At 63.5% G+C, this 56,047-nt stretch carries 56 protein-coding genes, 1 tRNA gene and 1 riboswitch (2 of these 58 cut by a window edge); of the genes, 34 read left to right on the top strand and 23 right to left on the bottom strand.

Going from position 1 to position 56,047, the window contains the following annotated elements:
- Positions 1-940, top strand: partial view of a hypothetical protein gene (locus HH800_RS00860; RefSeq protein ID WP_169859906.1) — the 3' portion only. The gene continues 1,067 nt to the left of window position 1, outside the view; the window shows 940 of its 2,007 coding nt (coding positions 1,068-2,007); the start codon falls outside the window, past its left edge; its stop codon occupies positions 938-940.
- Positions 941-987: 47 nt separating this feature from the next.
- Here HH800_RS00860 and HH800_RS00855 read toward each other — a convergent pair whose 3' ends face one another.
- The gene (locus HH800_RS00855; protein ID WP_169859905.1) at positions 988-1,920 is read right to left on the bottom strand and encodes an EpsG family protein; all 933 of its coding nucleotides are present in this window, start codon (positions 1,918-1,920) and stop codon (positions 988-990) included.
- A gap of 395 nt (positions 1,921-2,315) precedes the next feature.
- Here HH800_RS00855 and HH800_RS00850 point away from each other — a divergent pair, with 395 nt between their 5' ends.
- On the top strand, positions 2,316-4,082 hold the full coding sequence (locus HH800_RS00850) for an acyltransferase family protein (RefSeq protein ID WP_169859903.1): 1,767 nt from the start codon (positions 2,316-2,318) through the stop codon (positions 4,080-4,082).
- Positions 4,083-4,405: 323 nt separating this feature from the next.
- Here the strand turns inward: HH800_RS00850 and HH800_RS00845 are convergent, their stop codons facing one another.
- Positions 4,406-4,564, bottom strand: coding sequence for a hypothetical protein (locus HH800_RS00845; RefSeq protein WP_169859901.1), 159 nt, complete (start codon positions 4,562-4,564; stop codon positions 4,406-4,408).
- A gap of 97 nt (positions 4,565-4,661) precedes the next feature.
- On the opposite strand from HH800_RS00845, the gene HH800_RS00840 reads away from it, so the two are divergent.
- From HH800_RS00840 to HH800_RS00820, 5 genes are read left to right on the top strand one after another with little or no spacing between them, the layout of a single operon-like run.
- Complete coding sequence (locus HH800_RS00840; protein ID WP_235681987.1) at positions 4,662-5,180, top strand: hypothetical protein; 519 nt, start codon at positions 4,662-4,664, stop codon at positions 5,178-5,180.
- A gap of 29 nt (positions 5,181-5,209) precedes the next feature.
- Positions 5,210-5,557 (top strand): hypothetical protein, encoded by a 348-nt coding sequence (locus tag HH800_RS00835; RefSeq protein WP_169859899.1) that lies wholly within the window; start codon positions 5,210-5,212, stop codon positions 5,555-5,557.
- A gap of 26 nt (positions 5,558-5,583) precedes the next feature.
- Complete coding sequence (locus HH800_RS00830) at positions 5,584-6,270, top strand: N-acetylmuramidase domain-containing protein (protein WP_169859897.1); 687 nt, start codon at positions 5,584-5,586, stop codon at positions 6,268-6,270.
- On the top strand, positions 6,270-6,605 hold the full coding sequence (locus tag HH800_RS00825; protein ID WP_169859895.1) for a DUF6527 family protein: 336 nt from the start codon (positions 6,270-6,272) through the stop codon (positions 6,603-6,605). The genes HH800_RS00830 and HH800_RS00825 overlap by 1 nt, the downstream gene beginning before the upstream one ends.
- Positions 6,606-6,610: 5 nt before the next feature.
- Positions 6,611-6,796, top strand: a complete 186-nt coding sequence (locus HH800_RS00820) for a hypothetical protein (RefSeq protein ID WP_169859893.1) — start codon at positions 6,611-6,613, stop codon at positions 6,794-6,796.
- Between the two features lie 345 nt (positions 6,797-7,141).
- Here the strand turns inward: HH800_RS00820 and HH800_RS00815 are convergent, their stop codons facing one another.
- Positions 7,142-7,294 carry a hypothetical protein gene (locus tag HH800_RS00815; protein ID WP_169859892.1) on the bottom strand — a complete coding sequence of 51 codons (153 nt, stop codon included), beginning with the start codon at positions 7,292-7,294 and terminating at the stop codon, positions 7,142-7,144.
- Between the two features lie 29 nt (positions 7,295-7,323).
- On the opposite strand from HH800_RS00815, the gene HH800_RS00810 reads away from it, so the two are divergent.
- On the top strand, positions 7,324-7,761 hold the full coding sequence (locus tag HH800_RS00810) for a hypothetical protein (protein ID WP_169859890.1): 438 nt from the start codon (positions 7,324-7,326) through the stop codon (positions 7,759-7,761).
- Positions 7,762-7,779: 18 nt separating this feature from the next.
- Here the strand turns inward: HH800_RS00810 and HH800_RS00805 are convergent, their stop codons facing one another.
- Both HH800_RS00805 and HH800_RS00800 read right to left on the bottom strand, forming a co-directional pair.
- Positions 7,780-8,169 carry a hypothetical protein gene (locus HH800_RS00805; RefSeq protein ID WP_169859888.1) on the bottom strand — a complete coding sequence of 130 codons (390 nt, stop codon included), beginning with the start codon at positions 8,167-8,169 and terminating at the stop codon, positions 7,780-7,782.
- Between the two features lie 72 nt (positions 8,170-8,241).
- Positions 8,242-8,409 carry a hypothetical protein gene (locus tag HH800_RS00800; protein WP_169859886.1) on the bottom strand — a complete coding sequence of 56 codons (168 nt, stop codon included), beginning with the start codon at positions 8,407-8,409 and terminating at the stop codon, positions 8,242-8,244.
- Positions 8,410-8,996: 587 nt separating this feature from the next.
- Here HH800_RS00800 and HH800_RS00795 point away from each other — a divergent pair.
- The 7 genes from HH800_RS00795 (at position 8,997) to HH800_RS00765 (ending at position 14,851) form a co-directional block, all read left to right on the top strand.
- Complete coding sequence (locus HH800_RS00795) at positions 8,997-10,193, top strand: tyrosine-type recombinase/integrase (protein ID WP_169859885.1); 1,197 nt, start codon at positions 8,997-8,999, stop codon at positions 10,191-10,193.
- Positions 10,190-11,089, top strand: a complete 900-nt coding sequence (locus HH800_RS00790; protein WP_169859883.1) for a hypothetical protein — start codon at positions 10,190-10,192, stop codon at positions 11,087-11,089. Before HH800_RS00795 ends, HH800_RS00790 begins: the two co-directional genes overlap by 4 nt.
- A 15-nt stretch (positions 11,090-11,104) precedes the next feature.
- Positions 11,105-11,437, top strand: a complete 333-nt coding sequence (locus HH800_RS28950) for a helix-turn-helix domain-containing protein (protein WP_235681986.1) — start codon at positions 11,105-11,107, stop codon at positions 11,435-11,437.
- Between the two features lie 108 nt (positions 11,438-11,545).
- Positions 11,546-12,091 carry a hypothetical protein gene (locus tag HH800_RS00780; RefSeq protein ID WP_206379189.1) on the top strand — a complete coding sequence of 182 codons (546 nt, stop codon included), beginning with the start codon at positions 11,546-11,548 and terminating at the stop codon, positions 12,089-12,091.
- A 207-nt stretch (positions 12,092-12,298) separates the two neighbouring features.
- Positions 12,299-12,670 (top strand): hypothetical protein, encoded by a 372-nt coding sequence (locus HH800_RS00775; protein ID WP_169859881.1) that lies wholly within the window; start codon positions 12,299-12,301, stop codon positions 12,668-12,670.
- Entirely contained in the window at positions 12,667-14,265 is a 1,599-nt protein-coding gene (locus tag HH800_RS00770) for a type IV secretion system DNA-binding domain-containing protein (protein ID WP_235681985.1), read from the top strand. The genes HH800_RS00775 and HH800_RS00770 overlap by 4 nt, the downstream gene beginning before the upstream one ends.
- Entirely contained in the window at positions 14,165-14,851 is a 687-nt protein-coding gene (locus HH800_RS00765; RefSeq protein WP_235681984.1) for an ArdC family protein, read from the top strand. Before HH800_RS00770 ends, HH800_RS00765 begins: the two co-directional genes overlap by 101 nt.
- Before the next feature lie 315 nt (positions 14,852-15,166).
- Here HH800_RS00765 and pnuC read toward each other — a convergent pair whose 3' ends face one another.
- The 3 genes from pnuC to HH800_RS00750 are packed head-to-tail and all read right to left on the bottom strand — an operon-like array spanning position 15,167 to position 19,172.
- Positions 15,167-15,733 (bottom strand): nicotinamide riboside transporter PnuC, encoded by a 567-nt coding sequence (gene pnuC / locus HH800_RS00760; protein ID WP_169859879.1) that lies wholly within the window; start codon positions 15,731-15,733, stop codon positions 15,167-15,169.
- The gene (locus HH800_RS00755; protein ID WP_169859878.1) at positions 15,733-16,875 is read right to left on the bottom strand and encodes a phosphotransferase enzyme family protein; all 1,143 of its coding nucleotides are present in this window, start codon (positions 16,873-16,875) and stop codon (positions 15,733-15,735) included. The genes pnuC and HH800_RS00755 overlap by 1 nt, the downstream gene beginning before the upstream one ends.
- 2 nt (positions 16,876-16,877) lie before the next feature.
- Positions 16,878-19,172, bottom strand: coding sequence for a TonB-dependent receptor (locus HH800_RS00750; RefSeq protein WP_169859876.1), 2,295 nt, complete (start codon positions 19,170-19,172; stop codon positions 16,878-16,880).
- A gap of 29 nt (positions 19,173-19,201) precedes the next feature.
- A riboswitch (TPP riboswitch) is annotated at positions 19,202-19,311 on the bottom strand.
- Between the two features lie 83 nt (positions 19,312-19,394).
- Here HH800_RS00750 and HH800_RS00745 point away from each other — a divergent pair.
- Both HH800_RS00745 and HH800_RS00740 read left to right on the top strand, forming a co-directional pair.
- Complete coding sequence (locus HH800_RS00745) at positions 19,395-20,069, top strand: glutathione S-transferase family protein (protein WP_169859874.1); 675 nt, start codon at positions 19,395-19,397, stop codon at positions 20,067-20,069.
- 4 nt (positions 20,070-20,073) lie between these two features.
- A complete protein-coding gene (locus tag HH800_RS00740; RefSeq protein WP_169859872.1) occupies positions 20,074-20,712 on the top strand; it encodes a hypothetical protein in 639 nt (212 codons plus the stop codon).
- A 271-nt stretch (positions 20,713-20,983) separates the two neighbouring features.
- Here the strand turns inward: HH800_RS00740 and ndk are convergent, their stop codons facing one another.
- The 3 genes from ndk to HH800_RS00725 form a co-directional block, all read right to left on the bottom strand.
- On the bottom strand, positions 20,984-21,406 hold the full coding sequence (ndk, locus tag HH800_RS00735; RefSeq protein ID WP_004210674.1) for a nucleoside-diphosphate kinase: 423 nt from the start codon (positions 21,404-21,406) through the stop codon (positions 20,984-20,986).
- 113 nt (positions 21,407-21,519) lie between these two features.
- Positions 21,520-21,957: a DNA polymerase III subunit chi gene (locus HH800_RS00730; protein ID WP_169859870.1), complete on the bottom strand. Its 438-nt coding sequence runs from the start codon at positions 21,955-21,957 to the stop codon at positions 21,520-21,522.
- A gap of 5 nt (positions 21,958-21,962) precedes the next feature.
- Positions 21,963-23,408 (bottom strand): leucyl aminopeptidase, encoded by a 1,446-nt coding sequence (locus HH800_RS00725; protein ID WP_169859869.1) that lies wholly within the window; start codon positions 23,406-23,408, stop codon positions 21,963-21,965.
- A gap of 179 nt (positions 23,409-23,587) precedes the next feature.
- Between HH800_RS00725 and HH800_RS00720 the strand changes: the two genes are divergently transcribed.
- From HH800_RS00720 to rsmA, 4 genes are all read left to right on the top strand, one after another.
- On the top strand, positions 23,588-25,852 hold the full coding sequence (locus HH800_RS00720) for an LPS-assembly protein LptD (RefSeq protein WP_169859867.1): 2,265 nt from the start codon (positions 23,588-23,590) through the stop codon (positions 25,850-25,852).
- A gap of 86 nt (positions 25,853-25,938) precedes the next feature.
- The gene (locus tag HH800_RS00715; RefSeq protein ID WP_169859866.1) at positions 25,939-27,303 is read left to right on the top strand and encodes a peptidylprolyl isomerase; all 1,365 of its coding nucleotides are present in this window, start codon (positions 25,939-25,941) and stop codon (positions 27,301-27,303) included.
- The gene (gene pdxA, locus HH800_RS00710) at positions 27,281-28,306 is read left to right on the top strand and encodes a 4-hydroxythreonine-4-phosphate dehydrogenase PdxA (protein WP_099231855.1); all 1,026 of its coding nucleotides are present in this window, start codon (positions 27,281-27,283) and stop codon (positions 28,304-28,306) included. The genes HH800_RS00715 and pdxA overlap by 23 nt, the downstream gene beginning before the upstream one ends.
- Positions 28,296-29,150: a 16S rRNA (adenine(1518)-N(6)/adenine(1519)-N(6))-dimethyltransferase RsmA gene (gene rsmA, locus HH800_RS00705; RefSeq protein ID WP_169859864.1), complete on the top strand. Its 855-nt coding sequence runs from the start codon at positions 28,296-28,298 to the stop codon at positions 29,148-29,150. The genes pdxA and rsmA overlap by 11 nt, the downstream gene beginning before the upstream one ends.
- 605 nt (positions 29,151-29,755) lie before the next feature.
- Here rsmA and HH800_RS00700 read toward each other — a convergent pair.
- Positions 29,756-30,238 carry a hypothetical protein gene (locus tag HH800_RS00700; RefSeq protein WP_048938282.1) on the bottom strand — a complete coding sequence of 161 codons (483 nt, stop codon included), beginning with the start codon at positions 30,236-30,238 and terminating at the stop codon, positions 29,756-29,758.
- A gap of 170 nt (positions 30,239-30,408) precedes the next feature.
- Here HH800_RS00700 and betI point away from each other — a divergent pair, with 170 nt between their 5' ends.
- The 3 genes from betI (at position 30,409) to ahpF (ending at position 33,477) form a co-directional block, all read left to right on the top strand.
- Positions 30,409-31,011 carry a transcriptional regulator BetI gene (betI, locus tag HH800_RS00695; protein ID WP_169859863.1) on the top strand — a complete coding sequence of 201 codons (603 nt, stop codon included), beginning with the start codon at positions 30,409-30,411 and terminating at the stop codon, positions 31,009-31,011.
- A gap of 134 nt (positions 31,012-31,145) precedes the next feature.
- Positions 31,146-31,709, top strand: coding sequence for an alkyl hydroperoxide reductase subunit C (gene ahpC / locus HH800_RS00690; protein ID WP_004210655.1), 564 nt, complete (start codon positions 31,146-31,148; stop codon positions 31,707-31,709).
- Between the two features lie 187 nt (positions 31,710-31,896).
- Complete coding sequence (ahpF, locus tag HH800_RS00685; RefSeq protein WP_169859861.1) at positions 31,897-33,477, top strand: alkyl hydroperoxide reductase subunit F; 1,581 nt, start codon at positions 31,897-31,899, stop codon at positions 33,475-33,477.
- 113 nt (positions 33,478-33,590) lie between these two features.
- Here the strand turns inward: ahpF and HH800_RS00680 are convergent, their stop codons facing one another.
- Positions 33,591-33,785 (bottom strand): hypothetical protein, encoded by a 195-nt coding sequence (locus HH800_RS00680; RefSeq protein WP_007713310.1) that lies wholly within the window; start codon positions 33,783-33,785, stop codon positions 33,591-33,593.
- A 31-nt stretch (positions 33,786-33,816) separates the two neighbouring features.
- The gene (locus tag HH800_RS00675; RefSeq protein WP_169859860.1) at positions 33,817-34,755 is read right to left on the bottom strand and encodes a right-handed parallel beta-helix repeat-containing protein; all 939 of its coding nucleotides are present in this window, start codon (positions 34,753-34,755) and stop codon (positions 33,817-33,819) included.
- A gap of 299 nt (positions 34,756-35,054) precedes the next feature.
- Between HH800_RS00675 and HH800_RS00670 the strand changes: the two genes are divergently transcribed.
- Complete coding sequence (locus HH800_RS00670) at positions 35,055-35,312, top strand: hypothetical protein (RefSeq protein WP_169859858.1); 258 nt, start codon at positions 35,055-35,057, stop codon at positions 35,310-35,312.
- A 25-nt stretch (positions 35,313-35,337) separates the two neighbouring features.
- Here the strand turns inward: HH800_RS00670 and HH800_RS00665 are convergent, their stop codons facing one another.
- Positions 35,338-35,892 (bottom strand): recombinase family protein, encoded by a 555-nt coding sequence (locus HH800_RS00665; protein WP_169859856.1) that lies wholly within the window; start codon positions 35,890-35,892, stop codon positions 35,338-35,340.
- Positions 35,893-36,126: 234 nt separating this feature from the next.
- Between HH800_RS00665 and HH800_RS00660 the strand changes: the two genes are divergently transcribed.
- Positions 36,127-36,372, top strand: a complete 246-nt coding sequence (locus HH800_RS00660) for a hypothetical protein (protein ID WP_169859854.1) — start codon at positions 36,127-36,129, stop codon at positions 36,370-36,372.
- Between the two features lie 84 nt (positions 36,373-36,456).
- Entirely contained in the window at positions 36,457-36,840 is a 384-nt protein-coding gene (locus HH800_RS00655) for a hypothetical protein (RefSeq protein WP_169859852.1), read from the top strand.
- Between the two features lie 53 nt (positions 36,841-36,893).
- On the opposite strand, the gene istB is transcribed toward HH800_RS00655, so the two are convergent.
- From istB to HH800_RS00640, 4 genes are all read right to left on the bottom strand, one after another.
- Complete coding sequence (gene istB / locus HH800_RS00650) at positions 36,894-37,700, bottom strand: IS21-like element helper ATPase IstB (protein WP_069338825.1); 807 nt, start codon at positions 37,698-37,700, stop codon at positions 36,894-36,896.
- Entirely contained in the window at positions 37,690-39,213 is a 1,524-nt protein-coding gene (gene istA, locus HH800_RS00645; protein WP_086485527.1) for an IS21 family transposase, read from the bottom strand. The genes istB and istA overlap by 11 nt, the downstream gene beginning before the upstream one ends.
- Before the next feature lie 96 nt (positions 39,214-39,309).
- Positions 39,310-39,540 carry a DUF6538 domain-containing protein gene (locus HH800_RS29555; protein WP_419248218.1) on the bottom strand — a complete coding sequence of 77 codons (231 nt, stop codon included), beginning with the start codon at positions 39,538-39,540 and terminating at the stop codon, positions 39,310-39,312.
- 146 nt (positions 39,541-39,686) lie between these two features.
- A tRNA-Thr gene (locus HH800_RS00640) sits at positions 39,687-39,762 on the bottom strand.
- A 204-nt stretch (positions 39,763-39,966) separates the two neighbouring features.
- On the opposite strand from HH800_RS00640, the gene HH800_RS00635 reads away from it, so the two are divergent.
- Positions 39,967-41,241: a hypothetical protein gene (locus HH800_RS00635; RefSeq protein WP_169859850.1), complete on the top strand. Its 1,275-nt coding sequence runs from the start codon at positions 39,967-39,969 to the stop codon at positions 41,239-41,241.
- Between the two features lie 331 nt (positions 41,242-41,572).
- Positions 41,573-46,234 carry an NAD-glutamate dehydrogenase gene (locus HH800_RS00630; protein ID WP_169859848.1) on the top strand — a complete coding sequence of 1,554 codons (4,662 nt, stop codon included), beginning with the start codon at positions 41,573-41,575 and terminating at the stop codon, positions 46,232-46,234.
- Between the two features lie 105 nt (positions 46,235-46,339).
- Here the strand turns inward: HH800_RS00630 and HH800_RS00625 are convergent, their stop codons facing one another.
- Positions 46,340-47,461: a VacJ family lipoprotein gene (locus HH800_RS00625; RefSeq protein ID WP_169859847.1), complete on the bottom strand. Its 1,122-nt coding sequence runs from the start codon at positions 47,459-47,461 to the stop codon at positions 46,340-46,342.
- A 309-nt stretch (positions 47,462-47,770) separates the two neighbouring features.
- On the opposite strand from HH800_RS00625, the gene HH800_RS00620 reads away from it, so the two are divergent.
- The 5 genes from HH800_RS00620 to HH800_RS00600 all read left to right on the top strand — a co-directional run bounded on the left by HH800_RS00620 (position 47,771) and on the right by HH800_RS00600 (position 51,460).
- Positions 47,771-48,415, top strand: coding sequence for a PepSY-associated TM helix domain-containing protein (locus HH800_RS00620; protein ID WP_169859845.1), 645 nt, complete (start codon positions 47,771-47,773; stop codon positions 48,413-48,415).
- A gap of 17 nt (positions 48,416-48,432) precedes the next feature.
- The gene (locus HH800_RS00615) at positions 48,433-48,966 is read left to right on the top strand and encodes a DUF2271 domain-containing protein (protein ID WP_169859843.1); all 534 of its coding nucleotides are present in this window, start codon (positions 48,433-48,435) and stop codon (positions 48,964-48,966) included.
- Positions 48,967-48,981: 15 nt separating this feature from the next.
- Positions 48,982-49,863: a DUF4198 domain-containing protein gene (locus tag HH800_RS00610; RefSeq protein WP_169859841.1), complete on the top strand. Its 882-nt coding sequence runs from the start codon at positions 48,982-48,984 to the stop codon at positions 49,861-49,863.
- Between the two features lie 110 nt (positions 49,864-49,973).
- On the top strand, positions 49,974-50,843 hold the full coding sequence (locus HH800_RS00605; protein WP_169859839.1) for an FAD:protein FMN transferase: 870 nt from the start codon (positions 49,974-49,976) through the stop codon (positions 50,841-50,843).
- A 137-nt stretch (positions 50,844-50,980) separates the two neighbouring features.
- Positions 50,981-51,460, top strand: coding sequence for a hypothetical protein (locus HH800_RS00600; RefSeq protein WP_169859837.1), 480 nt, complete (start codon positions 50,981-50,983; stop codon positions 51,458-51,460).
- 225 nt (positions 51,461-51,685) lie between these two features.
- Here the strand turns inward: HH800_RS00600 and HH800_RS00595 are convergent, their stop codons facing one another.
- The 3 genes from HH800_RS00595 to metH all read right to left on the bottom strand — a co-directional run.
- Positions 51,686-54,244, bottom strand: coding sequence for a PepSY domain-containing protein (locus HH800_RS00595; RefSeq protein ID WP_235681983.1), 2,559 nt, complete (start codon positions 54,242-54,244; stop codon positions 51,686-51,688).
- 80 nt (positions 54,245-54,324) lie between these two features.
- Complete coding sequence (locus HH800_RS00590; RefSeq protein ID WP_004210495.1) at positions 54,325-54,594, bottom strand: SemiSWEET family transporter; 270 nt, start codon at positions 54,592-54,594, stop codon at positions 54,325-54,327.
- 141 nt (positions 54,595-54,735) lie between these two features.
- Positions 54,736-56,047, bottom strand: partial view of a methionine synthase gene (gene metH / locus HH800_RS00585; protein WP_169859835.1) — the 3' portion only. 1,292 nt of this gene lie beyond the right edge of the window; the window shows 1,312 of its 2,604 coding nt (coding positions 1,293-2,604); its start codon lies off the right edge, out of view — the gene reads right to left on this strand; its stop codon occupies positions 54,736-54,738.

Raw genomic sequence — 56,047 nt, 5'->3', positions numbered from 1 at the left:
GGTGTTTGCCCATGCACATGCAGGATATGCGCTGACCGATTGCACAAACGGCATCCGAACGACAACTAATATTTCCAGCCTTGAGAATCAATCGAAGTGGAACGTGTTCACGGCCATTGCTATCAGCGGCGGGGACAATGGCTTATATCTTGAAAAAACCGAGAAGCACATATTCTCGGACCTAGCGATCAGCAAGCAAAACTTTTACGGCATTGCGGCCATGCTGGCTTCAAGCCCGGCCACTTATGGCACGGGCAAATATAACCGTATATCTGGACTTGTTTCTGATTATACGGGCGTAGGCGATGCCGTCAGAATTGAAACCAGCAATGGCCGCTGGGATTTAACGGTTGCTGATATCAATGCAGCCGCCGCTGCGGGCGTTCGTGTTTCAGGCAGCTTCAATGTCATCACCATCACGGGCGGTGGCTTCGCCTCTACAAATCAGGCGTTTTTGACCGTTACCGGCAACAATAATATCATCATGATAGCTTCGGATGACATTGCCCGGACATTTGGCGAAATCTATATCTCCGGCAGTGACAATACCCTTATCGTCAATCAGTCGCGGGCGGGCGGCAATAGTGACGGGCGCGTAATTGTTACTGGAAATAACAATATTCTCCAAGGGCACTGCAACCTGTTCTCGCTTAGCGGAAGCGGCAATGACTATACAGGTATTGTCGGCGGGAAATCTCGCGGCCTGATAAGTGGGACGACCGACGCGAGCGGCGATATTCTTGTCACGCATGGCCTGAATACAAGCCACAACTCGACCGGCTATGTGATGGCGGCAAACGCATCAGGAACCGCCTTCGCCGTTTGTCAAGTCCACACAAAGACCTCGACCACAGCAAAAGTCAGGTTCTTCGACGCAGCCGGGGCGGCGCTGGCAAACACCGCTGTCGCTGCCGAATGGCGAGCGGAAATCTATGGGTGACATTGCATCGAGTAAGGTCGCAGATCACCCCCTCGATTAAGGGGCGGCTACCCAACCCAGAAAAGTACCAAATAGGCCATGCTCGACGCCAGAACGTAGACGAACGCCGTTCGCCTGACCGCCGTATTGGGCAGCCGCGAGATGCCAACGATGATCGCCGGTAGAGCGAGCGCCACAAAGCGATTGCCCGCGCCTCCCGACAGGTTGGCCGCAAGAGAAATCGTGGCGCTCAGCACCGCCAGCAGCGCAGCGCGATCCTGCAAAATCAGGCGGGGGTAGAAAGCAAATGGCAAGCCGTAAGATGCGAGCATGGCGGTAAAAAGCACGCCGCTTCTTACGATTTCGAGATAGGCTCGGCGATCTCCGACATTGTCCAAAAAATCGTCGCGCAATGTGCCGAGGGCGATCGCGCTGCCGATGATGAGAAGGGCGGCAATTATGCCTGCGCGCTTCCTGATGAAGCCGCTGTCCCACGGAATGAGCAACGCGACGGCATAGATCAGCATCGCAGTGTGGATCAGGGGCGCCAAGATCAGCAGCGCGTACTTGATGACCTTCCTATCGGACATCAGCGCGAGCCATATCAGCGCCATGCCAAAAGCGGACCTGGACTGAGAGAAGGCAAGCTCGATAGTGAGCGGGCTAACCAGCAAGAGCAAATAGATCGGCGAGCGAGTTTTGTGCGCTACGAAGACGCAACTTATCGTAAGGACGATTAGGGCAATAGCCGAAAAGATTCCGGTGAAATCGAAGTAAAAGCCCAGCTCGTATACGAGGCCTCGCCAAAGGTACTCTTGTGTGAACCACTCTACCAGCGACCCGGCCTGATCGTACCGATATCTGCCGTAGTAAAATCCCTCAAGGTAGTTCTGAAGGTCGCTAAATGGTGCGCCTTTGACGGCTTCCCAATCGATAGCCCAAAGGATAAGCGCAAAACATAGCGCTGCAAGCAACGCCCCGATCTTGGCGACGCGGCTCATCGGGTGATCACCAATGTGAAGATCAGGCTGGTACATAGTGCTGCGCTACCCGAACCCGCGGGCGCCTGTCCACCGGGATATGTTGTGGCCAGTCCTCCTCTGCGATGGCAGGCCGGGACGCCAAGACGATACCGAGAATGAGTCCGTGAACAGGCTGCCGCCGGCGGATGGTTTAATGGCATTCTGCCTTACCGCTTCGCAACAATGACCTGGCAATGTCGATGGACTGCCCATGAACCGCGGCGTCTCCCAATAGGATTCTTTGCCGGGCTGGCGGAGGCAGAATGTGTTAGAGCAGTCTGCTGAGGACGGATTGCGCCATTAGGCAGGGACTTGCCACTGTCGCTGTGATCATGCAGGGGCACCCTAAGAATGGCTTGGTAGGCGAAGTCTAAATGGAATTCAGAAGAGATATCCAGATATATCGTGGGATCGCGGTATTGGCTGTTGTGCTTTTTCATTTGGGCCTTGGCGGCTTCGAAGCAGGGTTTCTGGGTGTCGATATTTTTTTCGTCATCAGCGGCTTTCTGATGCAGATGCTGTACACAGAGCAATCCACCTGGCGGTCATTCTATCAGCGTAGAGCCCGGCGCCTGCTGCCTGCCTACTTCGCGACTATCCTCACGACGTTGGTCGCGTCCGCAGTTTTCGTTCTCCCAAGCGAATTTTCACAGGCCGCCAACCAGGCACTCTGGTCAGTCTTTTTCGTGCCAAATATCGGCTATTGGGCACAGAATTCTTATTTCAGCAAGTCTGACTTCAACCCTTTGCTGAACCTGTGGTCGCTCGGGGTTGAGCTGCAATTTTATTTGATACTGCCAGCGCTTGCGTTTTTAACACGTAACCGGACTTGGTTGCTAATTGCCGTATGCCTGGTCTCACTAGCATTGTGCCTATTGGCGGTCACTATCAGTCCCAAAACGCCATTCTTCCTTGCGCCATTTCGTATTTGGCAATTTGGAGCGGGAATGCTCGCCGCCCGGTTCGCCATCGGATCGAACCCTAAGCTCGGTTTGCTTTGCAGTGTGCTTATGCTGGCGAGCCTCTTTCTTCCGGTAGATGGCTCTGCGCTCAGCCCAATAGTGGGCCATCCTGGACTTGGATCGATTGTTGCCACACTGGCTACTGCTGGCGCACTCATATGGGGGCTGCCTACCAAGGTGACCACATCCGCAGCAGGAACGGCTTTGCTGAAGTTAGGCAATGTTTCGTACTCGATTTATCTCGCGCACTTTCCTGCGCTGGTGCTGTTGCATTATCGACCCTTCAGCGGAACGATTCTGGGCTATCAGTCGGCACTGCATATCTCTGTGTCCATCGCCCTAATCGGAGCTTGCTCCTTTATTCTTTATATGCTGTTCGAAAGGCACAGCGTGCGCCTCTTCTCGTGGCGCAATTCAGCTTTGACGGTGGCAGCGGTGGCAGCCCTCGCAATCACTCTTCCGTCGTTTCAACTGGTCTTTTTTCCAGATCGCGATCAAAAGATTTTTAAGGCTTTCCAGGACCGGGCACCTTACCGCTGCGGCAAACTTATCCGGATCACGCAGCCAAAGGCAGAGATATGCGCAATCGGAGAGGCCGGCGTTCCCATATTGTTAATCGGCGACAGCCATGCTGATGCGATTAAGGTATCGTTCGCTAAAGTCAGTGCCTCTTTGGGCCAGCGACCATATTTTGCGGTTAGTAATGCTCCTCTTCTGTCCGATAAGCTCAAACCCGATTGGCTCGCGCGCCAGGCAAAAGTTGCAGGTGCTAAAACCATCTATCTCCATTACTCGCCAGATAACGCCCGGAAAATTGACATACCCGCCATCAAAGCAGTCGCTAAATCTGCTGGCCTTCGTGTGATTTGGATTAAGCCGATCCCAGTCTATCGCGCCAGCGTGCCTGAATTACTATATCGGCAAGCGCATGAGGGAATGGCATTTGTTCCGCAGTCCCTCGCTGCATATTCCGCTCACAATCAGAAAGTTAGCAATACCCTTTCAGCTTTGGGTATTCCAACAATCGACCTAGCTCCAGTGCTGTGCGCTCCCGATTGCAGAGTGCAAAGCTTATCCGGGGAGTTATACTATTTTGATGACGGCCATCTCACGTTGACGGGCGCGGCAGCTTTGGAGCGCGGATTGCGAGACCAAATGTCTCAGTTTGCTGCTTTATAGAATGCCGAGGTGGATCTCCTGTCAGGGCTCCACCAGAAAACGGAATTAAGATGGGCGTCGGAGAAATGGCTCGCCATTCCCGCTCTATGCGGCGGAAGTGACCTATGGACAGGCTGTCCCTTGCTTGATCGATGACGGTCGCATAGCCTCGAATCAGCTGAGGGCGCCATGGATTACGAGGTCTACGACACAAGCAAGGTGGCGGTAGTCTTGCCTGCGCTATGGCGAATGCTGGGCCATCCAGGCGGCATTTCGCGTTCAACGCCCGGGCGGGTCGCAAGGTTGCGCCCCGAAATGCATGCGAGAGGCCGGGCGGCAGCTGATCAGAACTGCAGAAAGCCGGTCGCCAAGGCCAGCATCACGCCGACGACCACCGCGAAGATGAGGAACATGAAGTCGGGCTTATAGGGCCCCTGATCAGCGCGCCCTCGGTCCTTCTTCAGGTCCACCTCGCGATCATAGTCATCATCTTGCATCGTCATGCCTCCCTTGGGCGCTGCTGCTCACGGTCGAAAATGTAATCCCCAAAAACCCATGGAGAAGCCTATGCTTGCGTCGATTGCCGGCGCGGCCGGAAGCGTGGTCGCCAACTATATCGCACAGGGGCCGCCCACAGCGATGCCGCCCAGCTTCGATAATGGGGCTTCGCTCTACCTGTTCAACCTTTTCCTGATGACCGCGACGACGTTCCTAGGCGCGATGATGGTCGGCAAGCAGGGCAGCAGGATATGGAGCCAGCGCATCTGGGACCATCCGCTCGATCCCGTCACCCTCTATCGCGCTATCACATTCTTTGCCGGGATCGGCATCACCCTGCGGTGTGGTGCTGAGGCCATGTTTCTTTGGGGCTGGAACCCGGCAGACGCAGCGACTTCAGCGCGCGTGTCCATGGCCAAGCGGTGGATCGACCCGATCGCCATAGGCTGCGGCCTTATGTGGATGACGATCGTAGTGCTGGGAGAGCCTGGCATCGAACATCAACTGCGCAAAGCGCCCCTTCCCGTCGACATGTGGTCGCGCTGGCCCATTCTGGTCCGTGCGCTCGCTGTCATCATTCTGAGCTTTGTGGCCGCCCTGGCCGCCGTATGTCTGCGGTGAGATTGGGTGCGGCGCTGGGGGCTGCCGCAATGACCTCTATTGCATCTCGCGAACCGGTGATCTGGTGGATCTTCGGTGAGCCGTTTCACGCTGGCCCCACCATCGTCTGCATTTGCGGCGTCATCATTACCCGCGTCATCATCGGCCTTCAAGCCAAGGGCAAGGCCCAGTGGGCGCTCGATATCGCCATCACCGCGCTTTGCCTGCTGGTCGCTACCCTATGGGTGCAGGCGCAGGAACTGGAACTGCTGGCGGCCGGCATCACTGGCATCGGTGTGGGCAGCCTGGGCGCGGGCATCATCGGCATCGCCAAGAGTGCGATCGGCGGCCGGTTCAAGGCCGCGATCGACGCCTTCATGGGCACCACGCCGCGCTGAGCGGCGCCCCATCACCGGAGATTGATATGGACCAATTCACCCTGCAGCGCAGGCTGTCGTCGCTCGGCTATTATAATGGAGCGATCGACGGCCAGCTCGGCCCCAAAAGCAAAGGCGCAATCCTCGCATGCCTGACCGACGGGCCGGACCATCCGATCAGCACCAGCGACATCGCGCAGGCAGCGGCGGACCTGTCCGTCGAGCCGGCAAAGGTCTGGGCGGTCTATGATGTGGAATCGACCGGATCCGCCTTCATCGACGGACGGCCGACGATCCTGTTCGAGCCGCACCGGTTCAGCAAGGCGACGGGGCACCGGTTCGACAAGAGCCACCCTCGGCTTTCGTCTCGCGTCTGGAACCGCGCGCTCTATCCGGCCGGTCAGGCGGCGCGCTGGCAGCAGATGCTGGATGCCGTCGCCCTCGATGTCGATGCAGGCTTTGCGTCGGCCAGCTATGGCGGCTTCCAGATCCTGGGCGAGAATTATGTGGTGTGCGGCGCGCCGGACCCGTGGTCCTTCGCATGGCGCCAGGCGCAGACCGAGGGCGACCAGTTGGAAGCGTTCATCCGTTTCGTTGCCGGCCGTGGCCTGAAGGGCGCGCTCCAGCGCGGCGACTGGGCCGCCTTTGCCAAAGGCTACAATGGCACCGCCTACCGCGAGAACAAGTACGACACGCGGCTGGCGGCGGCATATGCGAAGCGGAGGGCCGCCTGATGGGTGCGCTCTCCCCGATCCTGCGCGGCGCGGAAGATGGCGGGCTGCTCTTCTTTTGTCCGGGCTGCCGCGCCGTCCACGGCATCAAGGTAGGCACTGGCTCCGGCTTGCGCTGGGGCTATAACGGAAACCCGGAAGCACCGACATTCACGCCGTCTGTGCTGGTAACCACCGGCCGCGCCGTCGATCCCAACTTCAAGCCTGAGCCTGGCGACCCGCCGGAGGTGTGTCATTCGTTCGTGACGGACGGGAAAATCCAGTTCCTGCCTGACAGCACGCACGCACTTGCCGGTCAGACCGTCGACCTGCCCGTTTTCAAATGGGGTGAAGACTGATGGGCTTGGGCAAGATCACGCGCGGGCTCGGCAAGGTTGGTCTGGCGCTGGAGGCACTGGGCTACGTAGTGATCGCAGCAAAGGCGATCGGCCGGGCTATCAAGCGTGCCCCTGACGCGCGCCGCGATGACGATGAATCGCGCCAGGAGCTTGGCAACGATACTAAGGGCGGCAGGGGCGAACAAGAGTGACCCCATCCAGATCCCGACAGGTCGCACAACTTGTAAGATAAGGATGGGGTCTCCGCATCAGGGACGGGCCGCGGCCCTGACGACAGATGCAGGCGAACTAGCGGTTAATTACATCATTGTAAATTAATCGACATTAAGCGCTGCCATTCCTCGCGGAATATGTGCGGATCGCCTGCAGGCTGGCGGCTGCAAATTCCATCATCCGATCACGCCAATATGAGTGCGTTTGATCCCAGTCCCGCCACTCTCCATGAGGGTCGGAAGACCTCTGCGTTTCCCACATGGCACGGGCCATATCCTCGATCAGCGCCTGCTCATCGTTGGCGCTGCAAATTCGGCAGCGGCTCATTGTTCAGGCTTCCACTTGCAGAAAAATTCGTTTGCGATGGTTGCGCCAGCCGCAAAGGCCAGAGCTTCGATATCGTCGGCAGATACTGTTCTAGACTGTTCCATGGAGACAACGTCGCGCCGCGCGAGCGATTCGGCCAACCCTTCCATCCGACACACGTTCACATTATGTTCTCACCATGAGAATCGCCGCTGACCTTGATCGGCCGGCCGTCACCCCGTCGATCGGGCTGGCGATCGTGGGGGCCGACTTCCGCACCGAATGCGCGCCACGGCGCCAGGCGGAGATTGATCGCTGCATCGCCGGTGAGCGTGTCACTCTGCGCCCGCTCAAGCGGCTGGTGGAAGGCGTGCCGGCCGTGTCGGTCTATTCGCAGCGCGGGCGCCAGATCGGCTATGTCAGCCCGTCGCATGCTGACTGGGCGCGCAACCTGCTGCCGAGCATCAGGGCGATCTTTCACAAGGCGGACAGCTTCGGCGCGGTTATCCGGGTAGCGACCGATGGAACCACGCCCACCCTGCCCCAGCCGACCAGGCGCGGCGAGATGATGCGCCGGCCGCATGAGGTGCCGCCCGAGCCGGTGGATGAGTTCTGCGAGATATCGTTTAGGCGATGACCGGAAGTGACTTCCGAATCACTCGTCTTCGTCTTCCTCAAGCGGCAATTGCGCCTGATTCTCCGCCTGGCGCTTGGCGAGTAGGCCGCCCTGGTAACGCAGCAGGGCGACGCCATGTTCGCTAAGGCGGCCCATAACAGGAGATGATCGCCCAGGCGGGTTGATGAAAAACTCTTCAGCCCAAGGCACCAATGCCACTCTGTCCAGCCGGAAGCGCGTGGCCATCCACAGGCCGCAGAGATCCATCTCTGCCATGTTGGAGACGGTGAAGTGCTCTATCCCGCGGCGGAAGACGTCTTTGCTGGTTCCATACGCGACATGGAGCCACGGATTTCCGTACTGATCCCCGCTGACCCGCTTTACGATACAGGGATGCGGCTTAGGTCCGGGCTTATCCTGCTCTTCCACATACGGGAACCGGCACCTTGCAGCATTGCATGGTGCCGGCGCGGTTGAGAACGGATAAAACCGGAAGGCCAATTACCAAGCGTCTCCGGAAATCGGGACGAGTTCAATATCGCCTGCTGCCTCGCGGATGCGGGCATCCTGGCGCTCGATAAAATCCTTCGTCACTTCGTCATTGTACGAAGGCGTGGGACGCGCAGCGCGCAAATTGCCCCCTCCGGACTGCCTGACGGGTTGACGCATTATAGCTCCTTTCTGAGAAACGCGTACTGAAGGATGGATCTTCAGCACCAATGGACGATCGATCGCCGACGTTTCGTCACTCCTTAATCACAACGAAAGCGCACTAGCAATAGTTGCATGTACGCATCACCGTGAACATTTCCGATCACATTGATCGCCATATATGGTGGATATAGCGCATCTTAAAGTGAACATATCGTGAAGAGGTGCATCCGGTGTCACGGTCGAGGGTCGGTTCCGATCGCCGATTGTGCGGTCCCCATCGCCGATTGTGCGGGTCCAAATGCTGGCGGTCGGATGCATCTAAAATGGTTAGACATCAATCTCGGGTCGCCGCAGGAATCCGTAGGGTGTTCACCCAAAGGTAGACAATCTAACCACGTTGAAAAAGCACGTTGGTTTGTTTCCGGCTCGGGCCTCCAAAATCCTGTTTGGCGAGAGCTGCCAACAGTTGGAAAAATCCCTGTTTCCTGCTAGTTTATGGGTAATCGCTGGTTGTCAGCGACTGCCCTTATTTGCCTGTAGCCGCAGACGATGGGGGCCTAATTTGGGGGCTTTGCGAAGCCCCCACGGAAGCGAGGCCCCCAATGGTGCTGACCGATACCGCGATCCGTAACGCCAAGCCTAAGGATAAGCCCTATAAAGTCTCAGATTCGCAGGGACTGTACCTCTTGGTTAATCCGAGGGGTAGCAAACTTTGGCGGGTAAAGTACCGAATGAACGGCGTGGAGCGAAAGCTGGCGCTCGGATCATATCCCGAAATCACACTGGCTGAGGCGCGATCAGCGCGTGATGCGGCCCGCCGGCAGCTCGCCCATGCGGTTGATCCCAACGTCGCCAAGCGTCAGGCGCGCATTGAAGCCAGTATCCGCGCCAGCAACAGTTTCGCGAGCGTAGCCGAGGAATTGATTGAAAAGAAAACGCGGGAGGGGCTGGCAGAGCCGACATTGGAAAAAATGCGCTGGTTCGTGAAGCTGCTGGGCGGCGATTTCGGCAGACGTCCCGTTACGGAGATCACGCCGCAGGAACTGCTACAAGAATTGCGGAAGCATGAGCGGCGGGGCCGCCTGGAGACGGCGAATCTCCTCCGGGCATTTGCCAGCCGCGTGTTTCGTTATGCGGTAGCGACAGCGCGGGCCGATCGCGACCCGGCCCAACTGCTGATGGGGGCGCTGACAACAGCGAAGGTCAAGCATTTCCCCGCGATCACTGATCCCGCCGCTTTCGGGGCGCTGCTCCGGGCCATCGAGGATTATCAAGGCGATCCTGCCGTCATGTACGCGCTGAAATTAACGCCCCATGTTTTCCAACGTCCGGGCGAAATTCGGCAAATGGAATGGATGGAGGTTGATTTTGAAAAGGCGGTTTGGATCATCCCGGAAGGGAAGATGAAGATGCGCCAGCCCCACTCGGTGCCTTTGTCGCGGCAGTCGCTCGCAATCCTAACCGATATGCACTGCCTATCTGGTTCCGGACAATATGTGTTCCCGTCGATCAGAACGCGCGCGAGGCCGATCAGCGATAATACAATCAACGCGGCCTTGCGGCGCATGGGCTATACAAAGGAGCAGATGACCGCGCATGGTTTCCGTACGACAGCATCTTCGCTGCTGAACGAGTCTGGCAAATGGAACCCCGACGCCATCGAGCGCGCGTTAGCGCACATGGTGGCGGGCAGCGTCCGGCGCATCTATAACCAGTCGGCCTATTGGGCGGAGCGTGTTGCCATGGCGCAATGGTGGAGCAATTATCTGGACGAGTTGCGGCAAGGTGGAAACAGATGACAGGCAGCCCCGGCGAAAGATGGAAAGTCTTTGCGGACGGGGATGATATCGATGATGTTCCGCTCTGGAAGGTGCTGGCAAATATCAGGGCGGATGATCAGGACGAGGGTTTGAGCCTGAATGCGGCGTTCCTCAAAGGGATAAAGCCGCGCTTCTCACGGTCTTACAATCTCGCCATCGGCATAAGCAGCATTTTCGGGTTTCTAGCTCTTTTTTCCCTGATCGGCCTTGCAGCGGCGAATCGATCAGAATCTTCCGACTTTTTCTATTATTGCACCTTGCTGATGCTGGCAGGAACCATAGCCCCCTACTTGTGGCGGCGGGCCTATCAATATGGTCTGGCAGTCCCGGATGCCCCGCTGGGATTGCCCCACCCATCCGATCCATTGTTCGAGGAGGTGCTGGGGCATTTGCAGAAGGTCGATGGCCCGAGAGCCTATTACATCTCCCGCTTCAGCAAGAAGCGGATTGCTCTCAACCGCCGCCAGTTCTTCGGAAGGTTGCGCTACTTCCTGTTATCCGAGCAGGGCGATGACCGGGCGATAGTCATGCGCTTTCCGACCGCCATGTCCCTTCCGGCCGACCTTTATCTGCATCGCGAGGACATGGAGAGAATGCTGGCGATGAGCGCGCCGAAGCGTTCGGGCGGCCCTGGCCGCAACGTCAAATATGCCTATGTCGAGGCAGCTTTCGATCTGCGCGCCGATCCAAGGCTCGCCACGCTGGACCTGAACAACGAGGCGGCGGCGGTGCGTTCGCTGACCGATTGGTTTGACGAGTGGTTCGACAGCGCGGCCAACGTGTCAGGCGATATTCCCAAGCGCGACCGGCTGACACCCTACGCCAGAAAAATCTACGCTCACCTCAAAAAGTCTACGTTTTCCGACGACCGCTGAGCACCGCTTCTGATTTTGGCGAATCGGGAATGGCTTTTCGGCGCACGGCGTCTGTTTTCGGCACGGCGCGCCATCGGCGGATTTCTGCGGCTTTCCCATTACGGGGAGGACCGCTGGCAATCCTGTGCAACCGGACATGTCTCCCGCCGCCAGTCGGCCAACATGGAGACGCACATGGAACCTCTTGCCCTATCCATCAATGACACCGCCAAGGCGCTCGGCGTCGGTCGATCGTCGGTCTACGCCTTGATAAAGTCGGGTGGCCTCGATGCCATCAAGATCGGCCGGCGCACGCTGCTGACCACCGAGTCGGTCCGGCGGCTGGCCCAATCCCGACCCCTCGCCTGAACCCCAGCCGCTCGCCGGTCCCGGCCTGATCGCCGGGCGGTCCGGTCGCGGTCGAATCTTCCAGCACACAAGACCCCAAACAACCGTGATTTCACGAAAGGATGATCCATGCCTTCCATCCGCAACACCGTCGATCGGCTGGCCGCCTGGCTGGCAGGCCGGTCCTATGTCACGCTGCGCTTCACGGTCCATCAGCGGCTTGCGCCCATCGTCGAGCCGCTGATCAAGCGGCTGCTGCCCTTCGATGACGATGGCGAGACCTACCGCTGCTCAATCAGCCACTGGAAGCTCGACGAACGCCCCGTTCTGCACACCCACCGGGGCGTCGTATCGACCCTGCGGGTGGATGGCCCATTGCAGAAAGCAGGCGGGACCTATCTCCCGCTGGGCGGACTGATCGACGCTCCGCATGTCACCGCGCATCTCGATCCCATCGCGGCAAGGCGGCTCGAGAGCCGATTGCAGGATGCCATCGACAAAGTGATCCAGAATTGGATCATCGAACACGGCCTTTACGACCAACCCCGTCACCGCCGGGAGATCGATCGCCCCAGGGCCGACCGCGAAGCCAAGCGGATCATCGCCGCCTGGGTAAGGGACACCACCCCTGATGCACCGGGGGAAGCCTGCCGGGAAGGATCGGACCATGCCTGATCCGGTCGCCCAAAAGACAAGCTCGCAGGGCTGCGATGCTACGCATCGAGCCGACAATTCAAATACACACCTCACGCACGGGTGCATCGAGCATTTCTGCGGGTTTGACGGGATGCGGATAGCATCCCGTCAAATGCGGTGGCGCGAAAGCAGCGCAAATCCGCCATTTCGCGCGATGGCGAATAGCATCTCACCGGGAGCGGCACGATGAGTGCCCGCGCCCAGACCGTGCGGCTCTCTCCGGCCCAGCACCGCACCCTTGTCGGCTTCGCTAGACAACGCGGATTGAGCGAATATGCCATGCTCGCCCGCGTGGTGGACACGGGACTGGCCGCCATCGTCCAGGGGACAGGCAGCGCGATCGACACCCGGGAGATCGCGATCGAACTGGCATCGGTCAGCACCCGCATCGTCGATGTGGAGAGGGTGCTGGACCGCGCGCTGTTCACCGCTTGTGCTGCCTATTGCTACGCCCGCAGTGCGGCCAGCGGCGCTCGCAAGAGCGACGCGATCCTCACCGAGGAGATCACCGCCGCCTATAATCGCCAGCGGGGCCTCGCGCGGGAGAACCGGCCATGACCCGCCCCGACGATCGCCGCGACCATGCCGATGCCCTGCGCAAGCATCATCTCAGCACGCAGGGCGCGCGGCTCAAGCGGCAAGCCTTGGTCATGCTCGCCTCCGTTGCTCTCGGCGGACTGGGATTACCCAACATCATGCTGGGCCGCGACGCGATGCTCGCCACCAGCACCTACTACTGGGCGAGGACCAAGCTCTGGGCCGTGTCCGGCTGGGAGGCGGACACAGGGATCGACGTTCAGTATCCCGACCATATCGAAGAAGGACGATCAGCGCGCCAGATCATCGCCCATCCCTATTTCCGGCGGCGCGTCGATTTGGTCTGGGCCTGGGCCAAGTGGGGATGCTGGCTGGGCCTCGGCACCTGGCTTGCGGCGCTGATCGCCTTGCGCGGCGCGTTGGCGCGGCGGCGCGAGCGCCTGCTCGCTGATCGCTGGATCGGCGGAACGCAGGTGGTGGACGAGAAGCAGCTTGCGAGGCTGACCGGCAGGCAAGCTGACGCCCGCACCCTGTCGATCGGCAAGGTGCCGATCCCCACCCGTCTGGAAACCCGCCACATGGCGATGATCGGCACCACCGGCAGCGGCAAGACCACGGCCTTGCGGCAATTGCTCGATGGGATCGAGGCGCGGGGCGAAGCCGCGCTGGTCTACGACACCAGCGGCGAGTTCATCGCGCACTATTATGATCCGGCGCGTGGCGATGTGATCCTCAACCCGTTCGACACTCGCTGCGCCTTCTGGTCGCCCTTCGCCGAGATCGCGCATCCCGCCGATGCCGACCGCATCGCCCACCAGCTCATCACCGAGACGGGACAACACGACAGCGACGTATGGCTCGACACCAGCCGTATCCTTGTCGCCAATATGATCCGCGCCCTGTGGCAGGAAAACCGGCGCACCCTGCCTGACCTGCTCCATGCCCTCAAGAACCGGCCCAAGGACGACCTCAAGGAATGGCTCGCCACCAGTTCGTCGGCCCGCACCTTTGCCGACGATGCCGACCGGGCCACGGGCAGCGTGCTGTTCATGCTCGCCAAGGCGGCGGACCTGATCCAGTTCCTGCGCGCCGAGGACAGCAAGGCCAGGCCGTTTGCCTTCCGCAGCTTCATCGAAGCGCTGGACTGGCATCCCGGTGCGCGGCCCTGGATATTCGTGCCGAGGAAGGAGGACTATTTCGAGGCGTCGAAGCCCCTGCTCGCCTGCTGGCTGGAATGCGCGGCGAGCGCTGTGCTGGGACTGCCTCCATCCGAGGACCGGCGCATCTGGTTCGTGCTGGACGAGCTTGCCGACCTGCCCCGCGTCGACAACCTGGCGCGGCTGCTGCCCGAAGGCCGCAAGTTCGGCGCAGCAGTGGTGCTGACCTTCCAGGCGCTGGGGCAGATGCAGCACCGCTATGGGCCGCAGATCGCGGAATCTATGCTGGGTTGCTGCAACACCAAGTTGTTCCTGCAAACCATCGACAGCGACATCCGGTTTCGTCAACCCGTCATGGATGACCTACAAGCAGGCGCAAGCCTTGGGTGCGCAGGTGCGCAAGGGAGCGCATGGTGCAACCGTGGTCTATTATGGCGACAGCACCAGAACAGTGCGTGACGATGTCAGCGGGGAGGATCGGCAACAGGGCTTCCGTTTCCTGAAGACCTATACCGTATTCAACGTGGCGCAGATCGACGGCCTGCCCGAACGGTTCCACATCATGTCGGCGCGTGCGCCGGAGGTGGAGCGCATCGAAGCCGCCGAGGCATTCTTTGCCAGCATTCCCGCAGCTGTGAATCACGGCGGCGACAAAGCCTATTACATCCCTTCAGCCGACCGCATCCAGCTTCCAACCTTCGCGGCCTTCCATGATGCCCATGGCTATTATACCACGAGGGGTCATGAGACCGTGCATTGGACTCGGCACAAGAGCCGCCTTCATCGCTCATTCGGGCGCGAGAAGTGGGGCGATGAAGGGTACGCGCGCGAGGAATTAGTGGCGGAATTAGGCGCCGCTTTCCTCGCCGCCGATCTGGAACTTTGCATCGAGCCGCGCCCCGATCATGCCAGCTATATCGCAAGCTGGATCAAGGTGTTGCAAAATGACACTCGCGCCATCGTGCAAGCCGCCGCCCATGCCGAACGCGCCGTTGCCTATCTGCACCAACTGGCAACCCCAGATAAGTTGAAGCAAGCGGCATAGTCTTTCGATGAAGCGGCTGCCCCGAAAGGGGCGTCCGCTTCATTTGACCTCGCGGCTGTGGATTTCGAAGCAAGTCGGCATCCGCTATGACAGCGTCGAAAAACGCGCGCGTTAATGCCGTACCGCAGGATGCAGGCGGCCTAGCCGTTCTTTCGCTAATTGATGGTACGTTTGGGGGCACGATCGGGGGCCTTACAGGCCTTACATTCCCATAAGCTGTTGTTTTTAAATGTGGAAAATCCGGGAATTCGATTCCGGCTCGGCTCCATTTTCCAGATAGATCCGATCCCTGCCGACTCAAGGCAGCAGCCATGCTCAGGCTGCGCTTCGACGCATCGCCTGCCGCCAGCGCCAATAGCCCAATACTGCCAGCCCGATCATCGCGGCATAGAGGCCGGCGGTCAGCCACAATCCCTTGAACACGAACATGCCGACATAGAAAATGTCGACCGCGATCCACAGCAGCCAGCTCGCCGCATGGCGCCGCGCCGTCCAATATTGGGCAACCAGGCTGAAACTGCTCAGCGCCGAATCCATCCAGGGCAGCGCCGCATCGGTATAATGATGGGTGAACCAGCCGATCGCGCCGGCACCGACGGCGCCCAGCGCCAGCCCCTTGGCGGCCCGCATCGGCGGCAGCGGCACCACCCTTACCTCGCCCTCGTCGCGCTTGCCCCGTGCCCAGCCGATCCAGCCATAGATGATGGCGATGCCGAACAGGCCCTGCAGCACCATGTCGGCATAGAGGCGCACGTCCAGGAACAGCTTGGCATACAGGGCGCAGGCCATCAGGTTGATCGGCCAGCACAGCAGATGCCGCCGCGCCGTCAGCCAGATGCCGAGGAAGCTGATGATGACGGCAATGATCTCCAGCGTCGACATCAACCGCCTCCCCCCTCACGGAGTTGCGCCAGAAAGCCCTGCCCCGCCCCCGACATGAACCAGTCGGCATGGCCGACCAGATAGGCTTGCCAGGCCAGCATCGCCCCTTCGCGATCGGCCAATATGCCGAAGAAATAATCGATCTCGGTCAGGGCGAACTCGACATGGACCAGCGGCAGCAGGCGCAGCAGCGTGGCGATTTCGACAGACGCCAACGGCAGGACACTGCGATAGCCCGCCAGCAAGGCCAGCGCGCCGCCCACATCCGCCGGCTCGGCCAGCCGGCCCTGATCCAGCGTCAGCCAGGGAATCGCCGTCCGCTCGATCGCGGTGGCCAGATCATGCAGTGCGCAGCTGCGGGTCGACAGGCCGAAATCGAAGATGCTGCTGACCGCGCCTTCCGCCGACCAGAGCAGGTTGGAGGGGTGCCAGTCATTATGGGTCCAGAGCGCAGGCTGTTCCGCCAGCCGCGGCGCCAGTCCCTGCCCCAGTGCCGCGAACAGCCGCGCCAGTTCCGACCGCCAGGGCAGCTCCGCCAGAAAGGCCGCCACCGCCGGTCGCGCCGCGACATAGGCGTCCGCTGCGGCCAGCGGATCGACGGCGGGCAAGATCGTGAAGCTCGACACCAGCGGATGCGACCCGCGTGCCGGCGCGGCGAAACCGGCCGCCGCCCGATGCAGTTGCGCCAGCGCGACACCAGCCGCAAAGGCGTGATCGGGCGACAGGAAGGGCGTCCAGGACTGGCGATCGCGATAAAGATCGATACCCGGCGCCTGGCGATGCAGCTCATAGCTCCATTCGCCCAGCGCCATCGCGCTGGCACCACCGGTCGCGCGCAGCACATCGGGCACCGCCAGTCCGGCACCACGCAGATGCGCCATATAGCCATGCTCCTCGGCCAGCGCCGCCGGCGTCCGCAAGCGCTGGTGATGCCGCTTCAGGAACAGCGGGCCACGATCCGTCTCGACCAGCGCCGCCGCCGAGAAGGGGCGCGGCGAATGCCAGGCCAGCGCCGCCAGCCGGCCTGCATCAGGGAAATGGGCCAGCACCGCCGCGGCCTCATCCGCCGTGATCGCCGGCCAGGCCGGCGCGTCCAGCGCCAGCCCCATGCCATGGACCAGATGCGGGGCGACGGCGCTCATCGTCAGAAGGCGCGCGACAGCGTCGCCACCACGGCGCGCCCGCTGCCGACATAATAGGTCGGCGCCGAACCGGCGATCAGCGTGCCGTTACGACCGACCGTGTCCTGCGCATTGGTGCTGATCGCATAGACGCCCGACAGGACGCGCGGATTGGTGACGTTGATCGCGTTGATGCGCAGGTCCATCACCTGCGCGTCGATCAGCCCGGCCAGATGCACGCCGACCGACAGGTCCAGCGTGGCATAGCCCTTGATGCTCTCGTCATTCATGAAGGTCGCATATTGGCGGCCGACATATTTGAGCGCGCTGCTGCCGAACAGCCGGCCGTCATCATAGGTGCTGCCCAGCGCGAACTGGAAGCTGGGGGCCGACACCGCCCGCTTACCCCTGGTCGGCAGATAATCGCCGTTGATCGCCAGATCGTCGTTCAGCCGCGTGTGCAGATATTCGGCCGAGGCATAGATGCTCATCCCCTTGGCCGGGCGATAGTCGATCTCGCCATCCAGGCCATAGCTGCTCTGGCTGCCGGCGTTGATGGTCGAATTGACCAGCGCGCCGCCGCTGTCGATCACCGTCGCCACCTGGCGGTTGCGGAAATGATAATGGAAACCGGTCAGCGAGAAGGACAGGCTGGGGCCGATATAGCGATAGCCCAGTTCCTGCGAGATCGAATATTCATTCTTCAGGCCGTCGGTGCCCTGGCTCACCAGTTCGCCGCCATAATAGCTGTTGTAGAGCGCGAACTCGTTGGGCGTGCGGAAATTGGTGGTAATGTTGGCGAACAGCTGCTGCCGGTCGTCCAGCTGATAATGGATCGCCGCCCGCGGCAGCGCGGCAAAGCTGTCGATCCGCACCGTCGACTGCGGACCGGGCAAATAGTTGCGGCCGTTGCGCAGCAGGTTGACGCCCTTGAAGCCGATGTCGATGCCAAGCTTGGGCGTCACCGCAATGCTGTCGGACAGGAAGAAGCCCTTGGTGACCGTCTCCGTGCGCTGATTTTCATAGGCCAGCAGGCGCCCGTCGGCGGTGCGGATCGCCTTGTCCTGATAGCCCCACTGGTTGACCGGCCGGCCATCGGCATCGATCGACGTATAGGATTGCGTCACCCGGTCCGTGCCATAGTCGAACCACAGGCCAGCCACGATCCGATGCGCGCCGGCCTGCAGCGTCAGCTTGCTGACGTCGCCGACGCGGAACTGCTTGCCGGTCCAGTTGCCCATCACCGTAGCGACGCCATCCACCGCGCCGGGCAGGTCGATCGGCTGGGTCAGTTCCTCGGTGCCCAGATAATTGCCGGTGGTGGTCAGCTGCGTGCCATAGGGCGAATTGCCATGCCCCATCTGCAGATAGGCGCTGCTGTCGAAGCTCAGCGTGTCGCTGAGCTTGAGATGCACCGGCGCCGCGACGTAGAAATTGCGGAACGGCGCGCGATAGAGGCGCCAGTAGTTGGTATTCCCCTCGCTATAGGTCTCGTCGAAATTATAGCCACGGCCAGAGGCTTCCCAGTCCGCCTTGCTCGGGCTGGGATAGGTCGATGTCTTGGCGTCGTTGAAGGAAAAGGCGATGCTCGCCCGGTTACCCTCGCCCCATTCGTTCAGCAGCTTCGCGTCGATATGCTGGCGCTGGTCATGCCCCGCCCCGCGCCAGTTGTCGGCGCGGTTGTTGGAATAGGAAATAAAGGCCTTCAGCCCGGTCGATCCGATCCGTCCCGTGTCGATCCGCGCAAAGACGCGCCGCTCGTCATAGGAACCGACCGACAGGTTGACGAGGCCGCCCGCCTCGGCCCTGGGATCATCCAGCGTCAGCGACAACAGGCCGCCGGCCGCCGCGACCACCGGCGAGTCAATATCTGCCGCGCCCTGCGCCAGCATCACCTGGCGCACATTCTCCGCATCGGCAAATTGCGAGGGATAGGCATAATAATAGCCGATGTCGTTCTGCGGCGCGCCTTCCATCAACACGCCGATCTGGTCCTGGCCCAAGCCGCGCAGCGTCAGGCTGGACGATGCCGACAGGCCATAGGGGTCGCTGGACGAGACATTGGCGCCGGGCAGCAGGTTGACCAGCTGGAAGGCGTTGAGCGTCGGCGCCTGCTTGATGATGAAGTCGGTGGAGATCGCGCTGACCGCCTTGGGCGCGCTCTGATCGGGCAACAGGCCTTCGGGGTCGGGATGGCCGACGACCTGGATATTGGTCGACTGGTCCAGCTCATCCTCCGCCATCGCGGGCGATGCAATCATCAACAGGGCCAGCGTCAGGCAGGCGCTTCCAACATGGGGCAATCGGGCAGTCTTCATCTCACGTCCACTCCACAGGAGGGACGACGGACCTGCCGCCTTGCCCTCCCTACGCCGGTATCAGCCGGATCAGGTTCAGCGGGTCGTGGTCTGCTGACCACCTCTCAGCCGCGCATGAGCGGCCCCCCGGGGATGCCCGCCCCTTAGGCGGTTCGACGCGAAGTGGAAAGCCCTCTCTATCGGCTCTCGACTTATCGAAGCCCGCCCGGCTAAGACATGGCCATGATGAAGCTGTTCATTGGCAACAAGGCCTATTCGAGCTGGTCGCTGCGCGGCTGGCTGGCGTGCAAGCTCTCCGGCCTTCCCTTCGAGGAAGTGGTCGTCCCCCTCTATGACGAGGAGTGGGAAAAGCGTCGCGAGGGCGATGAGTTCGCCCCCTCCTCCGGCAAGGTGCCGATCCTGTGGGATGGCGACGACATCGTCGTGTGGGACAGCCTGGCCATCGTCGAATATCTCAATGAAAAGGCCGAGGGCGACCAGTTCTGGCCGACCGATCCGGGTGCCCGCGCCATGGCCCGCTCGATGGCGGCAGAAATGCACAGCAGCTTCGCCGCGCTCCGCCGCGAGCACAGCATGAACATCCGCCAGATCTATGACCCGGTCCCGCCGTCGGAGGCCGTTGCTCACGACATCAGCCGGATCATGCAGCTCTGGGCCCAGGCCCGCGCCCGCTATGGTGGCGAGGGCGACTTCCTGTTCGGCGAGTTCGGCGCCGTCGACCTGATGTTCGCGCCCGTCGTGACCCGCTTCATCACCTATCAGCTGCCCGTCGCCCGCTTTGCCGAAGCCTATATGCGCGCGATCATCGCCCATCCTTGGATGCAGGAATGGATCGGCGAGGCGCAGGCCGAGGAATGGGTGATCGACAAGTTCGAAGTCCCGCCCCAGACGGCCTGACCCGATGAGCGACAGCCCCGAAGCCAAGCAGGAGACCCGCAAGGAGGAAGCCGCCCGCATCCGCAGGCGCTGGATCACGCTGGGCGAATTGCTGGCGGTGGCGGCGGTGCTGATCTCCGCCCTCACCCTCTATCTCAACTGGGCCGACAAGAAGGACGAGCGCGCCAGCAAGGCCGCCGAAAGCAGCAAGGCCTCCGCCCGCGCCGCCCGGCTGGTGCTCAACGCTTCGGCCGATGGCGACAGCCGCCTGACGCTCAAGCCCACTGATTCCGATCAGCTGGTGCAGAGCCAGACCATCCATTTCCCCAGGGCGCTCGGCATCGCCCCGGTCGACACGACCGGCGAACCGCGGATCGAGGCCGGCTGGTTCGAGGATGCGCTGAAAAAGGCGCGCAATGCCGCCAAGCTGCCCGACGACAGCATCGGCGACGAGAAACTGCCGGTGACCATCGTCACCCAGTTCGTCGTCAATGGCGACACCCACAGCGATTCCGCCGTCTACGACATCGGCTATGGCATCGCCGGCAAATGGCTGTCCGGCCACAAGCTGACCCTGCGCGGCCTCTCCCTGGTCAGCCACGCCCAGGGCGCCAGCGCCCAGTCCCAGATAGACGCCCGCTGGGCCCGCCAGACGAAACGCTAGGGCCGCACGGCCACGTTCAGGCAGGCCGCAAGCTGACGTCTCAGTTCCTCCCCAAGCTTGCTTGGGGAGGTGGCAGCGCGAAGCGCTGACGGAGGGGCAATGGCGCGACCTCATCTACTTGCCCCTCCACCGCCTTCGGCGGTCCCCCTCCCCAAGCAAGCTTGGGGAGGATTACGGACAGTCGCCTACCACCCGCCCCCAGCAACAAAAAACCCGGCCGCTCCTTGCGGGAGCGCCGGGCCTTTTGCTCGTCCGTGGACGGGTGTCGGGTTTAGCCGACGATTTCTTCGGGCTTGAAGAAATAGGCGATCTCGATCGCGGCATTTTCTTCGCTGTCCGAACCATGGACCGAATTGGCTTCGATCGATTCGGCCAGTTCCTTGCGGATGGTGCCGGCGTCGGCATTGGCCGGGTTGGTGGCGCCCATGATGTCGCGGTTGCGGGTCACGGCGTTTTCGCCTTCCAGAACCTGGACGACGACCGGGCCGGAGATCATGAAGGCGACCAGGTCAGCAAAGAAGGGGCGTTCCTTGTGAACGGCGTAGAAGCCTTCGGCCTGCTCGCGGCTCATGCGGATGCGCTTGGAAGCGACGACGCGCAGGCCGGCTTCTTCCAGCATCTTGGTGACGGCGCCGGTCAGGTTGCGACGGGTTGCGTCGGGCTTGATGATCGAAAAAGTGCGCGTGACGGCCATGGCCCTCATAACTCCGGATTGTTGGAATAAAGTTGCGCGCCCTTTAGACTGGGCCGGATCACTTCGCAAGAGGGGCGCGAGTGGGCTTGGTAGAAGTCCCTATTTCCGGGCGTTCACGGCCCCTGCACCCATTTGCGGCCTTCCTGCCGCCAGAAGCGCGGGGTCACGCCCTCACGCTTGCTGAGCGCCCGCCAGCTGGCCCGCGCCCCGTCGATCGTGTCCGCGTCGAAGAAATAGAAGGCCCGCTCGAAGCCCAGCGCCTCCTCGCGCCACACCCCGTCCGCCAGCGCGATATGCTTCGCGCCATTGGCAGCGTCGCAGCTCTGCGCCAGCAGCACCGGCTGGGCGGCGTCCACCCCGTCGCCTGCCAGCCCATTGGCCAGGAAGCTTTCGGGTGGCCCCGCCCACAGGCCCGCCGATATGCGGGCCAGCCGTTCCGGCTCGTCGGCCACCACCAGCAGCCGCGCGCCCATGTCCAGGATGCGCGCCGCGATCGCGGGCAGCACCCCTTCCACGGGATCGCGGCTGAGCTGGTAGAAGTCGACCTGCACCGGCTTCAGCGCTCGAACTTGTCGGCCACCAGCTGGTCGATCAGGCGCACGCCATAGCCAGTCGCGCCCTTGTCGGCGGTGGCGCCCGGCTTGTCCGACCAGACCATGCCGGCAATGTCGAGATGCGCCCACTTCACGCCTTCGTTGACGAAGCGCTTGATGAACTGGGCAGCGGTGATCGAGCCAGCGAAGCGCGGGCCGATATTCTTCATGTCGGCGATCGGGCTGTCGATCAGCTTGTCATAGGCCTCCGACAGCGGGAAGCGCCACAGCTTCTCGCCGCTGATCTTGCCCGCCGCCAGCAGGTCGTCGGCCAGCGCATCGTCGTTGGCGAACAGGCCGCCATGCTCGCTGCCGAGCGCAATCATCATCGCCCCCGTCAGGGTGGCGAGATCGATCACCACTTCAGGTTCATAGGTCTTCTGCGCCCAGGTCACCGCGTCGCACAGCACCAGCCGGCCTTCGGCGTCGGTGTTCAGCACCTCGATCGTCTGGCCCGACATCGACGTCACGATGTCGCCGGGGCGCTGCGCATTGGCGTCGGGCATATTCTCGACCAGACCACAGATGCCGACGACACGCGCCTTGGCCTTGCGACCGGCCAGCGCCTTCATGGCACCAGCCACGGCGCCGGCGCCGCCCATGTCCCACTTCATGTCTTCCATGCCGGGGCCAGGCTTGAGCGAGATACCGCCGGTGTCGAAGGTCACACCCTTGCCGATGAACACGACCGGCTTGTCGGCGGCGCCATCGGTGCCGTCCCATTCCATCGCCAGCAGCCGCGCTTCACGCGCCGACCCCTGCGCCACGCCCAGCAGCGCGCCCATGCCCAGCTCCGTCATCGCCGCGCGGTCCAGCACGGTGATCTTGACGCCCAGCTCGGCCAGATGCTGGCAGCGCGCGACGAAGCTTTCGGGATAGAGGATGTTGGCCGGTTCCGACACCAGTTCGCGGGTGAAGGCAACGCCGGCGGCGACCGCCGACAGCTTGGCCCATTCGGCCTCGGCGCCGGTCGCGACGATCGTCACGGTCGCCAGCGTCGGCTTGGCCTTTTCGGGCTGACGCGTGCGATAAGTGTCGATCCGCCAGCTGCGCAGCAGCGCGCCCAGGCCCAGCCGGGCGGCATCCTCGCCACTGACGCCGGCCGGGAATTCGACCGCTGCGTGGGTCGCGCCGCTGGTCGACAGCTTGGCGGTCAGCGCGCCGCCGGCCCGCTCCAGGTCGGCCGCACTGCCATTGCCGATGCCCAGCAGCAGGACGCGCAGCACCGCGCCGCCCTCCTCGACGAAGCTCTCGACGCTGCCGCCTGCCTCACCGGCAAAGCGCGCGGCGGCGGCGCCGGCGACCAGCGTGGCCGATGCGGCGAGCGGCAGGCTGTCGACAGACCCCTTCGCCACGGCAAGGACCAACGTGTCGACTTGGGGGCGCGTGGGGCTGAATTGGATGTCCATCTGGGGGCCTTTTCTCTGGAATGCCGTGTCGTTCTTGTTTCAGCCAGATAGTGCGGCTTTGCCGCTCTGCAAAGCCATTCGGCGGATTTCCGCCGTCCCGAATGCGAGCAGCGATTGCGGCGCGGGCCAAGCAGTGCGATAGGCAGGGACCAGAAGTGCCCACAAAGAGGCCCCTACGCTTGCAGATTTCCGTGTTTCCCCTGTCGTTCAAACAGGCGCTGCTTGCCGGCGCTGCCTCGTCCTGCCTGCTCGCGGCGCCGCTGGCCCATGCGCAACAGGCGCCCGAGCCCAAGCTGAACGAGCCCCAGACGCCAATCAACGCGCCCGACGCGCCGGTGCCCGACAATGACCAGGAAATCGGCTTCGCCGCCGATACGCTGGAATATGACACCAACAGTCAAGTCGTGACCGCCTCCGGCAATGTCCAGTTGCTGCGCGACGGCAATCGGCTGCGCGCCGACAAGATCGTATGGGACCGCAACACCGGCAAGGTCGAGGCACAGGGCGCCGTCTCGGTGATCGATCCCGACGGCAATGTCGCCTATGGTGATCGCTTCGATGTCACCGATACGCTCAAGGATGGCGCGGTCGACAATATATTGCTGGTCCTCCAGAAGGGCGGCCGCATGGCCGCAACCAAGGGCGAGCGGGTCAATGGCGTCTATACGCTGCACCACGCCGCCTATACCGGCTGTCCGGTGGAGGGCAGCGACGGTTGCCCCAAGGAACCGACCTGGCAGATCAACGCGGTCAAGGTCGTCTATGACCCGACCAAGCAGCGCGTCTCCTATACCCGCGCCAATGTCGAGCTGTTCGGCCTGCCGCTGATCCCGGTGCCGGGCCTGTCGCATCCGGTCGGCGACGATGGCGGCAGCGGCCTTCTGGTCCCCAATATCCGTTATGACCGGGTCAATGGCTTCGAGGTCGCGGTCCCCTATTATCTCAAGCTCGCGCCCAATCGCGACCTGACCGTCACGCCACACGTCTACAGCGATTCGCTGCCGATGATCGAAGGCAATTTCCGCCATCTCTACGATCGCGGCGCCTATCAGATCACCGGCTATGCCACCTATGGCAGCCGGTCGAGCGGCATCACGCCGACCGATTCGCAAAAGGATATTCGCGGCGCGATCGACGCCAGCGGCGGCATGCAGCTGTCGCCCGAATGGAGCGTCAACGGGTCGATCCGCGTCGCCACCGACCGCACTTTCCTGCGCCGCTACGATATCAGCCGCGACGACCGGCTGCGTTCAACCCTGGGCGTCCAGCGGATCGGCGAGAACAGCTATTTCTCGCTCGCTGGCTGGGCGGTGCAGACGCTGCGCGTCGACGATCCCCAGGGCCAGATGCCGATCGCCCTGCCGGTCATGGATTATCGGCTGCGGATGAAGGATCCGCTGCTCGGCGGCCAGATGCAGTTCCAGGCCAATACGCTGGCGATCACCCGGACCGAGGGGCAGGACACCCAGCGCGCCTTTGCCGCGTTCGAATGGAATCTGCGCAAGCTGACGGGCCTTGGCCAGGAAGTGAATTTCACCACCTATCTGCGCGGCGACGTCTATCACAGCAGCGACAATCTGCTGACCGACACGATCAGCTATGCCGGCGATCCGGGCTGGAAGGCGCGCGGCATCGCCGCCGCCGCGGTCGACATGCGCTGGCCCTTCATGGGTGAGGCCTTCGGCGGCGTGCAGCGTATCGCCCCACGCGTCCAGATCGTCGCCTCCCCCCATCTCGCCAACCTGTCGGTGCCGAATGAGGATGCCCGGTCGGTCGATCTGGAGGACAGCAACCTCTTCGCGCTCAACCGCTTCGCGGGCTATGACCGGTTCGAGGATTCGAGCCGCATCACCTATGGCCTGGAATATAATCTGGCGCTGCCCGACTTCACGCTCGACGCCAATGTCGGCCAGAGCTACCGGCTCGACAACCGCGCCAGCATCCTGCCCGACGGCACCGGCCTGTCCGACCGCATGTCCGACATCGTCGGCCGCTGGACCGTCCGCTACAAGGATTTCGTCAGCTTCACCCAGCGCTTCCGGGTCGACAAGGACAATCTGGCGGTCCGCCGGAACGAGGTCGACGCGACCGTGGGCAGCAAGAAGACCTATGCCCAGATCAGCTATCTGCGCCTCAACCGCAACGCCAACATCACGCTGGAGGATCTGCAGGACCGCGAGGAACTGCGCCTTGGCGGCCGCATCCAGTTCGCCCGCTTCTGGTCGGTGTTCGGCTCGACCGTCATAGACCTTACCGGCGCGCAGGAAGATCCGGGCACCACGGCCGACGGCTATGAGCCGGTGCGCCAGCGCCTAGGCGTTGCCTATGAGGATGATTGTTTGACGCTGGGCTTTACATGGCGGCGCGACTATCAGACCAACGGTGACGCGCGCGCCGGCAACAGCTTCCAGCTGCGGCTGGCTTTTCGCAATATTGGCATATAAGGAACTGCCTTCCCGCCGTCCGCTCAGGACCGGTTAAGGCGGAACGGGGCATTGGCTCCCGACCGTATTGGAGATTTTTGCCGACGATGCTTTCTGTCGTTTTCTCGCCCAAATCCGTTCGCTCGGGCCTGCGCACCCTGCTTCTGTCCACCGCCCTTCTGGGCATGGCGGCACAGACCGTGTCGGCCCAGGCCGTGGACGATGACGCCGATCAGGGCCTGAACCTGCCCAAGGACGTCACCATCTTCGGCAAGAATGATCCCAATGTCCGCAAGGCGACGGCGATCGTGAACGGCCGCATCATCACCGGCACCGATGTCGATCAGCGCCTGGCCCTGATCATCACCGCCAATGGCGGTAAGGTGTCGGCCGAGGAGAAGGAGCGGCTGCGCGTCCAGGTTCTGCGCAACCTGATCGACGAAACGCTGCAGATCCAGGAAGCGGCGGCCAACGACATTAAGATCGATCCGGCCGAAGTGAACCAGAGCTATGAGCGCGTCGCGGCCAATTTCCGCAAGTCGCCCCCCCAGTTCGACCAGTATCTGCGCGAACAGGGCAGCTCGGCCAGCAGCATCAAGCGACAGATCGAGGGCGAACTGGCCTGGAGCCGCCTGCTCCGCCGCAACATCCAGCCCTTCGTCAACGTTTCCGAAGACGAAGTGAAGTCGGTGGTCGATCGCCTCAACGCCGCCAAGGGCAGCGACGAAGTGCGGATCAGCGAGATCTACCTGTCCTCGACGCCGGAAAACCGTGACCAGATCACGGCCAACGCACGCAACATCATCGAACAGATCAAGCAGGGCGGCAGCTTCGCCGCTTACGCCCGCCAGTTCTCCGAAGCCTCCACCGCTGTCGTCGGCGGCGATCTCGGCTGGGTCCGCCCCAGCCAGCTGCCGACCGAACTGGCGCAGGCTGCCACCGAATTGCAGGTCGGCCAGCTCGCCGGCCCGATCGAGACGGTGGGCGGCATGTCGATCATCTATGTGATGGACAAGCGCAAGGTGCTGACCGCCGATCCGCGCGATTCGCTGCTCAGCCTCAAGCAGCTGTCGGTCCTCTTCCCGGCCGGCACCAGCAAGGAAGCCGCCAGCCAGAAGGCCGCGACCTTCGCCGCCGCGGTCAAGGAGATCAAGGGCTGCGGCCAGGCGAACGAGATCGGCGCCCGCATCGGCGCCGACGTGGTCGACAATGACAATGTGAAGCTGCGCGACCTGCCGCCCCAGTTGCAGGACATTCTGGTCAATCTGCAGGTCGGCGAATCCACCCCGCCCTTCGGCTCGATCAACGATGGCGTCCGCGTTCTGATCGTCTGCGGCCGCGACGAGCCGCAGTCGGCCAACGCCCCCAATCCCGAACAGATCCAGGCCCAGCTGGAAGAGGAACGCGTCAACAAGCGCGCCCGCATCTATCTGCGCGATCTTCGCCGCGATGCCGTTATCGAATATAACTGATCCGGTCAGCCTGCCGCCCTTCGCCGTCTCGCTCGGCGACCCGGCAGGCATCGGACCGGAAATCGTCGCCAAGGCGTGGGTCATGCGCGAAGCGCGTGGCCTGCCCACCTTCTTCGCCGTCGGCGATGCCGCATCGCTGCGCGCGGTGTGGCTCGGCCCGGTCGAGATCGTCGGATCGCCCGAGGAAGCCGCGCAGGTGTTCGAGCGCGCCCTGCCCTGCATGCAGGTGGCCGAAGCGGGCGAGATCGTGCCCGGCACGCCCAGCATCGATGGCGCCCGCACCGCTTTCCAGGCACTGGAGGTCGCGGTCGGCCTTGCCCGCACCGGATCGGCTGCCGGCATCGTCACCGCGCCGGTCGGCAAGGAACAACTGTACGGCGTCGGCTTCACCCATCCGGGCCAGACCGAATTCGTCGCCGAACGCTGCGGCGTCTCGGCCCAGAACGCGGTCATGATGCTCGCCGGCCCGTCGCTCAAGGTGGTGCCGATCACCATCCATATCGCGCTGGCCGATGTACCTTCGGCGCTGACCATCGATCTGATCCGCGCCCGCGCCCTCACCACGGTGAAGGGGTTGCAGCGCAATTTCGGCATCGCCCGTCCCCGTCTCGCCGTCGCCGGCCTCAACCCGCATGCCGGGGAGAATGGCGCACTCGGCCGCGAGGAGATTGAGGTGATCCGCCCGGCGATCGAAGCGCTGCGCGCGGAAGGGATCGACATTGTCGGCCCGCTGGCGGCCGACGGCATGTTCCATGCCCGCGCCCGCGAAGCCTATGACGCGGCGCTCTGCATGTATCATGACCAGGCGCTGATCCCGATCAAGACGCTGAACTTCGACGATGGCGTCAACATCACCCTGGGCCTGCCGATCGTGCGCACCTCGCCCGATCATGGCACCGCCTTCGGCATTGCCGGCACCGACAGCGCCAATCCCGGCGCGATGATCGCCGCCCTCAAGATGGCGGCCGAAGCCGCCCGCGCACGGATTGCCTATGCCGGCTGACGCCCGCCCCACTCTGCCGCCGCTGCGCGACGTGATCGCCGCCCATGGGCTTCAGGCCAGCAAGGCGCTCGGCCAGAATTTCCTGCTCGACGAACAATTGCTCGACCGGATCGCCGCCATTCCCGGCAGCATCCAGGATCAGCCCGCGTTTGAGGTCGGCCCCGGCCCCGGCGGCCTGACCCGCGCGATCCTGCGCGCCGGCGGACGGCTGGTCGCGGTCGAGCGCGACCGGCGCTGCCTGCCGGCGCTCGCCGAACTGGAGCTGGCCTTCCCCGGCCAGTTGCGCGTCATTTCCGGCGATGCGATGGAGGTGGACGCCCGTGCCGAGGCCGGCGATGGCGCCCATATCATCGCCAACCTGCCCTATAATGTCGGCACCGCCCTGCTGGTCGGCTGGCTGTCGGCGCTATGGGCGCCGCTCCCCTGGTGGTCCAGCCTGACGCTCATGTTCCAGATGGAAGTGGCCGAACGCATCGTCGCGAAGCCGGGCACCGACCATTATGGCCGCCTCGCCGTTCTCGCCCAGTGGCGCAGCGACGCGCGCATCGCGATGAAGGTGCATCGCAGCGCCTTCACCCCGCCGCCCAAGGTGATGTCGGCCGTGGTCCACATCACCCCCAAGCCGGCGCCCGAAGGCGTGCAGCTCAAGATCCTGGAACGCCTGACCGCCGCCGCCTTCGGCCAGCGCCGCAAGATGCTGCGCCAGAGCCTCAAGTCCGTCCCCGGCGCGCTCGATGCACTGGAAGCGATCGGCATCGACCCGCAACGCCGCGCCGAAACCGTCAGCGTCGAAGAATTCGTCACCCTCGCCCGCCAGCTCGGCCACGCAACGACCAGCGCCTGATTCCGCTGCCCCCCCCCCAGCAAGGCCCAGAGACGGAGCAGAAACTGAACGTCTCTGGCACGGTCACCCCTGCGGAGGCGTGGATGCCAAGTTGGGTGGTAACAAGACATTCCTCCCCGGCACGGGGAGGGGGACCGCTCGCGTAGCGAGTGGTGGAGGGGCACAGGCCCAATAGCGCAGCGCTAAGAGGCTCCAGCCCCTCCGTCAGCGCTTCGCGCTGCCACCTCCCCAAGCAAGCTTGGGGAGGAACTGGAAACGTCAGCTTCTGGTCGTCAGCCGTCAAAACCCGACAGCGTGAGGCAAGCGTAGCGAAGCCCTGTCCTACTCGCCCAATCTCTGATCTACCCTGGGCGATGCACCAGCACTGCCCCCTTCCCTCGCCCCGACCGCAGCCCGCCACAGGCGGTGCCCCATGTGTCGCTTCCCTGTCGCGTCGTCATGACCCGACCGGCGCGTCGGTGCGAGGCTGTCCTGACCCAATTGACGCGCGACGGTCGCGTCATGGGCGCGTGGCAGGCGCATATCCGGTGAAAACGGCCCCAAATGCCGAACGACACTGTGAAATTCGGCGCTGTCGCGTCAGCATGCCCCTTGCCGATCCCGCTTTATCGGCAATAGCCTTCCTCGCCCGGCTTCACGATCAAGCAGTCCTGCTTGTCGGCAAGATATTTGAAGCCCGTCTCCGCCCCCGTGCCCGGTCGGATGGCGAGATCGCGGCCATCGCGCACGAAGCGGATCGTCGCGCCATCGGCCAAGCCGCTATAGGTCGCCTCCCGGTCGAGATTATCCTTGTTGGCCAGCGCATAATGGCCCGGCTTGCCATCGGGCGCGGGCTGGATGTCGAGAAACAGCCCTTCCGGCCCGGTCCAGCGCCCGACCCATTCGTCGGTGGGCAGCGCCGCGCCTACATTGTCCGGGGCCGCGACAGAGTCCGTATCTTCGATCGCTTCGGCATGGGCCGGCACGCTCGCATTGTTCGCCACCGCTTCATTGTCCACGCCCTTGGCGCATCCGCCCAGCAGCAATAGCGCGCCCAAACCGGGCAGGATCAGGCGAAGGGCGGACGTGGTGGCGGGCTGTCGGATCATCCATGGTCTCCTTGCTGTCATGACGACAATATGCGGGGGAAACGGGCGAACCAGCCGGATCGATCCGCAATCGGGTCGAACGGCGCTTGCCAGCGCCCGTCATTTCCGCACAATGAGCGGCAACAAAATAGCATGTTCGGGGCGCCGGGTCGCCCCATGCCGGGGGGCAAGTGAGAGCGAAATTCGTACGGGAGTCCGCCGATGTCCGGCGGCAGGCACTGATCGACGCAACGGCAAAATGTCTGGCGGAAAAGGGCGTGGCAGGCACCTCTGTCCGTGCCATCTGCGCCGCCGCGGGCGTGTCGTCCGGGCTGCTGACCCATTATTTCGAGGGTGTCGATGCGCTGATCCTGGCCACCTATCGCGATGTCGGGCAGCGCGTGTCCCAGGCGATGGACGATGCGATCATAGGCGCGGGCGATGATCCGCTGGACCGGCTGCGCGCCTTTCTCCAGGCCAATTTCCGCGAGCCCGTGCTGGACGCCGACCTGCTCGCCACCTGGATCGCCTTCTGGAGCCTGATCAATTCAAACACTGATGTCGCGGCCGCCCATGCCGACATCTATGCCGCCTCGCGCGCGCAGCTGGAGGGGCTGGTCGCCGCCGCCGCGCCGGCCTTCTCCCCCGCGCAGGTACGGCTCAAGGCCATCGGCCTGACGGCTCTGGTCGACGGGCTGTGGCTGGAATATTGCCTGGACCCCACCAGTTTCAGCGCGGCAGAGGCGCAGCAGCTGGTCGAACGAGCCATGGGTCATGCCCTCCGGGATCAATGAGCCGTTCGATTAATCGGATAGCGTGTGATCGCTTTTATCTATCAACATGTCCGAGAAAACCAATTTCCCCCGAATCATCCGCTTCCCTAAACAGGCTTCGCAACAGCAACCCTAATCAAGGAACTGGATAGCCCATGGCTCTCATCAACACCCCCCTGCAGCCTTTCAAGGCAACCGCTTTCAAGGAAGGCAAGTTCGTCGACGTCACGGATGCCGACGTCAAGGGCAAGTGGGCCGTCTTCTTCTTCTACCCGGCCGACTTCACCTTCGTCTGCCCGACCGAGCTGGAAGACCTGGCCGACATCTACCCCACCCTGCAGGGCATGGGCGTGGAAGTTTACTCGGTGTCCACCGACACCCATTTCTGCCACAAGGCCTGGCACGACACCTCGCCGGCCATCGGCAAGATCAACTATTACATGCTGGGTGACCAGAACCACGACATCTCGAACCAGTTCGGCGTGCTGCGCGAAGGCGTCGGCCTGGCCGATCGCGGCACCTTCGTGCTCGATCCGGAAGGCGTGATCCAGCTGGTCGAAATCACCCCCGAGGGCGTGGGTCGCAACGCGGCCGAGCTGCTGCGCAAGATCAAGGCGCTGCAGTATTGGACCAGCCATCCGGGCGAAGTCTGCCCCGCCAAGTGGGAAGAAGGCGCGGAAACCCTCGCCCCCTCGCTCGACCTCGTCGGCAAGATCTAAGCACCATTAGGTGCTGACAGGCCGCCGGGTTCGCCCAGATTGAGGGAACCCGGCGGACCTTCAAAAAGCTTTCTACAGACTTATCTCTATTTCAACGGGGCTTTTGGGTCGCACCAATTCCCCGGACGGGCCGTCGCGTCCTCCCGATCGGGACGGCCCGCCATTTTTTCCACGGAGCCAGACAGACATGTTGGACGCAAATCTCAAGGGGCAGTTGAAGGCCTATCTGGCGAACATCACCCAGCCGATCGAGCTGGTGGCTTCGCTGGATGAAGGCGCCAAATCGCGCGAAATGAACGAATTGCTGACCGAAATCGCCGAGCTTTCGGACAAGGTCAGCCTCGCCACCGGCAATGACAAGCGCAAGCCCAGCTTCATGATCCGCCGCGTCGGCACCGATATCGGCGTCACCTTCGCCGGCCTGCCGATGGGCCATGAATTCACCTCGCTGGTGCTCGCCCTGCTGCAGGTCGGAGGTCATCCGTCCAAGGCCGCGCAGGACGTCATCCAGCAGGTCAAGGATCTGGACGGCGATTTCGCCTTCGAAACCTATTTCTCGCTGTCGTGCCAGAACTGCCCCGACGTGGTGCAGGCGCTGAACCTGATGAGCGTCTTGAACCCCCGGATCAGCCATGTCGCGATCGACGGCGGCCTGTTCAAGGATGAGGTCGACGCCCGCAAGGTCATGGCCGTGCCGACCATCTTCCTCAACGGCGAACCCTTCGGCCAGGGCCGGATGGAGCTGGAGCAGATCGTCGCCAAGATCGACAGCGGTGCCGAGGCGAAGGCTGCGGAGAAGATCCGCAAGCAGGATCCGTTCGAGGTGCTGGTGGTCGGCGGCGGCCCCGCCGGCGCGGCGGCGGCCATCTATTCGGCACGCAAGGGCATTCGGACAGGTGTGGCGGCGGAACGCTTCGGCGGCCAGGTGCTCGACACCATGGATATCGAGAATTTCATCTCGGTCAGCCGTACCGAAGGGCCCAAGCTTGCCTCGGCGCTGGAAGCGCACGTCAAGGATTATGACGTCGAGATCATGAACCTGCAGAAGGCGGCGAAGCTGATCCCGGCCAAGACCGAAGGCGGCTATCATGAGGTCGTGCTGGAAAATGGCGCGTCGCTGAAGGGCCGCACCATCATCCTGTCGACCGGCGCCCGCTGGCGCCAGATGGGCGTGCCCGGTGAAGACGAATATCGCAACAAGGGCGTGGCTTACTGCCCGCACTGCGATGGTCCGCTGTTCAAGGGCAAGCGCGTGGCGGTGATCGGCGGCGGCAATAGCGGCGTGGAAGCCGCGATCGACCTGGCCGGCATCGTCGCCCATGTCACGCTGATCGAGTTCGACAGCCAGCTCCGCGCCGACGCGGTGCTGCAGCGCAAGCTCGCCAGCCTGCCCAACGTCAAGATCATCACCTCGGCGCTGACCACCAAGGTGAACGGCAATGGCGAGCGGGTGAGCGGCCTCAGCTACAAGGATCGCAACAGCGGCACCGAGCATGATGTCGAGCTGGAAGGCATTTTCGTCCAGATCGGCCTGGTGCCCAACACCGAATGGCTCAAGGACACGATCGCGCTCTCGCCCCGTGGCGAGATCGAGATCGATGCGCGCGGCGAAACCAGCCAGCCCGGCATCTTCGCTGCCGGCGACTGCACAACCGTGCCCTATAAGCAGATCGTGATCGCCATGGGTGCGGGGTCAACCGCAGCCCTGTCGGCCTTCGACTATCTGATCCGTCTGCCCACCGCCGAGGAAGCAGCCGAGGCAGCCTGAAAAATGCCCGCCTGAACCAGTCCCCCCTTCTGGTTTTCAGGCCAGCGAAGGCCGGTCCGTCACCCTGACGGACCGGCCTTTTTCCTATTTTCTCGTCCGAAATGCGCGGCGGCTCAGCTTTCGATCAGGTCGAGATAGGCGACGACATCATTGTCTGTGGCAAGGAACAGGCCGTCCTGCACTTCCTGCGGCTGTTGCTCGGCGACGCGCAGCGCTTCGCTCAGGGGACCGTACATGATCGTCATCGCCGCGCCGTCGTCGCCCAGATGATAGAGGCGGACGGTCGCGCTGTCATAGGTGGTGCGCATCGCCCTTCCCTATCAGATCGGCGCGGCAAAGTCAGCGCCGGTCCTTGACCTTCATGCTGGGGGCAAGCTGGTTCTGGCCGATACGGACGACATCGTCGGTAAAATTGGCGACGAAGGTCGAGCCGCGCGCAAGTCCCGGAACGAAGCCGGCCTTGTTCCCCTCGATCACCAGGGCGCTGCTGTCCTGCTCGCGGCCTTCCGGCGCAATGGTGATGAAGGCGGACCAATTATCCTTGTCCTTGCCCTGCACCATGTCGTTGCCGACGATCTGACCGCTGGCCCCGTTGCTGAGGTCGATCATGTAATTGGTGAGATGGCCGCCGCTGTCGTCAAAGCTGTTGTCGCGGATATCGACCTGCGCGGCGCGGCTCTTGAGATAATGGCCGCCATCGCCCTGGTCGAAGCGCGAACGGGTGACGCTAAGGCGCGCGACCCGGCCGATATAGATGCCATGGGCGCAATCGAGATCGCGATCGCAACGGCCCAGGTGACGGAAGGTCGACTTGTCGATCATGACCGTGGCGCCGCGATCCTCGCCGGTCAGAATGCCTTCCTCGCTGTTGCGGAACAGGCTGTTGCTGACGGACAGATTGCCCTTTTCCAGGCGGATGCCCGAGCCATTGCCGTCGGGCACGCGCAGATTCTGGAAGATCAGGCCGTCGACCATGGTGGCGCGGCCGCGCAGCACAAGGGCCGCCTTTTCCTCGCAGATCGCGCCGTCGAAGATCGCACTGCCGGGCGTCGCCGCCTTGATCGTCACCTCGCCGCCATTCTGCGCCGCACACTGGCGATAGGTGCCCGGCGCGACGATGACCGTGCCCTTGCCATCGCCGATCGCGCCGATCGCATCGGCGAGCGAGGCAAAGCGCCGCCCATTTTCAGCGAGCGTGAAAGGGGCCGGCGCGCTCTGGGCAAAGGCCGATGCGGTGATGGCTGCGGACACCAGCAGCAGGGTCGAGAGGATGCGCATGACATCAAGGCTAGGCGCCGACCGCATCATAGCCAAGCCCCATAGTAAACCTGAAAGCACATGCCCCACTTTGGGGCAGGATTATTGCCAAGACGTTTACAGGGATCCGGCGCCCCGAAAAGGCCGTTCGCCTTTCACCTGACCGTCGGCGAAGCGGCAGACCGCAACGCAATGACATCCTGATCGAACGCACCGCACGCCCGCCCGTCGCTTCCGCTTGCAGAACAGGAGATTGACGCCGGCATATCTGACCAGTCGAACGGCCGCGTGAAGACCGAGTATGATAAAATACTCTCCCCATGACAGAAGCGCAGCGAGTGCGCATGAGACAAATCGCGAGGGATGGTGCGCTTACGGTCATCGAACATGTGACCCGAACACGATCCGGCTCCATCATCCCGACACCAGCGTCGACCAGCATCATCTCGTTCATCGCCACTGCAACGATCGGTCAGATGATGGTCGTCACGCTGCCGGTGATCATAGTCGGAAGCATGGACATGATAGCGGCGGCCGCCCGATGCCTGATGATGGGCTGGATGATCCCATGTCGATGATGGTTGGGATCGTGGTTGTTGAAGGTCAGGCGGCGAGAGCGCGGTAGACTGAGGCGCGTGCGATCTTGAGGTTCTTGGCGATGGCGGTCGGCCCCATGCCTTGTTGATGAAGTTCGCGAACCCGGACCGGGTCGATCGAGGGCGGCCGACCTTTATAGATGCCCTTTGCCTTGGCGGCTTCGATACCCCGGCGCTGGCGGGCTTTGATGAAGTGTTTCTCGATCGAGCCGACCATGCCGAACAGCGTCAGCAAGACCTCTCCCATGAAGTCCGATCCGTCGAACACGATCTGAGGATCATGGATGCGCAGCACCGCCTTGCGCTCGACGATGCGCTTGCCGACGATGAGGAGATCGGCGGTGTCGCGCCCAATTCTGTCTGGATGAAGTGAAATGACCTCGTCGCCGGGTTCAAGGAGCTTCAGGAGGCTGTCGAGCCCATCGCGGCCAACGAGGGTCGATCCGCTGCCGATATCGCTGAACACAACCATCGCGCCCAACTCCTCCAGCATCACGCGCTGGCTGGCGAGGTCTTGTCCCTGATCCGAAGAAATCCGTGCATACCCAAACTTCCTGCCCATATGGCCTCCATCGTCTCATTTGGGTTTTAGACCTGCCATCGTCGACCGTCTGAAAATCCAAAACCCACCCGGTTGCGACGGGAATATTGGATCATCGTCTGACCAGTTGGTGGTTACCCATGTGACGCAGATTCTCATGAAGTCGACGATCAAGCAACCACTTCAAAAACTTCGATATTTCTCCTGACCGATGATAATTCTATGTCGTTGACGGGAGGGCGTATGGGACATGATTTGCACGATCTGAGGGTGGGCGATCTGGTGATCCGCGAGATGGACGATCGCGGGCAGGTCGAGCGGCATATCGGTGAGGTTTTGTCGATCCGTGCTCGCGTCCAATATATTGGCGTTGGTCATGACTGGCGGGAGTGGTGGGACGTGACGACGGCGTCGCTCCACCCGTTTCGGCCGCTATCGATGCCGGGCTATCGGCTACGGAAGGCTGAGGTCGATCAGATCGACCGGCTTCGGTTGCGGTGATGAGGGGCTATCTGCACTTCATTCTATCCGGCATCATGTTGCAGGCTAATCATTCACCTGTCCCGCAACGCTTGGGGAGCTTTCATGCAGATCGAAGATATCGTCACCTTCTGGCGCGGCCAACAACAAGCCGATGAGAAGTGGCAGTGGGCGCATCGGCTCGACCGGGAGGTGCTCGATACTGGCCCTCATAGTTTCAATCTCGATCATCCCGTCAGCCCCTATATCGGCGATGTGCTGACCGCGCCGGTTATCATTCTTGGCGCGAATGCTGGCTACAGTCCCACCCTAACGCCAACAGAGTTTCCAGATGATGCATCCGTGAGCGCCTACACTGGCCGTGTCGATGATCCCTCAGGCTCGGACTGGTCTTTCGTCTCCCGCTATTACGACCGGACGAATTACGGCCACCTCGTCGCCTCCGGCAGAGCGGTCGTCGTCAATGCCTGCGCTTACCGAAGCTGTTGATTTCCACTGAGAAGTGACCCGGGTTTTCCATCGAGAAGTGACCCGTCTGCGGATTATGTTTCGGGTGTCATGGGTGGGTCAACCCGTGGTTTTCTCCTTTGGGTTCTGGCCTGCTTGGCAGAGCTGTTTTTGAAGCGGAAGCTATCGTTGCCGGTCTCCAGGATGTGGCAGTGATGGGTAAGCCGATCGAGAAGCGCCGTGGTCATTTTGGCGTCGCCGAACACGGTGGCCCATTCGCTGAAGCTCAGGTTTGTGGTGATGATGACGCTGGTGCGCTCGTAGAGTTTGCTCAGTAGATGGAAGAGCAGCGCGCCACCTGAAGCACTGAACGGCAGATATCCAAGCTCATCCAGGATAACGAGATCGGAGTGCAGGAGGCGATTGGCGATCTGACCGGCCTTGCCCTGTGCTTTTTCCTGCTCGAGCGCATTGACCAGTTCGACCGTCGAGAAGAAGCGGACGCGCTTTCGATGATGTTCGATGGCCTGGATGCCCAGCGCCGTTGCCACATGGCTCTTGCCGGTGCCAGGACCGCCGACCAGCACGATATTGTCGGCGATGTCGATGAAGTCGCAGCGATGCAACTGACGCACTAGAGCTTCATTGACCTCGCTACTGGTAAAGTCGAAGCCGGCCAGATCGCGATAGACAGGGAAGCGCGCGATCTTGAGCTGATAGGCCACAGACCGAACCTCCCGTTCTGCTGTCTCGGCTTTGAGCAACTGGGAGAGGATCGGGATGGCGGCTTCGAAGGCTGGAGATCCCTGTTCCATGAGATCGGTGACGGCCTGCGCCATGCCATGCATCTTGAGGCTGCGGAGCATGACGACGATGGCGCCGCTGGCAGGGTCATGACGCATGACGCTTCTCCTTGCGCAGATCATCATAGCGTTCGACATTGGCCATCGGCTCGCTGACCAGTTTGAGCGCCTGGGGCGCCGTCACCGGCGGCGTGGAGATCGGTTTTCCGTCGACCAGCCTATAGAGCAGATTGAGGATATGGGTCTTGGTCGGAACGCCAGCCTCCAGCGCCATGGTGACCGCCGTCAGCACCAGTTGCTCATCATGATGAAGAACCAGCGCCAGTATTTCGACCATTTCCCTGTCGCCGCCGGGATTGCGCAACAGATGTCGCTGCAGACGCTGGAACGCATCGGGTAGCTCAAGGAAGGGCGCTCCGTTGCGCAGGGCGCCGGGTTTGCGCTGCACGACCGCCAGATAATGGCGCCAGTCATAAACCGTATGACCTGGACCGTCGTGAGAGCGGTTGATGATGCGCTGATGTGCGCAGATTGGCTGCCCCTCGGCGACGACCTGGAAGCGATCAGGATAGACGCGCAGGCTGACAGTGCGATTGGCGAAAGAGGCCGGTACGCTGTAGCGATTGCGCTCAAAGTGGATGAGGCAGGTCGGCGATACCCGTTTGCGATATTCCACAAAACCATCGAAGGGCCTGCCCGCAACCATCAGACACTCAGATTCATCGGCCCAGGCATTGGCAACCGACCCGGGTTCGATCCCGTGAGAGATGTCCTCCCATAACGCCTTGCAGCGCTCCTCCAGCCACAGGTTCAGCGCATCAAGGCTCTCGGCCTGCGGCGTGGGTTGCCACAGACGGTGCCGCGCATCCTGGACATTCTTCTCGACCTGCCCCTTTTCCCATCCCGCAGCCGGGTTACAGAACTCGGCTTCGAACAGATAGTGGCTGACCATCGTCAGAAAGCGTGCGTTGACGGTGCGTTCCTTGCCACGCCCGACCTTGTCGACGGCCGTGCGCATATTGTCATAGATACCCCGGCGCGGCACGCCGCCCAGCACGCGGAAGGCGTGATTATGGGCGTCGAACAGCATCTCATGGGTTTGCAGAAGGTAGGCGCGCACGATGAATGCCCGGCTGTAACTGAGCTTGAAGTGCGCGACCTGCAGCTTGGTCCGAACCCCGGCAATGATTGCCCAGTCCTCACTCCAATCAAACTGGAAAGCTTCCCCCGGCGCGAACGACAGGGGCACGAATGTCCCACGCCCGCCAATCTGTTGCTGGCGCCGATAATCTTCGCGCCAGTCCCGAGCAAAAGCGGCAACCCGGTTGTAGGATCCTTCATAACCCAGGCTCACCAGATCGGCGTGAAACTGCTTGATCGTGCGCTTCTGCTTGCGCGATCGGCCCATCTCGCGCCGCAGCCAGGCCGCCAGATGCTCAGCAAATGGATCCAGTTTGCTTGGTCGATCAGGCACCTTGAATCGCGGATCGATCGTCTCGGACCGCAAATATTTGCGGATCGTGTTGCGTGATAGTCCGGTGCGCCGCGCTATCTCCCGGATCGGTAGATGATCGCGAAAATGCCAGCGCCGGATAACGCTCAATAACGCCATGTCCAACACTCCATATACCCTCGCTTGCCAAAGCCAGGGACGAGTTCAACATGGGTCAATTCTTAGTGGAAATTTACGCCCTACCCGGGTCACTTCTCAGTGGAAATCAACAGGCTGGCCTTTGCTGATACGGGCACGATCGAACTCAAGCTCAATCTCGAATGCCATCTTCCTCGCTGCCCGCAAGGCTTCTGCGCGCGCTGCCGTCTTCAGTGACCGACTGAAATGCGTCTTCCCGAACAGTGTGACGAGATCGCCCGGCACCCGCACACGATACTGATAAACCGCGCCTCTCCGCCATAAGCCAGACGGTCTTCTGTGCGACACCGCTGTGCTACAGTTTCGAGGCTGTATTTTTGTTTGATACGAGGAACTTAACCCCGTTTCCAGAACCCTGTTGTGCGACAGTCGTGTGCTACAGTCTGGACGCGACGATCCATCAGACGGTTGTTTTCCAACGATTTTCTGGGGAATGGTGCCGCTTACGTGACTCGAACACGTGACCCTCGCATTACGAATGCGATGCTCTACCAACTGAGCTAAAGCGGCACTGGCGCGGGCAGATAACAGCGGTCGGGCGATTGGACAAGCGCCCAAATGCACTTTCTTGCCCCCGCCCCCGCCGTCGCAGCACTATCGACCGATATTGCGCGCCATCCATCCGCTTCTGCACGCGAATTTACGGCATGTTTACCATCCCCGTGGCACAGCCTTGCGCAAAGTCGCTTATTCTCTGTTCCAAGGACCGACCGGATGGACATTCTGCGGGGGCATGACGTCGCCAACGACCAGGACGATTTCGAATATCCCGGTGATGCCGCGATCGACCGTCCGCTCGCCGTGGGATATGAGGAACGGCGCATGCAGGTGCGCGCCTATAATTATTGGGCGTCGCTGCTGGGCGATCGCGCCCTGCCCCTGATCGAGGATCTCTCGCCCGATCAGATGGACGATTTCGGCCCCTATAGCGTGCTGCTCGATTTCACCGCCGGCATCGAGAATCCCGCGATCGTCTATCTCGGCTCGGCCTTGCGTCAGGAATGCGAGATCGAGGGGCCGATCGGCCATATCGCCGATGTTCCGGCCCGTTCGCTGCTGTCGCGCCTGACCGATCATTATCTCCAGATCATCGCCAATGCCGCGCCGATCGGATTCGAGGCGGAGTTCATCAACCAGCGCGGCCGCGAGATTCTCTATCGCGGCATCCTGATGCCCTTTTCCGCGCAGGGCGATTCGATCGACTTCGTGTTTGGCGTGATCAACTGGAAGGAAATGGCCAGCCACGCTTTGTCGGTCGCGATCGAGCGCGAGGTCGACACCAATTTGCTGCACAATCCCCCGGCGCGCAGCGATGCGCCGATCTGGGCCGATGGTCCGGGCGCGGACGAGGATGATGACGTGCTGGACCTGGCCGGCATGGAGATGCCGACCGAGGATGCGCCGCTCGCCGACTGGCTGGCGCTCGCCCGCGAAGGCGCGGAAAAGGCCCGCACCAGCGAGGCGCGCAGCCATGCCGCCCTCTATCGCGCGATCGGCCTTGCTTATGATTTCGCGCTGGTGACCCGCCGATCGGCCGAGGAATATGCCGAACTGCTCGAAGATTATGGCATCAAGGCGCAGGCGCGCAGCCCGATGACCGCCGTCATCAAGCTGGTCTTCGGCGCCACCTACGACAAGACGCGCATCACCGAATATGCGACCGCGCTGGATCATGCCGCGACCGCCAGCCTGTCGGTCGGCAGCTTCGCCGCCTATCTGGCCGGTTATGATGGTGGCCTCAAAGCCCTGGTCCGCGACGAGCGCGCCGCCCGCCGCGCGGACATGCCGGCCCGCCCCGACAAGCGCCAGACTGCCCGCGACACGATGAAATACGCCACCGCGCTCGATCCGCTGGCCGTCGCCACCGACAATGATGGCCTGGCCGTCGTCGTCGCCCGGCGCGAGGCGGATGGCACGCTGGCGATCGTCGGCGCCCTGCCGGAAGGATCGGACCTGGGCCAGCGCGTGATCCTGGCCGCCGCCGACTGAGATTTTGTCTCGGCGCCGCCCTCACCCCCAGCCGTGCCGCAAACGCGCCATCCTGGGGTGACATCGCGGCTTTCCAAGTGCATAGGGGCATGCCTGCTCTTCGGGCCAAGCCTTCCGGACATCGATATCCGCCAGTAACGGGCGGCCCGACCATGCTGCGCTGCATCATAATATTTCACGCGCGCGAAATTTTATTTCGACCAATACTTGAGACGATCCGGTGAGAGGGGCATATAGATGCCCCTAGGACAAGGAGTCGTCTGGCGGTGTTCCAGCGCCTCCTCCGTTTCGGCAACGGCGGGACATTTCCCCGCGGCTAAGAGGTAGGCGAATGACGGCGCTGGCTGATCCCAATATCAAGGAAGTCGATTCAACTGTTCGCGCGGCGCTGGAAGGCGTCCTGGCAAAGGGCGCCCTGCCCGGCGAGAGCGAGGGATTTGATCAGGCGGCCATCGCCGCCGCCGCGGCCTTCCTCGGTCGCACAGCCAATGCGCGCAAGGCCGGCCGGCCCGGTATCGCGATCGAGACGCTCGGCGAAGGCGCCACCGGCCGCTTCATGCGGATCGCGCTGATCAACGACGACATGCCCTTCCTGGTCGATTCGATCGCCACCACGCTCGCGGCGGCCGACATCAGCATCCACCGGCTGCTCCACCCCGTCCTGTCGATATCGCGCGGCGCCGATGGCACCCTGTCCGCGATCCTGGACGATGATGCGCCGGGCGCGTTGCGGGAATCGATGATCTATATCGAGGCCGACCGGGCCGACGCAAAGGCGCGTCGCGCGCTCGAAAAGGCGCTGGAAGACACGCTGGCCGACGTTCGCGTTGCCGTGCGCGACTGGCCGCGCATGCAGGAAGCCATGTCGGCCGACGCCAATGCCGTCACCGACGATGAAGGCGCGGCGCTGCTGCGCTGGTTCCTCGCGGGCCATTTCACCCAGATCGGCCATGAACTGTGCAGCCGCGTCGGCACCTCGGAAGAGCGGCTGGGCATCTGCGCGCTGCGTGATAAGCCGATGATCGCGCCAGCCTCGCGCGAAGCCGCCTTCACCTGGTTCGAGGAAGGCAAGCGCAGCCCGCTCATCATCAAGTCCAACATCCTCTCGCGCGTGCATCGCGGCGTGTTGCTGGACCTCATCATCCTGCCGGTGCGCGAGGGCAAGAGCGTCACCGGCCTGTCGATCCACGCCGGCATGTGGACCAGCGCGGCGCTTGCCGCCTCGCCGGAAAAGGTGCCGCTGCTGCGCTCGGCCCTGTCGGCGCTGATGGACAAATATGGTTTCGATCCGGCCGGCCATGCCGGCAAGACGTTGGCCCATGCGCTCACCACCCTGCCGCATGACATATTGATCGGCTTCGAGCGCGACACGCTGGAGCATCTGGCGCTCACCTTCATGTCGCTGACCGACCGGCCGCGCCCCAAGCTGGTGCTGGCCACCAGCGCGCTCGCCCGTCACCTCTACGCCTTTGTCTGGCTGCCGCGCGACGAACTGTCGACTGCGCGCCGCGTCGCGATCCAGGACATGCTGGCCAAGGCAGCGAATGGCCCGGTATTGAGCTGGTCGATCGCGCTGGAGGAAGGTGGCCTGGCGTTGCTGCGCATCACCCTCGACCTGCGCGACGGCGGTGTCGTGCCCGATGACGCCGCGCTCGATCGTCAGCTCAAGCAGATGGTGCGCGGCTGGCTGCCCGCCGTCGAGGAAGCGCTGGCCGAAAGCGAGGAAGCCGGCCGCGCCGCGGCGCTGGCCCAGCGCTTCGCCCCCGGCTTCCCGATGGCCTATCGCAACGGCGCCGGCCCGGTCGAGGCGGCGGTCGACATCCGCCTGATCCACGGCCTGTCGGGTCCGGGCGACAAGTCGATCCGCATCTATCGCAATCCGGAAGACAGTGCCGAACGGCTGCGCCTCAAGCTCTACAGCCATGACGCGATCGCCCTGTCCGAAGTCGTCCCCGCCTTCGAGAATTTCGGTTTCCGCGTGATCGACGAGATGACCACGCCGATCGACGGCGGCGCGCTCGGCCATGTCCAGCGCTTCGTGCTGGAACTGCCGGCCGGCGGCGATGCCCAGGCGGTGGTCGACCGCGCCGAAGTGGTGACCGAGGCGATCGCTCAGGTGATCGAAGGCGTCGCCGAAAATGACAGGTTCAACGAACTGATCGTCACCGCCGGCTTCGCGCCGCGCGCGGTGGTGCTGTTCCGCGCGCTGTTCCGCTATCTGCGCCAGACCGGCACCGCCTTTGGCATGGCGACCTTCGCCGACACGCTGCGCCGTGAACAGGGCGTCGCCCGCAACCTCGTCGCGCTGTTCGAAGCGCTGCACGATCCCGCCGCGCAGGACGGCAGCGACAAGGCGACCGCCATCCAGGCGGAGATCGACGCGGGCCTGGAACAGGTCAGCTCGATCGACGAGGATCGCGTGCTGCGCCTGATCCGCGCCGTCATCACCGCGACGCTGCGCACCAACTTCTATGCCCCGGCCGCGGCCGAGGCGCTGGCGTTCAAGATCGACAGCGCGCTCGTCCCCGGCCTGCCGGCGCCACTGCCCTGGCGGGAAATCTGGGTGTACAGCCCGCGCGTCGAGGGCATCCATCTGCGCGCCGGCCCGGTCGCCCGTGGCGGCCTGCGCTGGTCCGACCGTCGCGACGATTTCCGCACCGAAATCCTGGGCCTGATGAAGGCGCAACGTGTCAAGAACGCTGTCATCGTGCCGACCGGCGCGAAGGGCGGCTTCTACCCCAAGCAACTGCCCAATCCGCAGGTCGATCGCGACGCCTGGTTCGCCGAAGGCACCGAAAGCTATCGCATCTTCATCCGCACCCTGTTGTCGATCACCGACAATATCGTGAAGAACAAGGTGAAGCACCCCGCTCAGGTAGTGGTGCGCGATGGCGACGATCCCTATTTCGTGGTCGCCGCCGACAAGGGCACCGCGACCTTCAGCGACGTCGCCAATGCGATCGCGCTGGAACGGGACTTCTGGCTGGGCGACGCCTTCGCCAGCGGCGGCTCCAACGGCTATGACCACAAGGCGATGGGCATCACCGCCAAGGGCGCCTGGATCAGCGTCCAGCGGCACTTCGCCGAAATGGGCGTCGACGTGCAGAGCGAGCCGGTCAAGGTCGTGGGCTGCGGCGACATGTCGGGCGACGTGTTCGGCAACGGCATGCTGCTCAGCAAGGCGATCAAGCTGGTCGCCGCCTTCGACCATCGCCACATCTTCCTCGACCCCAATCCCGATCCGGCCAAGAGCTGGGAAGAGCGCAACCGCATGTTCGCCCTGCCCCGCTCCAGCTGGGAGGATTATGACAAGGGCCTGATCTCCGAGGGCGGCGGCGTGTTCGCCCGCAGCCTCAAGAAGATCCCGCTCACCCCGCAGGTGCAGGAAATCCTGGGCGTGACCGAAAGCGAGATGGAGCCGACCGCGCTCATCTCCGCCATCCTCAAGAGCCCCAACGACCTGCTGTGGTTCGGCGGCATCGGCACCTATGTGAAGGCCGCCGCGCAGAGCCATGGCGATGTCGGCGACCCGGCCAATGACCGGCTGCGCGTCAATGCCGAACAGCTGCGCGTCAAGGTGGTGGGCGAAGGCGCGAACCTTGGCACCACGCAGGCCGGGCGCATCGCCTTCTCGCTGCATGGCGGGCGGATCAACACCGACTTCATCGACAATAGTGCCGGCGTCGACTGCTCGGATAATGAGGTCAACATCAAGATCGCGCTGAACAAGGAAATGGCGGAAGGCCGCCTGCCCTTCGACAAGCGCAATGCCCTGCTGGAAAGCATGACCGATGCGGTCGGCGCGATCGTCCTGGAGGATAACCGTCTTCAGGCGCTCGGCCTGTCGATCGCCGAAAGCGGCGGCGCGGCGGACCTTGCCTCCTATGTCCGGCTGATCGAGACGTTCGAGGAAACCGGCCGTCTAGACCGCCAGGTCGAGGGGCTGGCCGCCAATGACCAGCTGCTGCGGCGTGGTCAGGATGGCCAGGGCCTCACCCGCCCCGAACTCGCCGTGCTGCTCTCCACCGCCAAGCTGGCGCTGCAGGACGCGATCGAACATGGCGACCTTGCCACCGATCCCAGCATGGGCGCGGAACTGGCCGCCGCCTTCCCTGCCGCGATGCAGGAGAAGGAAGCCGACGCGATCGCGGCCCATGCGCTCAAGAAGGAGATCATCGCCACCAAGGTTGCGAACCGCATCGTCAACCGCCTCGGCATCATCCATCCCTTCGAACTGGCGGAAGAAGAGGGCTGCTCGCTCGCCGATCTCGCCAGCGCCTTCCTGATCGCCGAGCGGCTCTACGACATCCGCACCCTGTGGGCGGATATCGACGCGGCCGACATGTCGGAAGCCGCCCGCCTCACCCTGTTCGGCGACATCGCCAGCGGCATGCGCGCGCAGATCGCCGACATCCTGCGCAGCGTGCCGGCCGGCACCCTGCCGGACGCCGGCCATGCGATCCTGGCCAAGGGCGTCGAAACGCTCGCCAACCAGGTCGACGACCTGCTCACCAGCGAAGCGCTGCGTCGCGTCACTGCCGTTACCGATCGCCTGCTCTCGCTCGGCGCGCCGGACATGCTGGCAGTGCGCACCGCCGGCCTGTTCAAGCTGGACGGCGCGGTCGGCATCGCCGCGCTCGCCGGTCGCCTGAAGATGGACGAGATCGCGCTGACCCGCGCCTTCACCCATCTGGGCGAGGCTGTCGGCATCGACTGGGTCCAGTCGGCCGCCGCCCGCATGGAACCGACCGATCCGTGGGAGCGCCTGCTCATCTCCGGCGTCGCGCGCGACATGCAGCAGGTGCGGCTCGACTTCCTGGCCCAGGGCAAGGGCAAGGATGTGTCCGACCATGTCGAGAAATGGCTGATCGAGCGCGGTGCGCGCATTCAGCAGTTCCGCGCCCTGGTGCAGCGCGCCAAGGCTGCGGCATCGCCCAATGTCGCAATGCTGGCGGAAATCGCCGGCCAGGCCCGCGGCCTGCTCGGCCGCTGAGGCCATCGCCCCTTCCCGTCAGCGGGAAGGGGTTTGAGCCGCCCATGAAAAAGGCGCCCGATCCAGTGATCGGGCGCCTTTTTCTTTTCCGTGCCTTCGATGCGCTCAGCGCGGGTCGGCGGGCAGCGGCTGCACCATCAACGGCTTGGGCGCCGGTGCGGGGGCCGGTTCGGGTGCCGGCGCAGCAGCAGGCGCCGGTGCCGACTCCGCAGCAACCGGGGCCGCAGCCTCCGGCGCGTCGGCTGCCGGCTTGTCCTTGCCGGGCACGCGCAGCCCCGGACCATAGACCGGCGTCACACCCGGCGTGTAGCGACCGTGCAGCGCCTCGATCTCCGCCTTGCGCTGGTTGAGATAGAGGTCGCGATAGCTGCCATAGGGATTGTCGTCGGCACGGATCGCCTGGATGCGCTCGTCGAACGCCGCGCGCTCGCCCAGCTGGTCCAGCACCGCCATCGGGATGACGACCGTGGGCTGGGTGAAGGGCTTGCCCACCGCGAAGGGCAGGATCATCTTGTCGACCGTGTCGCCGATGATGTCGCGCAGCGTCGTCGGGCCGACCAGCGGCAGATACATGTACGGCCCCGGCCCCACGCCATAGAAGCCGAGCGTGTTGGCCAGGCCATTGGGGCGATAGGGCAGGTTGAACGGCTTGCGCTTGGCAACGTCGAACAGGCCGACAAAGCCCAGCGTCGTGTTGATCGCGAAGCGGCCGGCCGTCTCGAACGCCTTGCCCGGCTTGAACTGCAGCATATAGGCCGCGAACACGACCGGCTCGCCCAGGTTCGAGAAGAAGTTGCGCAGCCCCTTGCGCACCGGGCGCGGCAGGCCCTTGTTATAGGCCTTGGCCACCGGCTCGATCAGCGCCTTGTCGACCGCCTGGACCGCTTCGAAAGACTGTTCGTTGATCGCGGCGAAGGGATCGCGCTTGCGCAGCCCGGTATCGCCGGTCACGACGATCGCATTGGGATCGACCGGCACCTCTTCCTTGGGCTGCTCCGCGATCGGGCTCAGCGTCGGCAGCACGACCGGCGGCGGATAGGGACTGTCGGGTGACGGCGTCTGTGCCGGCATCTGGGCGGGCTGGACCGGGTCGGCAGGGACGGTGTGGGGCGTTTCCGCCGGCGCAGGCGCCACGGCCGCAGCCGGCACCACCGGAGCGCCGCTGTCCACGACCTCCCCCTGTCCCGCCATCAGCATCATTCCAGTGGCGGCAACCGAAAGCAGCATAAATCGTCCCTTGTCACGGCCCCGTCTGGACGACGGGCCCAACGGCCAGCAACGGCCTGGATAAGGGCCGATAAACAGACATCGCATCCCCGCGACATCGCTGTCCAAGCTGATTGCGCTAGGGGGGCGTGCCGCACCCGTCAAGTATGGTGGTCAAGCAGGAGGCGGCAGGCGGAGACGCGCGTGCGGCGCTTTGGTTCCCGACCGCTTACATTTTGATACATTTTTCCTGTTGCGAGCGGTTTGCAATTGCGAGTCGTTCGCGTTATTCGGGCCACCTCATTTCCTACAGGACTCGCCCTTCCCTCGATGCACGCTCCCGCCCGCGCCCAGCCCAAGAAAAAGAAGAGCGCCAAGGCATTCTGGCTGAAGCAGCTGCATACCTGGCATTGGGTGAGTTCGGCGATCAGCCTGATCGGCCTGCTGCTCTTCGCCTTCACCGGCATCACCCTCAACCACGCCGCCGATGTCGAGGGTTCGCCCCGGACCGTCGAGAAGAGCGCCACACTGCCCGCGCCGCTGTTGAAGCTGGTCGCGGCCGATGACGCGCCCGATGCCAAGAAGCCCCTGCCCGCCCCGATCGCCCAATGGGTCGAAAAGGAAATCGGCCAGAGCGGCGCGGGCGAGGCGGAATGGTCGGCGGACGAAGTCTATCTCGCCCTGCCGCGTCCCGGCGGCGATGGCTGGGTGTCGATCGACCGGCATGACGGCAAGGTCACCAGCGAAGCGACCAGCCGTGGCTGGGTCAGCTATCTCAACGACCTGCACAAGGGCCGCAATGCCGGCACCGTGTGGAAATGGTTCATCGATATCTTCGCCGTCGCCTGCTTCCTGTTCGCGCTGACCGGCCTGCTGCTGCTCCAGTTGCACGCCGCCAAGCGGCCGAGCACCTGGCCGCTGGTCGCGATCGGGCTTGCGCTGCCCGCGCTGCTCGCCATCCTCTTCATCCACTAACGGGGGTCCATCTTTCCATGCAGATCAGTCCCAAGCTCATCCTGTCCGGCGGTGCCGCGCTCGGCGCCACCGGCGCGCTGGCCGCGCCGGTGTCCGCGCAGACCATGACCGTCACGGTCAATATCCCGCGCCTGTCGGTCGCCGAATATCATCGCCCCTATGTCGCCATCTGGCTGGAGAAGGAGGGCGCCGCCCCCCGCACGCTCGCGGTCTGGTATGATGTCGACAAGGCCAAGGGCGAAGGCACAAAATGGCTGCGCGACATCCGCCAGTGGTGGCGTGTGTCCGGCCGCACGATGAGCTTCCCGGCCGATGGCGTATCGGGCGCGACCCGCGCGCCGGGCGACCAGAAGATCGCCTTCACCGCCGGCAAGGGGCCGCTCGGCGCGCTCGGACCGGGCAAATATACGCTGGTGGTGGAAGCCGCCCGTGAAGTCGGCGGCCGCGAACTGCTCCGCCTGCCCTTCACCTGGCCGGCCAAGCCCGGCGTCGCCGCCAAGGCGCAGGGCAGCAGCGAACTCGGCGCCGTCAGCGTCAGCTTCGGCAAGTAACAGGGGACAAAGACCATGAAAGCCAAATATCTGATCGCGGGCGCGCTTGCCGCCCTGATGCTCTCCGGCGCGGCCCAGGCGCACCGCCAGTGGATGCTGCCCTCCTCCACCACCCTGTCGGGCACCGACAGCTGGGTGACGGTCGACGCGGCGGTCTCCAACGACCTCTTCTATTTCGAACATTTCCCGATGCGCACCGATGGCATCGCCGTGACCGAGCCGGATGGCACCACCGGCAAGATCGAAAATGCCGCCACCGGCAAATATCGCTCGACCTTTGACGTGCATCTGACCAAGCCCGGCACCTATCGCATCGCCAATGTGTCGACCATGGTGATGGGCAGCTACACCCTCAACGGCAAGCAGGAGCGCCTGCCGCGCGGCACGACCAAGGCCAATCTGGCGCAGGCGATCCCCGCCGGCGCTACCAATGTCCAGACCGCCGAGGCGAGCAACCGCAACGAGATCTTCGTGACCTTGGGCGCGCCGACCACCACCATCTTCAAGCCGACCGGCACCGGCATCGAACTGGTCCCGGTGACCCATCCCAATGACCTGGTGTCGGGCGAGACCGCGACCTTCCAGTTCCTGCTCGACGGCAAGCCCGCCGCCGACCTCAAGGTCACCGTCATTCCCGGCGGCATCCGCTATCGCGATGCGCTGGGCCAGATGGACCTCGCCACCGACAAGGATGGCAAGCTGGCCGTCAAATGGGGCGCCCCCGGCATGTACTGGCTGAACGCCAGCACCGGCGGCGGCCGCGAAGGCGGCCCCGGCGGTCCCGGTGGTCCGGGCGTGCAGGGCGGCAAGCCGCAGGGCGCACCGCCCGCGCCGCCGGCCGGCCCGCCGCAGAAGCGCGCCTCCTACATCACCACGCTGGAAGTGCTGGCGCCCTGACCCGGCCCGCCGGCAATCCCGTCCGGATCGCGATAGCGCCCGACCTGTCGCCCGAGCAATTTGCCGGGCGCCAGCGTCAGGGCGCTATCGTCACTTTGGGCGGACCGACCATGGGCACCACATGGTCGGCCCGCATCGTCGATCCGCCCGCCGACTGCCAGGCCCATATTGAGGCCGTGCTGGCCGCCGTCATCGGCGAGATGAGCAATTGGGAAGCCGGCTCCGATATCAGCCGCTTCAACCGCAGCCCGATCGGCCAATGGACCCGCCTGCCGCCCGCGATGATGGGCGTGCTGCGCGCGGGCCTGTCCATGGCTCGTCTGTCGCACGGCGCCTTCGACCCGGCGATCGGCGGCATCGTCGCGCGCTGGGGCTTCGGCCCGGCCCTCGCCGGCGGCAGCGCCACCGCCTCGGTCGCGCCCTGGACCTGCATCGAACTCAATGGCGACCGCGCCCGGCGCACCGCCGACGTCGCGCTCGATTTTTCCGGCATCGCCAAGGGCTATGCCGTCGATGCGGTCGCGGCCTGTCTGCGCAGCCTCGGCCTCCCCAACTTCCTGGTGGAAATTGGCGGCGAACTGCGGGGCGAGGGCGTGAAGCCCGATATCCAGCCCTGGTGGGTCGATGCCGAAGTGCCGCCGGGTCTCGACATCCCGGCGCTGCGGGTCGCGCTCTGCGGCCTTTCCATGGCCAGTTCGGGCGATTATCGCCGCTACCGGATGGAGGGTGATCGCCGCCTGTCGCACAGCATCGATCCCACGACCGGCGCCCCCATTGCGGAGCGCGTCGCCGCCGTCACCGTGCTCCACGCCTCCGCCATGCTGGCCGACGCCTGGGCGACCGCGATCACCGTACTGGGCGCCGATCGCGGCATGGCCCTCGCCACCCGCCACAACCTCGCCGCCCGACTGATCCTGCGCACCGAAACCGGCGGCCAGGAATATATGACCCCCACCCTCGCGGCCATGCTGGCCGACTGAGACCGACTTCAGGCAAGGTGGCGCCCCAGAGGACAGAGTTGGGGTGCGGACGGATTGATATTGGATCAGCATCGCTCAAGTCAGACGTTGCAGAGCGGGGTCGATCTGGCCATCGTCGCAACATGCAATGCCGCTTTATGAACCTCGCTCCTTTGATACTGTTGGTGACACAAGGGTGTGAACAGCAACCACAGCGGTTCTCGGATAACGCTATTCAAGAGTTTCGAGAAGGAATGCCGGGCATCACCGAGGGATGCCTTAACAAGATTAAACATGGTGGTATCGAAGCGATGCCGTCGAGCACAGATGAATGCTTCGAGATGACACCAACCCGTCAGTGGAAAGGCCTATGGAGAAGAGAATTCGAGAATTCCCGCTTTTGTCCATCGCCCGCTGGTTCCTGCTCCTATCAAACTGCTGGCGACCGCATCTGGTTGTCGGGAAAGGCTCTAACCTCTTCGGCTAGCGACGAAGGCCTCTACGAAGTTGAGTTTGTGGGACGGCAAACAGCTCGCAAGGGAAGCTACGGGCACTTGAGCGCCTTCGACTATGAAATAATCGTCGATAAGGTAGTCAACTTACGTCTGGTTTCAGATGCCGCGACTTTAGCCGAGTAAGGCTGCGAATGGTCGCTTCCAGACCATCCTCCCCTGGTCGCTTCTTGCCGGGCAGCTTTTCCGCCCAGGTGCGGACCGACCGCTAACGGGACCGTCGGGCACCGATCGGCCCAGCGGACGGCGTCAGGGGAGCGAACGAGGCATAGCCCCTCTTTGAAAGGGAGGAGAGGAAGCAAGGTCCGCCTCAACTTGTTTCCAAACCGCCCAGACTTCGCCAATCCGCCCTTAATAAACGTCGCGCTTGTAGCGGCCGGCCTCGGCCAAGTCATTGAGCATCGCCTCGCCCAGGATCGCGATCAGCGCCTGATGGACGCTCTGCGCCATGCCTTCCAGGCTGCCGCAGACCAGGATGGTCGCGCCCTGGCCGATCCGTTCGCGCAGTTCCGCGCCCGCGTCCGCCAGCAGATGCTGGACATAGCGGCCGCAATCCGCATCGCGCGAGAAGCTGCGGTCCAGCCGTGCCAGCGTGCCGTCCGCCAGCCAGGCCGACAGTTCCGCATCGAAATAGCGCTCATGCGCCCGGCTGCGCTCGCCGAACAGCAGCCAGTGGCCGCCCATCCCGTCATGGGCGGCGGCGCGCAGATGGGCGCGCAGCCCGGCAATGCCGGTGCCATTGCCGATCAGGATCATCGCGCCGCGCGCCGCCGGATCGGTGCGGAAGCCCGGATTGGGCCGCACCCGCATCATCGTCGTCTCGCCCGGCGCCATATGCGCGGTCAGCCAGCCCGAACCGATGCCCAGCCGCCCGTCATCATCGCGCACCTGCCGCACCACCAGGTCCAGCACGCCATCGGCCATGATCGACGCCGCCGAATATTCGCGCGCCGGCAGCGGGCGCAGCGCCCGCGCTGCCGCCATGGTGAGCGGGGTTCCGGCGTCGGGCAGCATCGCGCGTGCCAGTTCCGCCCGCAACGCCGCCGGCACCGCGATCAGGTCGCCCTCGGGCGCCTGGCTGGCCAGCAGCGCCTCGACCGCCTCGGGCGCGTTGCAGGGGTGCAGTTCCACGATATCGCCCGCCTGCCATTCGGGCACATCCGTGCCCACCGGCTCGAACTGCAGATGATAGGCGATGAGCGCCGGACTGTCGGGATTGAGCGCATGGCGCGCCACCAGTCGCCACGGCGTGAACGGGATCACCATCTGGCCCCGATCGCCCTCGCCCGCGCCCAGATCATGCAGCGCATCATGCCAGGCCCGCTCCGCCGCTTCATCCTCATGCCCCATGGCGATCAGCGGGAAGAGCGGCTGCGCGCCCGCTTCCGCCATCCAGCCGTCGACCGCGATGCCGAAGGCGCAGAAATCGGGATATTCCCGGTCGCCGATCGCCAGCACACCATAATGGAGATGGCCAAGATCGATCGCCCCGCCACGCAGCAGCCGGCTGGCAAAGCCGCGCGCCATGTCCGGCGGCTCGCCCTCGCCATAGGTCGAAACGACGAACAGGATGCGCTGCGCCCCCGCCAGCATGTCGCGGGTCAGCCGGCCGACCGGCACCACCTGTGCCCGCACCCCGCCATGGGCCAGCGCCTGCGCCGCATTGCGCGCACGGATTTCGGCTGTCCCGGTCTGGCTGGCATAGGCGATCAGCAGGTCGCCGCCGCCCATGTCGCCACCCACAACCGCCGCGACATCGCCGGCCAGCGCCCGCGCCGCCTGCTTGCGCTTGCGGCGCGAGAGATAGAGCAGAAAGCCGGTCACCGTGAACAGCGGCATGGTGAGGCTGGTCAGCATCATGATGATCCGGCCGGGCAGCCCGAAAAAGGCGCCGCGGTGCAGTTCATAGACGCTCTGGGTGATGATCACGCCCAGCGGCCGGCGATCATAGAGATCGCGCTTCTCCAGCGCATAGCTGGCCGGATCATAGCTATATTTGTCGGTCTGGCGCAGATGGCGCGCGCCTTCGGGCCGGGCGTCGAAGCTGATCGTCTTCATCGGCTGCGACGGCGCCGGCTGGGTGATGCGCACCCAGATATAGTCATTGCCGGTGGCGCGACGGAAGGCGGTCCAGGCCGGGTCGATCGACGGCCGCGGCGCGATCCCGTCGCGCTTTTCCGACCGCCGGCCTTCCTCGCTCGGCGCCTTGCCGGTCAGGCTGTATATCACCCCCTGCCGATACCAGTCATAGCTCCACCACAAGCCGGTGAGCGCGCTCAGCAGATAGAAGAGCAGCACCCAGGTGCCGATCACGACATGCAACGCGCGCCACAGGTTGCGCCCCGTCTTGCGCAGGTCCAGCACCAGCCAGGCACGCCAGTCCAGCGCCTGCCGCGGCCAGCGCAGATAGAGGCCGGACAAGGCGAAGAAGATCAGCGCAATCGCGCTGAAGGCGGTGATCTGCCGGCCGATGCCATTGCCGCCACCCGGCAGCGCCAGCCAGCGATGCAGATCGTCCATCAGATGGAAAAAGCCTTCGCCCGCCGGTGCGCCCAGCCAGGCGCCGGTGGCCCGATCGACCTGCCCCTGCTTGCGGCCGCGCCCTTCGCTCGACGACAGGCGCACGCTGTGCGACTGGTCGCGCGCCATTTCCCAGTCCAGCCGCGCGATATAATAGCCCGGATTGTCGGCCTGCACCCTGGCGATCAACTGGTCGGGCGACAGGTCGGGTTTGGAAGGCACGCCGGGCGCATAGAGGCGCGGCGACAGCGCCTCGCTGATCTCGTCCTCGAAGCTCATGGTCGCGCCGGTCACGCCCATCAGCGCCAGCACCAGGCCGGCGGTGATCCCCAGGAACCAGTGGATCTGGAACAATATGCGCTTGGTCACCTGGGCTCCGTGGGCTGCCATCCGAAAGCCCAGCCTATTACGCATCTGCAACATGAATGCAATTGCGACTTAGTTTCAAGCAAACCGGGTAAAGATCAGCCCTAAAGCGCGGTGTAGAGGCAGGTCGCGCCCAGGATGATGCCGGGCACATTGGCGACGATGATCGGCCAATCCTTGTCCTTGTGCAGCCAGCCATAGGCCGCCCACAGACAGGTATTGAGCACGGTCGCCAGCGGCTGGATCACCGATCCCTTGTCCCCGGCCAGGTTCATCCGGATCTGGTCCAGATAGGAACCATACATGAGGATGGCGGTGACGGTCGCGATCCAGCCGACCACCCGCAACGTCCGCTCGTCGAGATGCCGTGCCATCCTGCCCCCATGCCTGTCGTCGGCGGCACTTAGCCATCGACCGCCCCCCGCGCGCAAGACCGCAATTACCCGGAGGCGCGCATGGCACCGCCGGGCATGGGGAAGCAGGCGACCACCCCCGATGGAGGGAGGCGCCGGGCGTCAGTCCAGGTTCGGGCGCAGATAGCGTTCGGCGGTTTCCAGGTCGATGCCGCGGCGGGCGGCATAATCTTCCAGCTGGTCGCGGCCGACGCGGGCGACGCCGAAATATTCGGCCTGCTGGTGGCCGAAATAGAAGCCGCTGACCGCCGCGGTCGGCAGCATGGCGAAGCTTTCGGTGAGCGTCGCGCCGGTCGCATGATGGGCGTCCAGCATCTCGAACAGGATGGGCTTCAAACTATGTTCCGGACAGGCCGGATAGCCGGGGGCTGGGCGGATGCCGCGATATTCTTCCTTGATCAGCGCCTCGTTGGTCAGCTGCTCGCCCTCGGCATAGCCCCAGAGCGCAGTGCGGACATAATGGTGCAGCCGCTCGGCAAAGGCTTCGGCCAGACGGTCGGCCAAGGCCTTCAGCAGAATATCCGAATAATCGTCGATCGCATTCTTGAAGCGGGCGAGGTGCGGCTCGATGCCGTGGATCGACACGGCAAAGCCACCCATCCAGTCGCCATCATGGCTGATGAAGTCGGCCAGGCACATGTTCGCCCGGCCTTCGCGCTTGGCGATCTGCTGGCGCAGCATCGGCAGGGTGTAGTGCTTCTCGTCCTCGACATGGACGATGATGTCGTCGCCCTGACGACGGCAGGGCCACAGGCCCGCGACGCCGCGCGCGGTCAGCCATTTCTCGTCGATGATCTTCTGGAGCATCTTCTGCGCGTCGGCAAAGAGACTGCGGGCGCTTTCACCGACAATCTCGTCCTCCAGAATGGCGGGATAATTGCCGGCCAGTTCCCAGGCGCGGAAGAAGGGGGTCCAGTCGATATAGTTGACCAGATCCTTCAGATCCCAGTCGGGGAAGTGGTGGGTGCCGGGCAGCAGCGGGCGCGGCGCCTTGAGGCTCTCGTCCATTTCGAAGGCGTTGGCGCGGGCGTCCTCAAGCGACAGGAGCTGGCTCTGCCCCTTGTTCGCGCGGGCGACGCGGACATGCTCATAATCAGCCTTGGTCTTGCTGACGAAATCGGCCTTCTGCGTTTCGGACACCAGGGCGGTGGCGACGCCGACCGCGCGGCTGGCGTCGAGCACATGGACGACCGGGCCGGTGAAGGCCGGGTCGATGCGCAGCGCGGTATGGACGCGCGAGGTGGTCGCGCCGCCGATCAGCAGCGGCATGGTCATGTTGGCGCGCTGCATTTCAGCCGCCACCGTCACCATCTCGTCGAGCGAAGGGGTGATAAGGCCGGACAGGCCGATCATGTCGGCGTCATTCTCGTTCGCGGCCTTGATGATGTCCTGCCAGGGCACCATCACGCCCATG

This window comes from Sphingobium yanoikuyae (assembly GCF_013001025.1).
GTDB lineage: Bacteria > Pseudomonadota > Alphaproteobacteria > Sphingomonadales > Sphingomonadaceae > Sphingobium > Sphingobium yanoikuyae_A.
The sequence above is the reverse complement of the archived record's forward strand: the minus strand, read 5'-3'. Positions and strand labels throughout refer to the sequence as shown.

Excerpts from the sequence above, each read along its gene's own strand:
- HH800_RS00655 (WP_169859852.1), top strand. The coding sequence starts at position 36,457 with ATGCAGATCGAAGATATCGTCACCTTCTGGCGCGGCCAACAACAAGCC.
- HH800_RS00625 (WP_169859847.1), bottom strand. The coding sequence starts at position 47,461 with ATGCTGCTTTCGGTTGCCGCCACTGGAATGATGCTGATGGCGGGACAG.
- HH800_RS00830 (WP_169859897.1), top strand. The coding sequence starts at position 5,584 with ATGGACCAATTCACCCTGCAGCGCAGGCTGTCGTCGCTCGGCTATTAT.
- HH800_RS00740 (WP_169859872.1), top strand. The coding sequence starts at position 20,074 with ATGAGCGACAGCCCCGAAGCCAAGCAGGAGACCCGCAAGGAGGAAGCC.
- HH800_RS00850 (WP_169859903.1), top strand. The coding sequence starts at position 2,316 with ATGGAATTCAGAAGAGATATCCAGATATATCGTGGGATCGCGGTATTG.
- HH800_RS00700 (WP_048938282.1), bottom strand. The coding sequence starts at position 30,238 with ATGATCCGACAGCCCGCCACCACGTCCGCCCTTCGCCTGATCCTGCCC.
- HH800_RS00590 (WP_004210495.1), bottom strand. The coding sequence starts at position 54,594 with ATGGCACGGCATCTCGACGAGCGGACGTTGCGGGTGGTCGGCTGGATC.
- HH800_RS00675 (WP_169859860.1), bottom strand. The coding sequence starts at position 34,755 with ATGCGCATCCTCTCGACCCTGCTGCTGGTGTCCGCAGCCATCACCGCA.
- HH800_RS00680 (WP_007713310.1), bottom strand. The coding sequence starts at position 33,785 with ATGCGCACCACCTATGACAGCGCGACCGTCCGCCTCTATCATCTGGGC.
- HH800_RS00815 (WP_169859892.1), bottom strand. The coding sequence starts at position 7,294 with ATGGAAGGGTTGGCCGAATCGCTCGCGCGGCGCGACGTTGTCTCCATG.
- rsmA (WP_169859864.1), top strand. The coding sequence starts at position 28,296 with ATGCCGGCTGACGCCCGCCCCACTCTGCCGCCGCTGCGCGACGTGATC.
- HH800_RS00715 (WP_169859866.1), top strand. The coding sequence starts at position 25,939 with ATGCTTTCTGTCGTTTTCTCGCCCAAATCCGTTCGCTCGGGCCTGCGC.
- HH800_RS00600 (WP_169859837.1), top strand. The coding sequence starts at position 50,981 with ATGAACCTCGCTCCTTTGATACTGTTGGTGACACAAGGGTGTGAACAG.
- HH800_RS00800 (WP_169859886.1), bottom strand. The coding sequence starts at position 8,409 with ATGCGTCAACCCGTCAGGCAGTCCGGAGGGGGCAATTTGCGCGCTGCG.
- pdxA (WP_099231855.1), top strand. The coding sequence starts at position 27,281 with ATGCCGTTATCGAATATAACTGATCCGGTCAGCCTGCCGCCCTTCGCC.
- HH800_RS00855 (WP_169859905.1), bottom strand. The coding sequence starts at position 1,920 with ATGAGCCGCGTCGCCAAGATCGGGGCGTTGCTTGCAGCGCTATGTTTT.
- HH800_RS00725 (WP_169859869.1), bottom strand. The coding sequence starts at position 23,408 with ATGGACATCCAATTCAGCCCCACGCGCCCCCAAGTCGACACGTTGGTC.
- HH800_RS00610 (WP_169859841.1), top strand. The coding sequence starts at position 48,982 with ATGAAAGCCAAATATCTGATCGCGGGCGCGCTTGCCGCCCTGATGCTC.
- HH800_RS00810 (WP_169859890.1), top strand. The coding sequence starts at position 7,324 with ATGAGAATCGCCGCTGACCTTGATCGGCCGGCCGTCACCCCGTCGATC.
- HH800_RS00665 (WP_169859856.1), bottom strand. The coding sequence starts at position 35,892 with ATGGGCAGGAAGTTTGGGTATGCACGGATTTCTTCGGATCAGGGACAA.
- HH800_RS00750 (WP_169859876.1), bottom strand. The coding sequence starts at position 19,172 with ATGAAGACTGCCCGATTGCCCCATGTTGGAAGCGCCTGCCTGACGCTG.
- istB (WP_069338825.1), bottom strand. The coding sequence starts at position 37,700 with ATGCGTCATGACCCTGCCAGCGGCGCCATCGTCGTCATGCTCCGCAGC.
- HH800_RS00775 (WP_169859881.1), top strand. The coding sequence starts at position 12,299 with ATGAGTGCCCGCGCCCAGACCGTGCGGCTCTCTCCGGCCCAGCACCGC.
- ahpC (WP_004210655.1), top strand. The coding sequence starts at position 31,146 with ATGGCTCTCATCAACACCCCCCTGCAGCCTTTCAAGGCAACCGCTTTC.
- ahpF (WP_169859861.1), top strand. The coding sequence starts at position 31,897 with ATGTTGGACGCAAATCTCAAGGGGCAGTTGAAGGCCTATCTGGCGAAC.
- HH800_RS00755 (WP_169859878.1), bottom strand. The coding sequence starts at position 16,875 with ATGAGCGCCGTCGCCCCGCATCTGGTCCATGGCATGGGGCTGGCGCTG.
- HH800_RS00635 (WP_169859850.1), top strand. The coding sequence starts at position 39,967 with ATGGACATTCTGCGGGGGCATGACGTCGCCAACGACCAGGACGATTTC.
- HH800_RS00780 (WP_206379189.1), top strand. The coding sequence starts at position 11,546 with ATGCCTTCCATCCGCAACACCGTCGATCGGCTGGCCGCCTGGCTGGCA.
- pnuC (WP_169859879.1), bottom strand. The coding sequence starts at position 15,733 with ATGTCGACGCTGGAGATCATTGCCGTCATCATCAGCTTCCTCGGCATC.
- HH800_RS00795 (WP_169859885.1), top strand. The coding sequence starts at position 8,997 with ATGGTGCTGACCGATACCGCGATCCGTAACGCCAAGCCTAAGGATAAG.
- HH800_RS00825 (WP_169859895.1), top strand. The coding sequence starts at position 6,270 with ATGGGTGCGCTCTCCCCGATCCTGCGCGGCGCGGAAGATGGCGGGCTG.
- HH800_RS00835 (WP_169859899.1), top strand. The coding sequence starts at position 5,210 with ATGACCTCTATTGCATCTCGCGAACCGGTGATCTGGTGGATCTTCGGT.
- istA (WP_086485527.1), bottom strand. The coding sequence starts at position 39,213 with ATGGCGTTATTGAGCGTTATCCGGCGCTGGCATTTTCGCGATCATCTA.
- ndk (WP_004210674.1), bottom strand. The coding sequence starts at position 21,406 with ATGGCCGTCACGCGCACTTTTTCGATCATCAAGCCCGACGCAACCCGT.
- HH800_RS00595 (WP_235681983.1), bottom strand. The coding sequence starts at position 54,244 with ATGGCAGCCCACGGAGCCCAGGTGACCAAGCGCATATTGTTCCAGATC.
- HH800_RS00790 (WP_169859883.1), top strand. The coding sequence starts at position 10,190 with ATGACAGGCAGCCCCGGCGAAAGATGGAAAGTCTTTGCGGACGGGGAT.
- HH800_RS00845 (WP_169859901.1), bottom strand. The coding sequence starts at position 4,564 with ATGACGATGCAAGATGATGACTATGATCGCGAGGTGGACCTGAAGAAG.
- HH800_RS00770 (WP_235681985.1), top strand. The coding sequence starts at position 12,667 with ATGACCCGCCCCGACGATCGCCGCGACCATGCCGATGCCCTGCGCAAG.
- HH800_RS00615 (WP_169859843.1), top strand. The coding sequence starts at position 48,433 with ATGCAGATCAGTCCCAAGCTCATCCTGTCCGGCGGTGCCGCGCTCGGC.
- HH800_RS00620 (WP_169859845.1), top strand. The coding sequence starts at position 47,771 with ATGCACGCTCCCGCCCGCGCCCAGCCCAAGAAAAAGAAGAGCGCCAAG.
- HH800_RS00630 (WP_169859848.1), top strand. The coding sequence starts at position 41,573 with ATGACGGCGCTGGCTGATCCCAATATCAAGGAAGTCGATTCAACTGTT.
- HH800_RS00745 (WP_169859874.1), top strand. The coding sequence starts at position 19,395 with ATGATGAAGCTGTTCATTGGCAACAAGGCCTATTCGAGCTGGTCGCTG.
- HH800_RS00765 (WP_235681984.1), top strand. The coding sequence starts at position 14,165 with ATGACCTACAAGCAGGCGCAAGCCTTGGGTGCGCAGGTGCGCAAGGGA.
- HH800_RS00670 (WP_169859858.1), top strand. The coding sequence starts at position 35,055 with ATGACAGAAGCGCAGCGAGTGCGCATGAGACAAATCGCGAGGGATGGT.
- HH800_RS00605 (WP_169859839.1), top strand. The coding sequence starts at position 49,974 with ATGGGCACCACATGGTCGGCCCGCATCGTCGATCCGCCCGCCGACTGC.